Raw genomic sequence first — 54,522 nt, forward strand, 5'->3', positions numbered from 1 at the left:
GGGTATCGCCGGCCTTGTCGGAGGGGTGGTCCTAAGCGGCGGGCCGTTGGGCGGCAAAGGGCCGGGCATGGGGTATGCGATGCCGTATGTGCTTGCACTTCCAAAAGAAGATCGGCGTGCCGTGTTTGGCGCCGTACGTGACAACAAGGACCTGCCCGGTCGCGGAGCGCGACGTGCAGCTTTCAGTGAGATGGTGGCATTGCTAAGGGCAGACACGTTTGACCGGGCCGCCGTTGCAGCTGTTCTGGAACAACAGGCGCGTGGTGTTGAGCAGGTTCAGAAAGTTGCCCAAGGCGAATGGCTGAACCGGGTCGCTGTCATGTCCGCAGAAGAACGTCTCGCTTATGCGGATCGCGTCGAGGAACGGGCAAAAAAAGGTGGGCACCGCAAGCCGCGCAAGGGCGATTGAAGACGGTCTGATCAGTCTTGCATCGAAGCGAAAGCAAGGGGCGTAGTTCAGTTCACCAATGGCACGATAGGCACCATCGCTTCGCCATATTGAAAGAGGCCCTGCAGCGCGTCCATCCAACTGCTAACATGCAGGGATGTGTAGGTCGGACGGAGATAGACCGGAATGGACGAGGATGGCTACTTCGGCGACGCCGTTGCCAAAAGCTATGATGACGATCACGGCGGTGGCGATCCCGCGCTGATTGAACGGACGGTTAAGTGTCTCAAAGGGCTAACGGGCACGGGCAGCGTGCTTGAATTTGCCGTTGGAACAGGGCGTATCGCTTTGCCCTTGCGCGCGTCAGGCGTGGACGTGAAGGGCATCGAATTGTCCAAGGCGATGGTGGCCGAGCTCCGCAAAAAGGAAACCGGCCCGCCGATGGATGTCACGATTGGGGATATGACGTCTGCCCAAGTGCCAGGGCAATTTTCGCTCGTGTTCCTCGTGTTCAACACAATCGACAACCTTGTCACGCAAGAGGCGCAGATCGCCTGTTTCAAAAATGCGGCACGACATTTGGACAAAGGCGGGCGGTTCCTGATTGAAACCCGTGTGCCACCTCTGCAGCGCATTCCGTTTGGTGAGACCAAGATGGCCTTTGCCTGCAGCAGTGATCATTTCGGAGTGGACGACTACGATCTGGTCACGCAGCGTTACTCATCCAATCATGTCTGGATGAAAGGCGATCAGCATCAGCACTTGTCGATACCGTTTCGCTATGTTTGGCCGTCCGAGTTGGACCTGATGGCGCAACTGGCTGGGTTGGAGCTGGAGTATCGCTGGGCCGATTGGGAGCGGTCGCCCTTCACGCATCTCAGCGAAAGCCACATTTCGGTTTGGAGAAAATCCGAGGGGTGATTGCCAAATCCGGATAGGCCGCGTGAGTGCGTAACCTATCCGCCGATCCGGATCATCACCCAGGTCAGAAGCCCAAGCACAAGCAAGGCAATCATGGCGATCCTGCCCGACATGGCGGCATCGGATGGCTTTTTCTTCACCGTTTCGGGCGGGGCCGAGTAGGGTTTCGCACTGTCCGCCTCGACCGTTTCGGCCGCGCGCCAATCGGTCCGTATCTCGCCATAAGTGCCAATCAGCGTCAGCGTGGTTGCAGGATTCAACGCCGTTTCTCGATCCCCGAAGGCAAGTGAAAAGACAATCATCACCCAGCCGCCCAGCTTTGCCAGCTTGGCTTTGTCCGGCGACAGCTGCTCTGGTGGCACCGCGTTGCCCTCGACCAGATAACCAACAAGACCAATCCCTTCGAGGTCGGAGACACGGAACACCTCGACCTGCTCGGCGTCAACCGATGCCCCAAGTGCGGCATCAATCGCCTCTGGGTCGTCCTTGAGTGCCTGCGCCTCTTTGTCCGTCATGGACAGCGCAAAGACGCGGATCACGCCGCGTTCATTGGGTGGGACCCGCATGTCTGCGCTCATGCGGCACCCTGAATGGTGCGCAGGTTGCGGGCCAGAAGGTCCATGGCGGCCATGCGTACGGCAACGCCCATTTCCACCTGATCCTGAATGACTGACCGGTTGATGTCGTCGGCCAATGTCCCGTCAATCTCGACCCCGCGGTTCATCGGGCCGGGGTGCATGACGATGGCATCGGGCTTGGCATGTTTCAGCTTTTCTGCATCAAGGCCGAAGCGGTGATAGTATTCCCGCTCGGACGGGATGAACCCGCCGTCCATGCGCTCGCGCTGCAGGCGCAGCATCATGACCACGTCCACATCTTCCAGACCTTTGGCCATGTCGTCGTAGACCTCGACCCCAAACTCGGCGATGCCTGCTGGCATCAGCGTGGGCGGACCGATCAGGCGAATGCGGTTTTCCATCTTGCCCAGCAGGATGATGTTCGACCGCGCGACGCGGCTGTGGGCAATGTCGCCGCAGATCGCGATGTTCAGCCGGTGCAGCCGTCCCTTGGCCCGGCGGATTGTCAGCGCGTCGAGCAGCGCTTGGGTCGGGTGTTCGTGCCGCCCGTCGCCTGCGTTCAGAACGGCGCAATTCACTTTTTGCGCCAGCAGGTCCACCGCGCCCGAATGCGGGTGCCGCACCACCAGCAGGTCGGGGTGCATGGCGTTCAGCGTCATCGCGGTGTCGATCAATGTCTCGCCCTTCGAGATGGACGAGGCTTGCATCGCCATGTTCATCACATCCGCGCCCAGCCGTTTGCCCGCCAGCTCGAAACTGGCCTGCGTGCGGGTGGAGTTTTCAAAGAACATGTTGATTTGCGTCAGGCCGGCCAGCGCATCGCTGTGCTTTTGGGTCGCGCGGTTGAGGTCTACATATTCTTCGGCAAGATCGAGAAGGGTGACGATTTCCTCGGGGCGCAGGTGTTCGATCCCCAGAAGGTGGCGGTGGGTGAAGGTCATGGCGATCCCTTGGCGTGTCTCCGCGCTTATATGCGCCCGCTATGCGGCGCGGCAAGCGCTTGGGTGGGCATATTTGTTGAACACGGAATAGGCATTCCGGTTCGTGTGCGGCGCGCGTAGGATCGCGCCATGGAATCGGCGGAATACCATAGCGCCCTTGCGGCCCTCGCCTGGCAGATTGAGCTGGGCGCAGACGAGTGCATCGCGGATGCGCCGGTCAACCGCTATGAGGTGCCTGCAACCGTGCCGAAGGTTGCGAAGGCGGCAAAGGCGGCGCAAACCCCCGCTGCACCTATCCAGCAAAATACGGTTGATCCGGTTGTGGTCGCGCAGCAGGTGTCATCGGCGGCCCAGGACTTGGATGCCCTGCGCTCGGGCCTTGCTGCGTATGATCATTGCGAGTTGAAACGCGGTGCGCGGAACCTCGTCTTCTCCGATGGTGTGCCCGGTGCCCGCGTGATGATCGTGGGTGAGGCGCCGGGGCGGGACGAGGACATGCAGGGCAAACCCTTTGTGGGTCGGGCCGGTCAGTTGCTCGACAAAATGCTCGCCGCAATCAATCTGAGCCGGGACGAGAGTGTCTACATCACCAACGTTCTGCCGTGGCGTCCACCGCAAAACCGTGACCCGAAGCCCGAAGAAGTGGCGATGATGCAACCCTTTTTGCATCGGCATATTGAGTTGGCGAATCCCGATGTGCTGGTGGTTGTGGGCAACCATTCCTGTCAGGCGCTTCTGGGCAAGCGCGGCATCACCCGCCTGCGCGGCAATTGGACCGAGGCGCGTGGTAAGCCCGCGCTGCCCATGTTCCATCCGGCCTACCTGTTGCGCAACCCGGCGGCCAAGCGCGAGGCTTGGGCTGATCTGCTCAGCCTGCAGGCTCATTTGCGCGATGGTTGATCCGGTTCTCCTACTGGCCTTTGTCCCGGCAGGTCTGGCGCTGAACCTGACGCCCGGGGCCGACATGATGTTCTGCCTGGGGCAGGGCGTGCGCGCGGGTCCCCGCGCCGCGTTGGCCGCAAGTGCAGGGATTTCGGCAGGCTCATTCGTGCACACCACGCTTGCCGGTCTGGGGCTCGGGGCACTTGTGGCCGCCATGCCGCTGGCGTTCGAGGTGATCCGCTGGGTCGGTGTGGGGTATCTTCTGTGGCTGGCTTTGCAAACCCTGCGCCGCAGCGCCTCGCCCAGTGCCACACCCGTGGTGCCGCGCCGCGCCTTCCGTGCGGGACTTTTGGTCAACCTCACCAACCCCAAGGTGATCCTGTTCGTGCTGGCTTTCGTGCCGCAATTTGTCAGCCCCGACGCCGGACCCGTCCTGCCGCAATTCCTGATCTTTGGCGCTTTGCTGGCCCTGGGCGGTTTTGTCATCAACGGTGCCGTGGGCGTCTTTGCGGGTGGCGCGGGCCAACGTCTGGCGCGCGGCAGCCGCGTGCTCGACTACATCTCGGCCAGCGTCTTTGCCGCGCTCGCCGCCCGCCTTGCAATTTTGGAGCGTGCATGAGCCGTATCGACGAAAACCTTGATTTCATTGAGATCCGCATTGCGGTGCTTACGGTCAGCGACACCCGAGGCCTGGATCAGGACCGTTCGGGCGACGTACTGGTGAGCCGCATCGCGGATGCAGGCCACACGCTGGCCGACCGGAAAATCCTGCCAGATGAGCGCACCCAGATTGCGGACCAGCTGCGCGCGTGGTGCGATGATCCTAACATCGACGTCGTGATTTCGACCGGCGGTACGGGACTGACGGGCCGCGACGTGACGGTCGAGGCGCATCGCGATGTGTATGAAAAGGAAATTGATGCCTTCGGCACCGTCTTTACCATCGTGTCGATGCAAAAGATTGGGACATCCGCTGTCCAAAGCCGCGCTACGGGTGGCGTTTGCAACGGAACCTACCTGTTCGCGCTGCCCGGAAGCCCCGGCGCGTGCAAGGATGCTTGGGACGAAATCCTGGGCCGCCAGCTTGATTATCGGCACCGCCCTTGCAACTTCGTGGAAATTTTACCGCGCCTCGACGAACATCAGCGACGGAAATAACTATCTCACACGTAACAGCTTTGTTGCTTGGACATTTTCCGGGGCCAACTAAATTGTGCTAAGGTCCCAGAGGGGGCGGTTAACGGCGTGAAAGAATGAGATTTTTAAGGCAAAGCCTGATTGGATTGGTGCTTGCTGCACTCACTCTGGGGTTGCTCGCCTATGCGGGCTCCATTGTGAGTGGCGCTGTGCAGGAACGTCTGGCGCGCGATGCCAGAACGCCACCGGCGCGTGAACGGGTTTTTGCAGTGGGCGTAATCCGCGCCGAGGCGACCACGGAAACGCCGGTGCTTGAGGCGTTCGGAGAGGTGCAAAGCCGCCGCACACTTGAGCTGCGGGCAGCGGCTTCGGGTCGTGTGATCGAATTGGCAGACGGCTTCGAAGACGGTGGAGAGGTCGAACAAGACCAGATCCTCGTGCTTATCGACCCTGCAAATGCCGAAGCCGAATTGGCCCGTGCCGATGCGGACCTGATGGATGCCGAGGCTGCACTGCGCGACGCCGACCGTGCCCTTGTGCTGGCCCGGGATGAAGAACGGGCTGCTCAAGATCAGGCCGATCTTCGGGAACGGGCCTTCCAGCGACAGGTTGACCTGGCCGAGCGGGGTGTTGGAACGGCCGCCGCCGTTGAAGAGGCTGAATTGGCCGCATCATCCGCCCGGCAGGCGGTGCTGGCCCGCAGGCAGGTTGTCACCTCAACCGAAGCACGGATTGACCAAGGCCGCACACGGCTGGCCCGTGCACGTATCGCCCTGGACGAAGCACAACGCACAGTGGACGATACGACCGTCACAGCCCCATTTGATGGAACGCTGAACGAAACCGATCTTGTTGCGGGTCGTCTTGTCTCAAGCAACGAAAAACTGGCGGTGCTCATTGATCCAAATGCACTTGAGGTGGCGTTTCGTGTCTCAACCGCGCAATACATCCGTCTTCTCGGGGATACTGGCAGCGTGATGCCAGCACCCGTGACGGCGACATTGAATGTTGTCGGTATTGACCTGACGGCTACCGGGACCATCAGCCGCGCCAGTGCAGGCGGCGGCGACATGCAAACCGGTCGGTTGGTCTTTGCCCGCCTTGACAGCGCGGTTGGCTTCAAAACCGGTGACTTTGTGACCGTGGTGGTGTCTGAACCGCCGCTGGATGAGGTGGTGCGCCTGCCGGCCTCCGCGATTGATGCGGCAAAAACCGTTTTGGTACTGGGCGAGGACAGCCGACTGGAATCTGTTGAGGTGCAGTTGTTGCGCCGTCAGGGCGATGATGTGCTGGTACGCAGCGCGGATATTGTGGGCCGTGATGTGGTCGAAGCCCGCTCGCCACTGCTTGGTGCCGGCATTTCCGTGCGGCCCCTGCGTGGTGATCAGGCCGAGGCGCAGTTAGAGCCCGAGATGCTGGAGCTGACCGACGAACGCCGCGCCCGCCTTGTTGCTTTTGTAGAGGCGAACGACCGTATGCCCGCAGCGGCCAAGGAACGCGCATTGGCCAGCCTGAACGAAGCGCTTGTGCCTGCCCAGATGGTAGCACGGCTTGAAAGCCGGATGGGCGGGTAGATGGTGCGCGACATCCCAAAAGCAGCAGGAGGGATCCTCAGCTACTTTGTTCGCCACCGCACCGTTGCCAATCTGCTGCTGCTTGTGATGCTGGTGGCGGGCATCGCCTCTATGCCCAACATGCGGGCGCAGTTCTTTCCTGATGTGATCATCGACAACGTCACGGTCAGCGTGACTTGGGAAGGCGCAGGGGCCGAAGATGTCGATGCAGGTATCGTTCAGGTTCTCGAACCCGTCCTGCTGGCGGTCGAAGGTGTTGAAAGCACCGAATCCCAATCGCGGGAAGGTTCAGCCACGGTCACGCTTGAGTTTGAACCGAACTGGGATATGGGCCGCGCAGCAGACGATGTACAAACGGCAGTCGATGGCGTGACTACTCTGCCAGAAGACGCAGATGAACCGACGGTGCGCCGTGGTGCGTGGCGGGACCGTGTGACCGATGTGGTGATCACCGGACCGGTAAGTCCGCAGCAATTGGGTCTCTTTGCCGATGAGTTCATCGTACGTCTCTTTGCCGAAGGCATCACGCGGACGAACATTCGCGGTGTTGCTGCGCCGCAGGTGCTGGTCGAGGTCCCGTCACTTTCGCTGATCGCGAACGAAGTCACGATGGCCGAGATCGCCCAAGCGATCAATGCCGAGGTCGACACCGACCCTGCGGGAGACGTTTCGGGCGCCAACGCCCGCGTGCGCACGGGCACACAAAAGCGGACACCGGAAGAAATTGCAGGCATCGTTCTACGGTCCAACGCCGACGGGTCCAAGCTGCGTGTGCGGGACGTGGCAACCGTCTCGCAACTGGGGGCAGCGCGCAACCGCAGCTACTTTGTCGGCACCAACCCCGCCGTGTCGATCCGTGTGGACCGGACCAACAATGGCGATGCCATTTCCATGCAGGCGCAGGTGGAAAAGGTGGCGGCTGAGTTGCAGTCCACGCTGCCGCCGTCGGTGACCGTTGACCTGATCCGCACCCGGGCCGAGGCCATTTCGGCCCGCCTCAACATCCTCGTGGACAATGCGATTGTCGGCCTGGGGCTGGTGATTTGCCTGCTGTTCCTGTTCCTGAATGCACGCACGGCGTTTTGGGTGGCGGCAGGTATTCCGGCAGCCCTGTTTGCGGCTATTGCCTTGATGTTCCTTGGGGGGCTGACACTCAACATGGTGTCGCTCTTTGGGTTGATCATCACGCTTGGCATTGTCGTCGACGACGCCATTGTGGTGGGCGAACACGCCGACCACCGTCACCGAAGCTTGGGAGAGCAGCCGCTGGAGGCGGCAGAAAACGCTGCTCGCCGCATGGCGATGCCGGTCTTTGCCGCGACGCTCACAACGGTGATCGCCTTTTTTGGATTGGTTGCTGTGGGCGGGCGTTTTGGTGATCTGATCCGCGACATTCCCCTGACTGTGATTGCTGTATTGCTGGCCTCGCTGGTCGAGTGTTTCCTGATCCTGCCGCATCACATGGGGCACGCATTGGCCGTATCGGACAAACCGCGCTTCAGCAGGGTCAAGCTGGCCGTGGCGGTGTTGAGCGTTGCAGTCCTGTCAGCGGTGATCTCGGGTGCGTTGGGCTATGTGATCTGGTCCGGCAGCATCGCAACGGCGTGGGATGCCTCGCCCTACATGTTGGCCGGTCCGACGGTGCTGGCCGCTGTCTTCCTGTTGTCCCCACGCCGTACCAAGGTGGATTGGGTTGCCGGCATGGGGGCGAAGGGGCTCGACACACCGTCGGTGATCGTCAACCACGGGTTTGAGTGGATGCGCGAAAAGCTGTTCCGCCCCATGATGGCCGGTGTGATTGCCGCCCGCTACGTCGTGCTGGCGGGTGTTTGCGTGGTGCTGGCCAGCCAGGTGGCGCTGTTCATCCAGGGCGATGTGCAATGGCGGTTCTTCAACGCGCCCGAACGCGGGTCCGTTACGGGCAACTTTGCGATGCTCGAAAGTGCGACCCGCGACGACACCCTTGCCATGATGCAGGAAATGCAGCGCGCAACCGAGGCACTGGGCGCCGAATATGAAGACCGCTATGGCCGCAATCCCATTGACTATGTCATTGCCGAGATCGGCGGGAACGCAGGCCGAGGACTGTCTGGCACGGAATCCAAGGACACCGATTTGCTGGGCGGCATCTCGATCGAACTGATCGATGCCGACCTGCGCCCCTATACCTCTTTCGCATTCGTGGCCGATTTGCAGGATGCCGTTGTGCATCACCCCTTGGCCGAAACCGTCAGTTTCCGCGGCTGGAGATCGGGACCAGGCGGCGACGCGCTGGATGTGCAGTTCTTTGGCAACGACACCGACACGCTCAAGGCGGCGTCCGAAGACCTGAAACGCGCATTGTTGCAGTATCCCGAGGTCAGCGCGGTCGAAGACAATCTTGCCTATGACAAGGAAGAGTTGATCCTCGACCTCACCGCGCAAGGGCAGGCGCTGGGCTTTACCATCGACATGCTGGGCAGCGCCCTGCGCGACCGGCTGAACGGGATCGAGGCCGCAACCTTCCCGGACGGGCCCCGCAGCGCCGAGATCCGGGTCGAGCTGCCAGAGAACGAGCTGACCGCCGATTTCCTTGACCGCACGCAGATGCGCACGCCGGATGGCGGCTATGTCCCGCTGGCCGACATTGTCAGTGTCGAACGGCGCACCGGATTCTCGACGGTCCGGCGCGAGAACGGCATCCGCCTCATCTCGGTCACGGGCGACATCTCGGAAGACGACCCCGCGCGCGCATCCGAGATCGACCGCGCTCTCGAGGAAGAGATTCTGCCCAACATCGCCGCCGAACGTCAGGTGGATTTCCGCAAGGCCGGGCTCAGCGAACAGGAAGACGAGTTTCTCAGTGACAGCCTGACGGGTCTGATCCTGTGCCTGACCGGCATCTACCTTGTCCTGGCGTGGGTCTTTGCAAGCTGGACACGGCCAATTGTTGTGATGGCAATCATTCCCTTCGGCCTTGTCGGCACGATCTATGGCCACAGCGTGTGGGACATACCGCTCAGCATGTTCACTGTTGTGGGACTGCTGGGCATGACGGGCATCATCATCAATGACAGCATCGTGCTCGTTACAACCATAGATGACTACGCCAAGGATCGGGGCCTGTTCCCGTCGATCATCGACGGGGCGGCAGACCGGTTGCGCCCGGTCATGCTGACAACGCTGACAACAGTGCTGGGGATGACGCCGCTGCTTTATGAGACATCGCAACAGGCGCAATTTCTGAAACCGACAGTGGTCACGCTGGTCTACGGGCTTGGCTTCGGCATGGTTCTTGTGCTGCTGGTCGTGCCAGCGCTGGTCGCGGTGCAACACGACGTGGGACGACAGGTTCAGGCGATGCGGCGTGGGCTGGGATCACCAAACGCGTCTGTGCGCCGGGGCTTTGTGACGCTTTGGGTGGCTGTCTTGGGGTGGTTCGGGGCCACGATGGGATATGCACTTGCCACGGATACAGTACCACGTTTTCTGATAGATATGCTGCCACTATTGGCGGATGGTGAAGCAGTGCCGATGGCCTTTGGTATGTTTGCCGCCGGGGTCATCGTGCTGGGTCTTGTGGCCTACGTGCTGGCGGCTCTGACTTTCCAGATCGCGCGGCGCCGCGCGGCTTAGCCAGCCGTGCAACCCTGCACATCGACGGCATAGTTTCCGCCCAGAATGGTGATGCGCACGTTTGAGCGGTCGATGGCAAATGCACCACCCTCTGCATGCACCATCTCGCTCACGGCAACGATAGTGTTGCCGCTGCGCGTGGTGGCTGGCTCGCTCACCCATACGCCTGGAATGCCGGGCTCAATCACTGCAACCTCGGTTCCACCAGTGTGCGGCAGATCAATACGCGCCTCGATCTGCATGCCATGCTCGGTCGGGCGCAGGCGGCAGGTGGCAGATTGCACCTCGGCCTCGTCCGCAGAATAGGGCATATCGGCCAATGCGGCCACGATGGCAGGGGTCGGGCTCAGGTCCGGGCTGTCCAGCAAGGCATCAATCGACACCTCGTGGGGAATGCAGACATCGGAACAAACGCCCATGGAGAGTTTCGTGCGCAAGCGTATGGGCTTGCCCGGCTTTGCGGGGGTGATGTGTATGGGGATCACCACCTGCTCGGTATAGCCGATGGACCGCATCCCGTTCTGAACATGCACATCCGGGGTGGGCCAGTTCAGACCAACGGCGCTGATGTTGCGGGCACGCGACCAGTCGAAATGCGGCGGAATACCCGCATCGCCCGGTGCGCGCCAGTATGTTTTCCAACCCGGTGCCAGAACCAGACGTACAGCCGCCAAGCGGCGGCCATCGGGCAAATCCCAGCCCTGCAAAACTTCGGTTTGAACGATATCGTCATACCGACCCTGGGCCAACGTTGGCACAGCGGTCACGGCAGCCAGAAAGGCGGCAAGGGGCAGGGCGCTCTGTTTCATGGTTTCTAGATGCAACGCACGGCGATCAAAGCCAAGTCACGTCCCGGTCAACTTCCTGTAACGATCTGGTGCGCGGTGGCTTGCCTGCTGCACGTCTTTCGGTTGCTCACCGCGCAGACCGGCGGCATTCTGCCACCAGAAACAACGGAACAGGCAATGACGGGCGCCTCTCAACTTGATCTGACAGGGCAACTTCTGGTCGCTATGCCGGGCATGGGTGACCCACGCTTTGACCGCTCGGTCGTGTTTGTCTGTGCGCATTCCGATGAGGGTGCGATGGGGCTGATTGTCAACAAGCCTGCAACCGACATGTCGTTGGGCGAACTACTGGACCAGATCGAGATTGCTTGCACGTCGAATGAAAGGCACAAACCGGTGCATTTCGGAGGGCCTGTTGAAACCTCTCGCGGATTTGTTCTGCATGGTCCCGACTACACATCGCGCCTTCAAACACTCAAGGTTGGCACAGCATTTGGCATGACGGCGACACAAGATGTGCTTGAGGATATTGCCATCGGTGACGGGCCGGAACGGGCGCTGGTCATGCTTGGTTATGCCGGGTGGGGGCCAGGTCAGCTCGAGGGCGAGATTGCGCAGAATGGTTGGTTGACGGTTCCGGCTACTCCGCAACTTGTTTTTGGCACCGGTAATACATCGAAATGGATGAAGGCGTTAAATGCGCTGGGCATCGACCCGTTGGGTTTGTCAGGCGAGGCCGGCCGCGCCTAGGGCCTTGGGGCTGCGGCGCGCCGCAAGCGGTCATTGATGGCGCGCCCCAGACCACATTCCGGAATAGGGGCCACCGCGATGGGTTTTCCCAGTGCGTCCAACGCATGCAGGTGGTCAAACAGGTTTGCAGCCGCTTCGATCAGATCACCCGACAGGGACAGGTTCAGGTCCGACGCCATCGGCCCAAAACCCAACAGTACTTCGCTGGGATGTGCGGTATTGGCATTCAAACGGACAGCCGCTCCGGGGGCGTAATGGGATGCCAACTGGCCCGGCGCCGTGATGGCATCCCCTGCTTGAGAAAGGGGCCCGACAACGCGCTCGATGTCTTCCTGCGCCAGCCCACCGGGGCGCAACAGGGCGAGCGGATCGCCACCAACGATGGCCGATTCAAGGCCCACCGTGCAGGCGCCTGCATCAACAATGGCATCGATGCGACCGCCCAGACCTTCCATGACGTGCACGGCTGTTGTCGGGCTGATGCGCCCCGATGGGTTTGCGGATGGGGCTGCGACGGGCCCGTCAAAGACGCGTAGAACGTCCTGTGCCGCCGGATGGGCCGGCACCCGCAGCGCGAGGGTGTCCAGCCCCGCCGTGACCAGCGGTGACAGTCCATGCCCCTGCACAAGTGGCGCAACCAGTGTCAGCGGCCCGGGCCAGAAGCTTTGGGCAAGATCGGCGAGGGAACCGGTGATGTCTGCATATCGGAGTGCTATATCCAAGTCAGGCACATGCACGATCAGAGGATTAAAGCGCGGGCGTCCTTTTGCCTCGAAGATGCGCGCCACCGCCTGGCTGTTTCGGGCATCCGCGCCCAGACCATAGACCGTTTCGGTTGGAAATGACACCAACCCGCCCGTCGCCAGCACCCGCGCAGCCTCGGCGATCCCGCCCGCATCCGCGGGCAACAGGATTGTCTCGGTATTAGTCATTCGGCCTTGTCCGCATTGTCGTGACGCCGCGTTTGAGTTGCGGTACGCCCATCAGAAACGCATCTATGATTACAAACATGCCCCTTTAAGCGCCGTTGTTGCGCTTGCCAAGACTTTGATACCGGAGCTGACCCATGCCATATCGCGCCCCCGTGGACGACTATACCTTCCTTTTCGATCATGTCGTTGGACTGGATCAGGTCGCTGCCACCGACCGTTTTGCCGATGCGACGTCCGATGTCACAACCGCGATCCTGACCGAAGCGGGCAAGCTCTGCGAAGACGTGATCGCGCCCCTGCAACGTGCCGGTGACCTGCACCCTGCAACACTGGAAAACGGTGTCGTCAGAACCTCGCCCGGCTATGCCGATGGATACAAGGCCATCGCCGAAGGTGGCTGGGTCGGCATCGCTGCGGATCCTGAATATGGCGGCATGGGGCTGCCGATGACAGTGACCACCGCCGTGAACGAGATGATGTCGGCCGCCTGCCTGTCGCTGCAACTCGCTCCTCTGATGACACAGGGCCAGATCGAAGCGTTGGAACACCACGCTTCGGATGAGATCAAGGCGCTGTACCTGCCCAAGCTGATCTCGGGCGAGTGGACAGGCACCATGAACCTGACTGAGCCGCAGGCCGGATCGGATGTTGGCGCATTGTCGTCCAAGGCCGAAGACAATGGCGATGGCACCTACTCAATCTCGGGTCAGAAAATCTACATCTCCTGGGGTGACAATGACTTCACCGAGAATGTCTGCCATCTGGTGCTGGCCCGACTGCCGGGAGCGCCTGCAGGGACTAAGGGGATTTCGCTCTTCCTCGTACCGCGCAATATTCCGGACGAAAACGGCAATCCCGGTGTCGCCAACACGCTCAAGGTGGTCAGCCTCGAACACAAGATGGGCCTGCACGGCTCGCCCACCTGCGTGATGCAATACGATGGTGCCAAGGGCTGGATGGTCGGCCCCGAAGGCGGCGGCATGGCGGCGATGTTCACCATGATGAACAACGCACGGCTTGGCGTTGGCGGGCAGGGCGTTGGCGTGGCCGAAGGGGCGTACCAACATGCTCTGGGCTATGCGCTGGACCGTAAACAGGGTCGTACCGAAGGCGACACCGGCACCATCATTGACCACGCGGATGTGCGCCGCATGCTGATGACCATGCGGGCGGAGACGTACGCGGCGCGCGGTATTGCGCTGCTGTGCGCCAAGGCCATCGACATGACCACGGCCACCGATGACGAAACCTGGAAATCCCGTGCAGCCCTGCTAACGCCCATCGCCAAGGCCTTTGGCACTGACATCGGCAACGAGGTGGCGGGAATGGGTATTCAGGTCCACGGCGGCATGGGCTTTGTCGAGGAAACGGGCGCTGCTCAATACGCCCGCGATGTGCGTGTAACCACGATCTACGAGGGCACCAACGGTATTCAGGCCATGGACCTCGTGGCCCGGAAGATGATGGACGGAGGTGAGGCCGCGGCCCGCATCTTCGACGAAATCGAAGCGGCTGCGGAAGCGGCCCGCGATACGTTCCCCAGAATGGCAGATGCCGTCTGGCAAGCCAGCGAAACCCTGCGCGAAACTACCGAATGGATGATTGCGCAGAACCACCGCGTCCGTTTTGCCGGGGCTGTACCCTACCTGCGGGCCTTTGCCCGCGTGCTGGGTGGACACATCCATCTGCAATCCGCCCTCAACGATCAGGGTGGTGCGCATGAAAAAGTGGCCCGCTTCTACATCCAGCGGTTGCTGCCCGAACATGACAGCCTGCTTGCACAGGCACAGGCGGGCGACTACGACGTCTATGCATTGACACCAGAAGAGTTCGCCGCCTGATGAAAGACCTTCCGCCCACTGGACTGAGATACCCGTGGGCCGAACCGCCAGAGCACGGAACAGCCATCGAAGTGGCCCCAGGTGTGCTTTGGATGCGGTTGCCTTTGCCGATGAAGCTGGATCACGTGAACGTCTACGCGCTGGACGATGGCGACACCTGGACGGTGATCGACACGGGCTTTGCGTCGAAAAAGACCAAGGGCATCTGGCAAGCGCTCATGGACGGCCCGTTGGGCGGCAAGCCCATTGCGCGCGTGATCGTCACCCACCATCACCCCGACCACGTTGGGTTGGCGGGATGGCTGCAATCCGATTTCGGGGCGGAACTCATCACGACACGCACTGCGTGGTTGTTTGCACGTATGCTGACCCTGGATGTGCAGGAAAAACCCACGCAAGAATCGCTCGACTTCTACCGCAGTGCGGGCATGGACAAGGCGATCTTTGATCAACGCGCCAGCGAACGCCCCTTCAATTTCGGGGACATCGTGGCGCCCATGCCGCTGGGCTATACGCGGATCAAGCAGGGCGACACGATCACAATGGGGGGCCGCACATGGGACATCCACATTGGCAATGGGCACGCCCCCGAACATGCTACGTTCTGGAGCAGGGACGACAACCTTGTGCTGTCCGGCGACCAGATCCTGCCGTCGATCAGCCCTAATATCGGTGTCTACGCCACCGAACCCATGGCAGACCCGATTGGTGACTGGCTTGAGGCGTGCGAACGGCTCAAACTGCTGGCGCGCGACGATCATTTGGTTCTGGGTGGGCATAAATTACCCTTTACAGGGCTGCCCACGCGGATGCGGCAGCTGATCGACAATCATCACGGTGCGCTTGCCCGGCTGATCGACTATATCGACTCGCCCAAGGCGGCTTCGGAATGCTTTGCGCCGTTGTTCAAGCGCAAGATCGGCGAGGGTGAATATGGCCTCGCGCTGGTTGAAGCTGTCGCGCATCTGTCGCACCTTTACCAGGAGGGGCGGGCAAGCCGCACCCGACGGGAGGATGGCGCGTGGGTGTACCAGCGCGCCGAGTGACAGGAGCAGGTCATGACTGAAGAGATCAAAACGGCAGCCGAGGCAGTGGAGGCCGAAGCATTGCCGCGCGCGCACGAAGTGCACTGCGACCCCGATGCACGCAATGCAGCAGACCAGCCGGTGCCCAAGGGCGTCAGCAAAACACCGACCGAGCAGAAAAGCCCGGCTCAATGGGCCTATGAACGCATCATCATGTATCTCAAGAATTTCGAGGAAAGCCTCGATAACGAACACGAGGTGGCCATGGGCTTTACCGGTGGCGATGCCGGTGTGCTGCGAATCGAGGGGATGGGATATTTCCCGCCTGATGTTGTCACATTCTACGGGTCGGACCCGACCGGGTCGAAAACGCAGCTGATCCAGCATGTCAGCCAATTGAATGTCATGTTGCGGGCGCTGCCGAAGGCCGTGGAACAGGCGGAACCGAACCGGATCGGTTTTCGGTTGGCTCAGGACCTCGAAGAGGAATAGAACCGTGCCGCAAAGACGCAGTGACACGACACAGCGGATGCGCTAAAGCGCAGCGCAGCTATTTGGACAAGGGAACCGGATATGGCAGAGCATAAAGCGGGCGAGATGGACATTGAGGTCCAGGAGAAAACCTTTGAAGGGTTCATGTCGTGGGTCACATGGTCGGTGATCGTGATCCTCGTCCTGCTGATCGGTATGGCGATCTTCATTTCATAAAGCCTTTTGCAGTTTGACGATGGATTGGGGAGGACGGGTATGCGCTTGATTGCAGCCCTCGCGGTATGTGGCATGCTTGCCGGATGTGCGCCGCCTCCCACTGTGTCTTACGCGTCAAATGAACGTGTGGCCTCCGTCGCCTATCGCGAACCGGGACCGGCCACCATCACGGTGCTGACCATGGTCAGCAATCGCGACGGGTCGGGTGGCCATTCGGCCCTGATGATCAACGGCAGCCAGCGCGTGATCTTTGACCCTGCGGGATCCTTCGTGAATGAACGTGTTCCGGAACAGGAGGACGTGCTTTATGGCGTGTCGCCTGCCGTTCTGGCAGGATACAAGAGTGCACACGCGCGCAGCACCTACCACGTTGTCAGTCAAACCGTGGAAGTGACACCTGAACAGGCTGAGATTGCATTGCGGCTGGCCCAGCAGAACGGGGCGGTGGCCCGCGCTTTTTGCACTAATGCCAACACGACCCTTCTGCGCCAGGTGCCGGGCTTTGAAGACATTCGTACAACCTTCTTTCCGACCAACCTGATGGAACAGATGGCGGCGCGCGTCGGCGTGATGGAAGAGAAATACTACGAAGACGATGAAGGTACGATTGTCGACGGCATCGAAAACCTTGTTATTGCCGAGTGACGGGGTCGGACGCTCTTTGACTATGTCAAAGTCGCCCCGCCCACCGTCCCGTCAGAGCACGTAGATCAACAGGAACAGTGCAGCGGCCCCTGCACCGATGGCGGCAAACACGTTCCGGGTCCACATCCCCACAACGAGTGTCACAATGGCGGCCCCGACACGGGTGATGTCCGTGCTGCCCCCTTCTCCGGAATAGACCACCAAGGGCGCAACGAGCGCGGGCAGGATGGCAACCGCTGTATAGCGCAAGTGACGCAGCAACCATTCGGGCAGGGGCCGGTCCCCGACAAACCCCAGAAAGGTAAAGCGCAACAGGAAACTACCGATGCCAAGGCTGATGATCACGGTCCATAAGGTCGCAGTGTCTGTCATGGTGCCCGTCCCTTTAGCCAAAGCTCGGCCTGTGCGCCCGCCATCATTCCTGCCGCTCCGGCGATGATCAGCCCGAGCGAATAGGGAACGGCTACCGCCAGCAGCCCGACAATCACCGACACTGTCGCCGCGATCAGATGGGGCAAGGTCCGCACCATGGGGGCAACCATGGACAGGAACGCGATCGGCAGGGCAAAGTCGAGGGGCAGATCGGCAGGCAATTGTGTACCCAGGGCCGCACCGAGATAGCTCATCCCGAACCAGAAGATCATGACGAGCAGGCAGGTGCCAAAATAGTAGGCCATACGCTGCGGTACGGTCAGTTCTGGTGTGGCCTCGAACTTGGCATGGCTCAGGGCATAGCTTTGATCGACCAGCAGATAGGCGGCGAACACGCGCTGCCACAGCGGGGCGCGGCCCAGATAGGGGGTCAGGGCCGCCGAATACATTGCCACGCGCAGGTTCACGGCCAGCGCTGAAAGGATGGCCACGACTGTCGGCGCATCGTTTTCCATTACCTGCAACGCGGTGAACTGCGCGGCCCCTGCAATGACCGCCAGCGAAAAGGTCATCACTTCGAACACGTTCAGCCCGGCTTCGGTTGCAAGCACGCCGAACAGCATGGCAAACGGGCCAGCCACGAAAATAAACGGTGCGCCGTCGCGCACACCCGCCCAAAAAGCGGATTTGGTGGTGGTGATGGGCATGAGGGGGCCTTAGACTATTCGCCAAGACTTACGAACAACCAAGGGGGGATGCAATTGGCACGTGACAGCGATCAAAGCGGATACCTGATTGCACCCGATCCATCGGCGCACCGACTGACGCGCGCCGTAACGGGGTTCGACCACACCGGGGCCGAAACAGAAATCTCGGTGGTCGAGGAACGACCTCTGACCATCTATCTGAACGGGCAGGAAATTGTCACTGCGATGACCATCGGTGACTACCCCGATTACCTGGCGCTTGGTTTCCTGCGGAACCAGCGGATGCTGACCGATGCGGACACCGTGACGCGGGTGGACTATGACGAGGAACTGGAGACGGTTGTTGTTCGCACCGAAAACCCCACCAACCACGAAGACAAGCTTAAGAAAAAGACACGCACCAGTGGCTGCGCTGTGGGCACCGTGTTTGGCGACATGATGGAGGGGCTGGAGGATGTCACGCTGCCACAGGCGCAGGTCCGCACCTCATGGCTCTATGCCCTCAGCGCCGCGATCAACCGTACCCCCTCGCTCTACCTCGAAGCGGGAGCGATCCATGGCACCGTGCTGTGTCATCAGGATCAGCCATTGGTCTACATGGAAGACGTGGGCCGTCATAACGCGGTCGACAAGGTGGCGGGTTGGATGCTGCAAACCCGCGCCGATCCAGCGGACAAAATCCTCTACACCACCGGTCGCCTCACCTCTGAAATGGTGATCAAGACGGCGCTCATGGGCATCCCCGTTCTTGCCTCCCGCTCGGGCTTCACAGCCTGGGGGGTAGAGATCGCGCGCGAAGTGGGTCTGACACTGATCGGACGGATGCGGGGACAGCGCTTTGTCTGCCTGAGCGGAGAAGAGCGCCTGATCCGCGATACCGACCCGGCCAGCGTCAGGGATGAACCCAAGGGCGCAGGTCGCAAGGGGGCCGCGTGACGGATACTCTCACCCTGAACTACACGGTCGATGACGCCACGGCCCGTGACATGGTTGACCGAATGATGCCAGCCCCTGCTGCCATGCAACGGCTCAGCAAAGCAGCGTCCATATCGCTGTCGGCCATCGCGATGATTGTCGGCATGCTCACCGGTTTCGCGATCTCGTTCTACGCCGGGTTGGGCGAAACCGCTTTTGCTATCCTGCCCATCGGTCTTGGCATAGGGTGCGTTGTGGCCTGCTATGTCTGGGTGCGCCGGGTCAACAAGCAGATGCGCCAATCACAAATGGACCTGATGCGCCCGGGCTCTCCTGTCAGCTACACTTTCGACAACTCTGGCTTCCACCTCACAACATGGTGCCAGAACTGGCAGACCAGTTGGGCAGGGGTGACGGACGTCAAGACCTCGGACAAGGGACTGGTGATCATGTGTGGCCTTGTCGGGTTCCTCATCCCTCGCGCTGGGTTGGGCGACCATCCGGATGAGGCCAGCACACAGATCATAGACCTATGGACACAGCACAAATGACCCCACCCCTCGGCGTAATTCTCGCGGGTGGGTTGGCCACGCGTATGGGCGGGGGCGACAAGGGGCTGTTGCAGGCAGGCGGCAAACGCCTGATCGACCACGTGATCGACCGGCTCAGTCCCCAAGTGGCGGGCCTCGCACTCAACGCAAACGGCGACCCGGCCCGCTTTGCCGATCTGAACCTGCCCGTAGTCCCCGACAGCATCGAAGGCTTCGCAGGCCCCCTCGCGGGCGTCCTCGCAGGTCTCGATTGGGCGGCAGAGCAGGGGGCCGACACCATCGTGACCGCCGCCGCCGATACACCGTTCTTTCCCTGTGATCTCGTCCCGCGCCTGCAACTGGCCTCCGAAGGGATGCAGCACCCTCTGGCGCTTGCCGCCACCCCTGATCCCAAGCGGGGGCAGGCGCGGCACCCTACCTTTGGCCTCTGGCCCGTCGCCTTGCGCGATGACCTGCGCGCGGCCCTTCAGGACGGGTTGCGCAAGGTGGTCCTGTGGACCGACAAACATGATGGCCGTACCGCCCTTTTCCCGGACGAGGCGGCATTCTTTAACGTGAACACGCCCGAAGACCTCGTGCGCGCAAAGGACATGGCATGAAAATCTACGGCGTCGTTGGCTGGAAGAATGCGGGCAAGACTGGCCTCATGGAACGTCTCGTGACCGAGATCACAGGGCGCGGTCACTCTGTCTCAACCGTCAAGCACGCACACCATACCTTCGACGTGGACCATCCGGGCAAGGACAGCCACCGCCACCGGGTTGCCGGCGCGTCCGAGGTGCTGCTGTCCTCCCGCAACCGGGTCGCCTTGATGCAGGAGTTGCGGGATCAGGACGAACCGACGCTTGGCCAACTGCTGACCCGGCTCAGCCCGGTCGATCTGGTGCTGGTCGAAGGCTACAAGCGCGATGCCCATCCCAAGGTCGAGGCGCACAGGGCCGAGACGGGCAACCCGCTGATTGCCCCCGGCGATCCCACCATTCGAGCCGTCGCCAGCGATACGGCCCTGACCATGGACCGCCCGGTCTTTGACTTGAACGACACCAATTCCATTGCCGACTTCATCCTGTCCGAGGTCGGTCTTTGACAGGGTTCGACACCATACTTGTCGCTGACTGGTCCGCAGGCAAAAGGCGCCCCGCGCGACCCAGCAAAGACTCCATCTGGCTCGGCATTGCCTGCAACGGCGTGGCCGACACACCCATCTACTGCCGGTCCCGGCAAGAGGCCGAAACCCGGATCAACCAGATCATAGACGACGAAACTGCCGCGGGACGCCGGATGCTTCTGTCGTTCGACTTTCCTTTCGGATACCCGCGCGGCTTTGCCCGCCATATCACGGGTCAGGATGATCCTTTCGCGCTCTGGGACTGGATCAGCGCCCGCATCATCGATGCACCCGATGGCACAAACAATCGCTACGCCGTTGCCGAAGAGCTGAATGCCTTTTTCGACGGTCCCGGCCCATTCTGGGGAAAGCCAAACGACCGTGATTGGCCGGGCGTCCCCTATCGCAAGGCCGGTATTGCCTATGACACAGTGCCCGAACGCCGCAGCTGCGACTTGGCGGCCAAGGCGGCCTCCAGCTGCTTCCAACTGGCGTTCCCGCCCACGGTTGGCGGTCAAATCCTGATGGGCCTGCCCACGCTCAACCGTCTGCGCGCCCGCACCGGTGTCGCTGTCTGGCCCCTCGAAGACTGGACCGATGCACCGGTCGTGTTGGCAGAAATCTGGCCCGGCCTCATCGAACCGGCGGTCAAGGCCACGCAAACGGAGGATATCCGCGATGCCGTGCAGGTGCGCCTGCTGGCCACAGCTCTGTCGCGCCTGCCAGCGGCCACATTGCAGACTTGGATGGCCGACCTGCCGGATGTCGCGCGCGAAGAGGCGTGGATCCTCGGTGCAGGCCACAATGCAGAACTCGTTTCATATGCCGAGGACACAGATGCCGCCGCTTAAAAACGACTGTTTCGCCCTGCCGCCCGGTGTCCACTGGACCCCGGTGGACGAGGCTTTGGCCGACCTGCGCACCCGCTTGTCCTGTGTTGTGGGGGACGAGGTTTTGCCCGTCGCAGACGCGCTTGATCGCATCCTCGCCACTGACATCAATGCCCCACGCGCCCATCCGCCGCTGCCAAACACGGCAGTAGATGGTTACGGGTTCCTTAACGGGCGCGGGGAGGGGGACCACCATATCCCGCTTGTCGCCCAACATATGCCAGCCGGTGCAACCCCCGACGCAAGTGTCCCCGCGGGGACAGCCATTCGTATCCTCACGGGCGCTGCCCTCCCTCCGGGTGTCGACACGGTTATTCTGCAAGAGGATGTGACGGTCGAAGACGGGACCATTCACTTCACCGGGCCTATCAAGCAGGGGGCCAACACGCGCAAGGCAGGCGAGGATGTCGAGGCGGGCGATGTGGTCGCCCGGGCCGGGCGCAGTTTGACGCCTGCGGACCTTGCTCTGCTCTCTGCCGTGGGTGTAGCCGAGGTGTCCGTCCGTCGCCCGCTGCGGGTCGGTATCCTGTCCACCGGGGACGAATTGGTTCAACCGGGCGATGACGCCGGACCGGGTCAGATCTACGATGCGAACCGGCCCATGTTGCGTGGTCTGATTGCACGTCTCGGGCATGTGCCTGTCGATTTGGGCCATGTGATCGATGATCGCGAGGCATTGCGCGCGCGTCTTGATCTGGGCGCAGAACAGGCGGATGTCATCTTCACCAGTGGTGGTGCGTCTGCGGGGGATGCGGATCATGTGTCGGCCTTGTTGAACGAGGCGGGGGCGATGGCGTTGTGGCGCGTGGCGATCAAACCCGGACGCCCTTTGGCCCTGGGAATGTGGCAGGGCAAACCCGTCTTTGGACTGCCGGGAAACCCGGTGGCCGCGATGGTCTGCACACTTGTGTTCGGCGCGCCTGCGCTGTCCCTGTTGGCGGGGGCGGATTGGAAAAATCCGCAGGGGTTCATGGTCCACGCCGGTTTTGCAAAGACCAAGAAGGCCGGACGGCGTGAGTTCCTGCGCGCCCGTATGCGCGAAGGTCAGGTCGAGGTGTTTGCCTCGGAAGGGTCAGGAAGAATCAGTGGGCTCAGCTGGGCCGAGGGGTTGGTCGAGTTGCCAGACGAGGCGATGTCGGTGGAGCAGGGCGACCTTGTGCGCTTTATCCCTTGGGCGGGGTTCGGCGCTTAGTCGAACGTGCCCGCAACGCGGCCCAACAACATGAAGGCGCGGGCAGTGCGGGTGTCACTGAGGGCCGAGATTTCGGCATCCGTGGCCGTCTCGGCAAAGGTGGACACCGTCTGGTCAAAGCGTCGCAGGAAGTGGTGCGCGGCATCGCGGAAGATCGGGTCCTGTTTCATCCGTCCAGCTGACAGTGCCAGAGATGAACGATCCCTTACACCACCGAGCGGAGCCACAGCACGACCGCGTGCGCCTTGTGCAAACTGGCGCCATACTTCGGGTCGGGCGCGGTCAGGGCGCAGGTCGTCCATATAGATGCCGTCCTGGCTGAGCAGGGTCAGGATGTCCTGTGCGGCCTGCACGAGTTTCGAGGTTTCGCGGTCGCGCATGGCTTTGCGCAGAGCGGCGAACCCTTCTTCGTCTTCTGCTGTTTCAGGAAAATTCAGGGCACGGATGAAGTCTTCGGTCGCAAGTGGCGGCGCGATGTCTTCGGCACTGGTGCCGAGTGCCAGAGTCGGTTGGTCGCCACCGGCGGGTTGCGGTTGCGCCGCGGGCTGTTGCGCCGGGGCCTGCTCGCGGCGGCTTTGGAAAGTGGCGAGCGCCGTTTCGGTTTTGCGGGTAGCGGCGGCGATCTCGTCCAGTTTGCGCGCGACGGAGGGCTCGTCGGCCACGTTGCGCCCCTGGTTCTGGGCGATGTAGGCCTGCCGGATCGCGTCGATGGCGGTCTGCAAACGCTGGCTTTCCTCGCGCATCACCTTGCTGGAGCGTGCCGCTGTCGCGGCCACCCAGATCATCGCAATGGGCATGAACACCGCAAGCATCGTGATCAGAAAGCGCAAGCCTTCGCCCGTCCCCGCGGGGTCATCACCAGCCAGCAGGAAATAGGCCGCCGCCCCAACCAGCCAGATCGCGGTCAGGACCAGGGCAGCGATCTCGATCCCTGTAACACCCTCTGCGCTGGGTTTGTCGTAGATACCCAAGGGGGTCGGGCGCGCTTGTGGTTCGGGCTTTTCGGCCATGGCCTCAGCTATAGACGATTTTCAGGACTTCATAGGACTTTTCGCCGCCAGGCGTGCGCACTTCGACGCTGTCGCCCTCTTCCTTGCCGATCAAGGCGCGGGCGATGGGCGATTTTATGTTCAAAAGGCCCTTTTCGATGTTGGCTTCGTACTCACCAACGATCTGATAGGTCTTTTCCTCGTCCGTATCCTCGTCCACCAGCGTCACGGTCGCGCCGAACTTGATGGCCCCCGACAGCTTGGTGGGATCAATCACTTCGGCCAGCGAGATGACACTCTCAAGCTCTTTGATCCGGCCTTCGATAAAGGACTGCTTTTCCTTGGCCGAATGGTATTCCGCGTTCTCGGACAGGTCACCATGTTCGCGCGCCTCGGCGATCGCCTTGATGATCGCAGGGCGTTCTTCGGTCTTGAGGTGCTTCAATTCCGTTTCCAGTGCGGTCGCACCGGCACGGGTCATTGGGATCTTTTCCATTGGCGTCGTCCTAATAACAGGCGGCGGCCCGCGATGGAGCCGCCGTTGTTTGCGATAGGAGATACCTGACCCAATGGGGCGGGGGAATGCAAGGGGGAATGGGGGCCAGCCCCCGTCGCTGCGCGACTCCCCCATGGTATTTTCAGTCGGAAGAAGACTTAGCCATACTGCACGACTTCGTATTCGATGTTGTCGGCGTCGTGGAAATAGAAGCGACGGCCCGGTTCGTAGTCACCGTGGTTGCCAGTTTCAAATCCCTTGGCCTTGATCGCCCTTTCCATCCCGTCGAGGTCATCCGTGACCACGGCCAGATGGTTCAAGCCGCCGACGGTGTTGTAATTGTCATCTGTTGCCTTGCCCGGTGCGCCCGGTGTGTACAGCGCCAGATAGTGCGCGTCGGTTCCCACGTGTACGGTGCGCCCGCCCGCCATCGCGGCTCCGGCCCACCGGATATGCCAGCCAAAGAGGTCGCACATCCATGCTGCGGTCGCATCCGGGTCGGACACGGTGAGATTGGTGTGTTCGAGCATTGCGGGCATGGTCTGGTCCTTTCTTCATGCAGTCTTTCCTTTTCAGGTCGATGAGGGCATCCTGCGACCTCAAGCTGACTTGAGGTCAAGGTTTTTTTCATGGCTGCATCTGAGGGGTTGAGCATTGGCGAAATCGCGGCACGGACAGGGTTGGCCGTGTCGGCTATTCGTTACTATGAGGATGAGGGGTTGGTGGCCCCGTGGCGCAATGCAGGTGGGCAGAGACGGTTTCAGCGTGCCGACATCCGGCGGTTGAGCTTCATCATGGTGGCGCAGCAATTCGGGTTCACCTTGGCCCAGATCAAGGCAGAACTGGACCTGTTGCCACGCCACCGTGCCCCGAACAAGCGGGACTGGGCGCGTATCAGTGTGGAATTTCGGGAAGGTCTGGATGAGCGTATCGCACGGCTGAAAAAGCTGCGCGATACGTTGGATGGGTGCATCGGCTGTGGCTGCCTGAGCCTTGAGGTTTGCGCGCTGTACAATCCGAAGGATACGGCGGCGGACAAGGGGCAGGGGCCGCGCTATCTGATGGGCGATTCCCCGCCCTAGCCGTACATTTGCCCGATGAGCATCGTCGGCGTAACATTGGTGAAATTGGGTAAGTCGGCAAGCACGGGGCCCGCGCTTGCCAGTGTTGCGTCCAGCGCGCCCTTGTCGGCAAAGACAAAGGTGGCAATCGCGTGAAAGCCCGGTGGCGTGTCTGGGCCTCCGGCCAATCCCTTCGTCACGACTTGGCTTTGAATATGCGTGCCCATGTGTTCCGCCACAAGGTTCATGTGGGTCGATTGATAGTAGTTGTCGTCAAACGTGGTACCGTCGCTGACGGGGTAAAGCACTTGCAGGGTCATGGGCATTGTATGGTCCTCGTGTTGCCTGTGACCACCATGCGCGGCTGCACAGATTCGGCAAATCACACAGTCTGATGGTGACGCAAACGTGTCTGGCTGAAAGTGCATGAATTTGCAGCTTCGGTTTGCTTGACGTGATGCGCCGCCACGTCATTTCCCATAACGTGCCGTCGTTTCGTGAATTTTTGATGGATTTTTTCACGAAGACAGTACACCACATTGCGCAAAGCCTATCTGTAGGCTAGCGACACGGAAATTTGCGCAAAGGCGCGGGAGAATAGGGGAGCCGCCACATGGCAGAGATTGAACGCGAAGCGATGGAATATGACGTGGTGATCGTTGGGGCTGGCCCGGCGGGTCTGTCAGCAGCCATTCGTCTCAAGCAGCTGGACGCCGACCTGAACGTGGTTGTGCTGGAGAAGGGGTCGGAAGTGGGCGCCCACATACTGTCCGGCGCGGTACTGGATCCCAGCGGTCTGGACGCGTTGATCCCTGATTGGAAGGAAAAGGGCGCGCCGCTGAACGTGCCGGTCAAGGACGACAATTTCTACATGCTGGGTGAGGCGGGCCAGGTCCGTATTCCCAACGCGCCCATGCCGCCCCTGATGAACAACCACGGCAACTACATCGTCTCGATGGGCAATGTGTGCCGCTGGATGGCCGAGCAGGCCGAGGAGATGGGTGTTGAAATCTTCCCCGGCATGGCCTGTTCCGAGTTGGTCTATGGCGACAACGGTGAAGTGAAGGGTGTTGTGGCCGGTGTGTTCGGCCTGGAGGAAGACGGGTCCATCGGCGAGAATACCGAGCCGGGCATGGAGCTGCACGGCAAGTACGTGTTCCTGTCTGAGGGTGTTCGTGGGTCACTGTCGAAAGAGGTGATTGCCAAGTACGGTCTGAGCGACGGTAAAGAGCCGCAGAAATTCGGCCTTGGCATGAAAGAGATCTGGGAGATTGATCCCGAAAAGCACAAGGAAGGCTCTGTCACCCACACGATGGGTTGGCCGCTTGGGTCGAATGCCGGGGGTGGGTCGTTCATCTATCACCTTGAGAACAATCAGGTTTACGTCGGTTTCGTGGTTCACCTGAACTACAAGAACCCGCACCTGTTCCCCTACATGGAATTCCAGCGTTTCAAGCATCACCCGATGGTGGCGGATCTGCTGAAGGGCGGGAAGCGCGTGGCCTATGGCGCGCGTGCAATCTCCGAAGGTGGGTACCAATCGATGCCCAAGATGGTGGCCCCCGGTGTGGCGCTGCTGGGCTGCTCGGTTGGCATGGTCAACGTCCCGCGCATCAAGGGCAACCACAATGCGATGCTGTCGGGCAAGGCGGCCGCTGAGGCGGCGTTTGACGCGATCCAGGCCGAACGGTCCGGTGACGAGCTGACCGCCTATGAGGCCGAAGTGCGCGAAGGTGCCATTGGCAAGGACCTCAAGAAGGTGCGCAACGTTAAGCCTTTGTGGTCCAAATATGGTCTGACCGCATCGCTGGTGCTGGGCGGCTTCGACATGTGGACCAACACATTGGGTTTTTCGCTGTTTGGCACCGTTGGCCACGGCAAGAGCGATGCCGATGCCACCGAAGAGGCGAGCAAGCACAAGCCCATCGATTATCCCAAGCCTGACGGTACGCTGTCCTTCGATCGGCTGACGAATGTGTCGTTCAGCTTTACCAACCACGAGGAAAGCCAGCCTGCGCACCTGAAGTTGGCGGATGCGGCAGTGCCTGTGAATGTGAACCTTGCAAAATACGCAGGGCCTTCGGCCCGGTATTGTCCTGCTGGCGTCTACGAGTTTGTCGAGGAAGAGGGCAAGGACACGCGCTTTGTCATCAACTTCCAGAACTGCGTGCACTGCAAGACCTGTGACATCAAGGATCCGGCGCAGAACATCAACTGGACCACGCCGCAGGGCGGGGACGGGCCGAACTATCCCAATATGTGATCGGGGCGCGACCAAGCGCACAGTCTGACCAAAAAACGACGCTGGGCTTTGCGCCCGGCGTTTTTTCTGGCACGCAACCGCTGACCATTTCGCGAGGTTGCGTTGCACATGTGCGCAGACGTGCTAGCCTATCGCCCAACAACAGGCAAAAGGCAATGCATTCCGTGATCCGATCGCTTCTTTCCAGTGTCGCTTTGGCCGCCGTACTGGCGGCCACCCCGCATATCGCGTCCGCGCAATCCGTGGCCGGATCGTATCTGGCCGGACGGCACGCTGCGATCACCAGTGATTTCGAAGCCGCGGCCCGGTATTATCAGGCGGCGCTGGCCCGCGATCCGGGGAATGCGGAATTGATGGAGGATGTCATCGTTTCGCAGCTGGCGCTGGGCCGTTTGGATCGCGCCCTGCCCGTCGCACGCATCATCGAAGAGAAGGAAATACGTAGCCAGATCGCGCATATGGCTATCATAGCAGATATGCTGGCGCAGGAAGACTATGCTGGCTATCTCGCGCGCGACACTGAAACGCTGGGTATTGGACCGCTTGTCGATGGGTTGTTGAACGCCTGGGCCCTTGTGGGCATGGAAGACATTGAGGGCGCATTGGCGGCTTTTGACGCCGTGTCCGAACAGCGCGGCGTGCGCGGTTTCGCGTTGTATCACAAGGCGATGGCACTGGCGGGACTGGGGCAGTTCGAAGCCGCGGGCGAGATTTTTGAAGCCGAAGGATCAGGTCCCTTGCAGCAGACCCGACGCGGTGCCATGGCCCGTGCTGAAGTGTTGTCGCAACTGGGGCGCAACGAAGAGGCCATTGCCTCTTTGGAGGCTGCTTTTGGCACCGTCAGTGACCCTGAGCTGGATGCCATGACGCTCGCGCTCGAAGCGGGGGAAACGTTGGCCTTTACCCACATCACTTCGGCCCGGGACGGGATGGCAGAGGTGTTCTATTCGCTGGCAGGTGCGCTGCGGCAGGATGCGGGCGCTGACTACACCCTGCTTTATGGCCGGATTGCACGACACTTGCGGCCCGATCACGTGGACGCGCTGCTGTTGAACGCTGACTTGCTGGAAACGCTGGAACAGTTTGACCTGGCCAACGCTGCCTACAAGCAGGTGCCAGCGGATCATCCGGCGTTCCACGCCGCCGAACTGGGCCGCGCTGCGGCCTTGCGCGAATCTGGCAAACCCGATTCTGCCATCGAAGTGCTTGAGCAACTGGCGAAACGGTTTGGTGATTTGCCGCTGGTCCATTCGACCCTGGGTGATGTGCTGCGTCAGCAAGACAAATTCGAGGAGGCCGTGGCGGCCTATGACCGCGCTTTGGACCTGACTGACCCGGATGACGGTCGTGCCTGGTTCCTGCACTATGCCCGTGCCATTTCACACGAGCGCCTTAAGGAGTGGCCTGACGCCGAAGCGGATTTCAGGCGCGCGTTGGAGTTGAACCCCGGCCAACCGCAAGTGCTGAACTACCTGGGCTATTCACTGGTAGAAAAGCAGATCAAGCTGGATGAAGCGCTTGAGATGATTGAAAAGGCGGTCGAGGCGAGTCCGGACAGTGGCTATATCGTAGACAGCCTTGGCTGGGTTCTGTACCGCCTGGGTCGCTATGACGAGGCGGTGGGCCACATGGAGCGCGCGGTCGAGCTGATGCCGGTTGATCCGGTCGTCAACGACCACTTGGGCGATGTGTACTGGGCTGTTGGCCGTGAACGGGAAGCACGTTTCCAGTGGACGCGTGCCCTGAGTTTTGTCGACCCCGAAGACACGGATGGCGAGGCTGACCCCGACCGAATGCGCCGCAAGCTGGAGGTCGGGCTGGACACTGTGCTGGCCGAAGAAGGTTCGGAACCGTTGCAGGTCGCGAATGGCGATTGAGGTCTTTGCGCCTGCCAAGATCAATCTGACACTGCATGTGACTGGCCAACGCGCGGACGGCTATCACCTGCTCGATTCTCTTGTGGTTTTTGCCGATGTCGGTGATCGGCTGACCATTGACCCTGCGCCACGGATGCGTGTGGACGTATCGGGGCCATTCTCTGTTGGCGTCCCAAGGGATGAACGGAACCTCGTCTGGCGGGCGGCAGAGTTGGCGGGTGTCACCACGCAGATTTCGCTGGAAAAGAACCTGCCCCATGGCGCGGGCATCGGCGGCGGGTCATCTGATGCGGCTGCCGTTCTGCGCGCTCTGGGTGCCGAGGCGCATGCGCTGGTGCTGGGTTCGGATGTTCCGGTCTGCCTGCTGGATGCGCCGCAGCGGATGCGTGGGATTGGAGAGAACGTGGTGCCCGTTGGTGGCGTGCCCGCTTTGCATCTGGTGTTGGTCAATCCGGGCGTTCATGTCCCCACACCAGACGTGTTCAAGCGCTTGAAAAAAAAAGAAAATCCGCCGATGGACGCACATTTGCAATGGTCAGACCGGGCCGCCTTTCTGGCATGGCTGATCGAACAGCGGAACGATCTGCAAGCACCCGCGGCTTCCGGAAATCCGGCGATACTGGCGGCATTGAAGACGCTGAAAGGGGCCGAGCTGGCACGCATGTCCGGATCAGGGTCGACCTGTTTCGGCGTCTATCCCGACGCAGAGACGGTGCGCGATGCGGCTGCGGAGATTGCGGAAAAGCAGCCCCGGTGGTGGGTAGAGGCCGTTACGACGGTTGGGGCTTAGGCGGGGCGATCAATTGATCCGTTCGACGACGTAGTCCGCCAGATCGACCAGCATATCGCGCAGGTCATGCGCGGGCAGGGTGCCGAGTGAAGCCTTGGCCTTGTCCGCCCATGCGATGGCATCGCGCTTTGTCTCTTCCAGCGCATTGTGCTTGTGCAAAAGGTCCAGCGCGTGGTCGAGGTCGCCGTCGTCCTGCTGCCCCTTTTCGATGGTGCGTGACCAGAAGGCACGTTCTTCCGCACTCGCCTTGGCGACAGCCTTGATCACCGGCAGCGTCAGCTTGCGTTCGCGGAAATCGTCGCCCACATTTTTGCCCGTGGCCGAGGATTGGCCCTGGTAGTCCAACAGGTCATCGACAATCTGGAAAGCGATGCCAAGCGCGTCGCCATAGTCGAACAGGGCCCGCGTCGTCGCTTCGTCCTTGCCAGCGATCACGCCCCCCACTTCCATGGCGGCGGAGAAGAGGGCTGCTGTCTTGCCCCGCACCACCTGAAGGTAGATTGCTTCGTCCGTGGCAAGGTCTTGCGCCGCCGTCATTTGCAGCACTTCGCCTTCGGCAATGGTGGCGGCCGCGTCTGACAAGATGCGCAGGACAGCAATGTTGCCGGTTTCGGTCATCAGCTGGAAGCTGCGGGCGAACAGGTAGTCGCCGACCAGAACCGAAGATTTGTTGTCCCACAGCAGATTTGCGGTGGGCCGTCCGCGCCGCTGAGCGCTTTCGTCGACGACATCGTCATGCAGCAGCGTGGCCGTGTGGATGAATTCGACCGTGGCAGCGAGGTGCACGTGGTAGGGGCCGGGATAGCCGCACAGATGGGCTGACGCGAGCGTGAGCATGGGCCTTAGCCGTTTGCCGCCTGCTTCAACCAGGTGGCGGGTCACCTCGGGGATGCGCGGCGCGTGTTTCGAAGCCATACGGTCGCGGATCAGGTCGTTTACACCCTCTAGATCCGCCGCAAGATAATCCGCCAGCCGGTCATGCGGCTTTGCGATTGTGGACGCGTCCATCACTTTCCCCATAGCACCCCTCGACAGATAGGCCGGTGTGCCCCTACATCCATGATATGAAGGAACTTTTGCGCAGCACCGACCCGACGATCATCGCCTTTGCCTCCGCCCTTCTTGAGGGCGAGGATATAGACTGCTTTCAGATGGACGTAAATATGAGCATCCTCGAAGGTGGGATCGGAATTTTCCCCCGCAGGCTGATGGTGCGGGAGGATGACTATGACGCTGCCTTGCGCGTTGTGACCGACAATGACATCGACCTTGGACGCTGACCTGACCCACGATGCCTTTCTGGGCGGGCGATTGCACCTGTGGCAACCGCGCCATGGGTATCGCGCGGGCGTTGACCCCGTGCTTTTGGCGGCCTCGGTGCCGGCAAAGGCCGGGCAATCCGTGTTGGATCTGGGATGTGGTGTGGGCGCTGCGGCATTGTGTCTTGGTGCACGAGTGCCCGGGCTGGAGCTGGTGGGTGTCGAGCGGCAGGCTGACTATGCCGAACTTGCTGTTCGGAATGGATTACAGGCTCATACGGCTGACCTGACTGATATGCCCGCAGACCTGCGGGATCGCAGCTTTGATCATGTTCTGGCCAATCCTCCGTATTTCGATCGGGCGGCGGGCCATGTGGCCGAGGATTCGGGGCGCGAGGCGGCGCGTGGTGTCGAAACGCCCGTTGCAGCCTGGATCGATGCAGCCGCTCGCAGGTTGCGACACAAGGGGTATCTGCACATTATACACCGGGCCGAACGGGTGCCGGACCTATTGGCCGGTGCTGCGGGGCGGTTAGGGAGCCCGGAGATCTGGCCCCTTTGTCCACGGGTCGGAAAGGCGGCAGAATTGGTGATTTTCCGGGCACGTAAGAATGGGCGCGCAGATTTTCGCCTGCATTTTCCAGTCATATTGCACGAGGGTGCGCGACATGAACGGGATGGCGAAAGCTATACCCATGAAATTCAGTCGGTTTTACGTGATGGGGCTGCTCTGCACCTTTAATCGGACGTTGACCATACATACATTTTGTAGGTCCACATGCTGCGCCTGCGGCGTGACTTATGTGCAAAGCTGTGCTTGGCTGTGGAGGCAACTTTATCAGCAAGGAGGACTGCATGAGCGTGATCGCCCATCTCGAAGAGTTGAAAAAGAAGCACCAGACCCTGAGTGATCAGGTTGAGACGGCCCAACGATCGCCGGGCGTGGATCAGATGGAAGTGGCCACCATGAAAAAGCAGAAGCTGAAACTGAAAGAGGAAATTACCCGACTATCGAGTTAGGGCACACCCTTCAGGCTGGCGCGGGCTGCCAGGAGCGCTCCGCCAGTGATCAGGAAGGCCGCAAGGGCCAGTGACCAACTGGGCGCAGCAACGCCAGCCAGTACCAGGACGACAGTTGACAAGAGCGGCGCCGCATAGGATGCGGTGCCGAGCATCTGGATGTCGCCGCGTTTCACGCCGATGTCCCAGACGTAGAAGGCAAGCCCAACTGGGCCAAGGCCCAGCAGAATGGCGCTTGACCATCCCAACCCGCCCGATGGCCAGACCGTTTCTTCAAAAATCAGATGCATGGGCAGCGACAGAATGGCGCTCGCAACGCAGAACACCGCGACAGAGGCGGTCGGGACAGTGCCAAAACGGCGCGACAGGACGGAATAGCTGGACCACGTGACCGCACAGGCCATGGCAAGCAGATAGCCGGGCAGGGCCACCGCATCGAAACCTGCGGCCCCACCGGTCACGATCAGCGCCGCCCCTGCAAAGCCGACCAATGCTCCAAACACGTGACCCGCGCGGAGCGTTTCGCCCGGCAGAAGGCCGGAAAACAGAACAATCAACAGCGGCCAGAGATAGGCGATCAGGCTCGCTTCGGCCGCAGGGGCGAGTCGCAATGCCGAAAAGTACAATGCGTGATAGCCAAACAGTCCCACTGTGCCCATGAGATAGACATGCAAGGGCACGGCCTTCAGTTGGCCCAGACCACCGCTGGCCGCGGTCCAGATCAGGCCGAGCGTGCCGCCGATGGCAAAACACAGCGCGTTCAACAAAAAGGGCGGTGTGGGGGCCGAGCCAACGGTCAGGAGCGCCAGAACACCCCAAAGCAACACGGCTACAAATCCGACAAGGGTCGCGGTCGTGCGTGTCATTCGGTTTGGAAATCAGAAGAAGGTTTGCGGATCATGCTATCGGTGATGTGACTGGTCTTGTTCGTCTCGGCAATCATCCAGTCGAGAAATGCGGCAATATGGGGCCGTGTTTCTGCCCCCTGTGCACACAAAAACCGAAAGCGCACCCCGGTGTCCAGAGCGTTTGGCCAGGGAGCGACAAGGCGCCCATCATGCAAATCCTTGACAACAAGGGACCGGCGACCCAAGGCCACGCCCATGCCAGCCAAAGCAGCATCGACGGCGTGGTCGGCCTGACTGAACCGAACGCCATGGGTCGGCGCAAAGTCAATGTCCATCATGCGAAACCATGTGGGCCAGTTGGCGCTTGGGCGGATACCGGCGATACTGTCGTCAAAGATCAGCGGCGCTTCTTTCAGGCTTTCCGGTGATGGGTATTTCGCTGCCAGTTCCGGTGTCATCACTGGGCAGATCCACTCTTTTGCAAGCAACTTGCTGAACATGTCCTCGTCCTTGCCCGTCCCAAAACGGATGGCGACATCGACACCATCACGGTTGAGGTCAACCATCTTCAGGGATGCTGAAAACCGCAATTCGATCTCTGGATGCGCTTGCGCAAAATCATAGAGTCGGGGCGCGAGCCATTTGGCGGTAAACGCGGGGCCAGCTGTAACGGTCAATGTTCCCGTGTCCAATGTCCGCTCAGCAGCGCGCCATGCAGCAGCGAGGGCTTGGAACCCATCGGCCATACCGGGAGCCATGGCCCGACCGGCTTCCGTCAGTTCAACCGCGCGGTTCAGGCGGTGAAATACCTGGGTGCCCAGATGCTCCTCAAGCGATTTGATCTGAAAACTGAGGGCTGCCGGTGTGACGTTCAACTCTTCTGCGGCCTTCGCGAAAGACATGTGGCGGGCTGCGGCATCAAATGCGCGCAAGGCGGTGAGAGGGGGGAGGCGATCGGGCATATTCACTTAAGTATTACTTAAGTGAGGGCAGGGAAAGTCTCGTTTGTCGGTTTTATCAAAAGGGCGCATATTCGACTCAATTCAGAAACGCTGACCTAGGAGAGGACGCCGACCATGTTTGAGACATCTGCACACCCCGCCATCCGCCAAGGTTTGGAACGCGCTCACGCAGAGCGTGGTGCAGCCCTTGTAAATGCGTTGAACTGGCTTTTTGGGGGCAAAGCTTCCCGCTGATGCGCGCGCGGCATCTTACGGGATAAAGAGGGGCCGGTGCGTTACTGCACCGGCCCTTTTTCATGTCGAAATGGATGGGCGTCAGACGAAGAATTGTGCGCCGTTTGCCGAAATGGTCGAGCCGTTGATAAAGCCCGACTCGTCGGAGGCGAGGAAGACCACGCAGCGCGCGATCTCTTCCGGTTCACCCAAGCGGCCCGCCGGGATCTGGGCAACGATGCTGTCACGCACTTTTTCAGGCACGGCCATGACCATTTCCGTTGCGATGTAGCCAGGGCAGATCGCGTTGGCAGTGATGCCAGCCCGCGCGCCTTCCTGGGCCAGCGATTTCACGATGCCCAGATCGCCCGCCTTGGTCGCGGCATAATTCACCTGTGCGAACTGACCCTTTTGACCGTTGATCGATGAGATGACGATCACGCGGCCGAACTTGCGTTCGCGCATACCGGGCCAGAGTGGGTGCACGGTGTTGAACACACCCGTGAGGTTGGTGTCGATGACCTGGTTCCACTGCTCCGGTGTCATTTTGTGGAAAGGGGCGTCGCGCGTGATACCCGCGTTTGCAACGACGATTTCGATGGAGCCGAGATCCGCTTCGACCTGTGCGAGGCCGGCTTTCGATTCTTCGTAGTCCGCCACGTTCCATTTGTAGGTCTTGATGCCGGTCTCGTCTGTGAACTTGGCAGCGGCTTCGTCATTGCCGGCGTATGTTGCGGCGACAGTGTATCCAGCGTCTTTCAGGGCTTTCGAGATGGCCTCGCCGATACCGCGGGAACCGCCGGTGACAAGTGCTACACGGGACATGGGGAGAACTCCTTTTGGGTGCGTTTCGCATTGTTTCGCTCAAATGCAGTTCGGGCGCAACAATATTACACGCCTACTTTGGTCCTGAACGAATTTTGATGGGGGAGGGGTAGGCGGTGCCGTGTGACACCGCCTTGATCTGGATCAGTCGCGCTCAAGGCACATGGCAACGCCCATGCCGCCACCGATGCAGAGCGTGGCGAGGCCTTTCTTGGCGTCGCGGCGCTTCATTTCGAAAAGCAGGGTGTTGAGGATGCGCGCGCCCGAGGCACCGATGGGGTGGCCGATGGCGATGGCGCCGCCGTTCACATTCACGATCTCCGGGTTCCAGCCCATGTCCTTGTTCACGGCACAGGCTTGGGCGGCAAAGGCTTCGTTGGCTTCCACGAGGTCGAGGTCTTCGGGCTTCCAGCCGGCTTTCTCCAATGCTTTGCGCGACGCGTAGATCGGGCCGACGCCCATGATCGACGGATCGAGGCCGACGGTGGCGTAGCTGGCAATGCGCGCCAGAGGCTCGATCCCGCGCTTCTCAGCATTCTCTGCGCTCATCAGCAGCGCGGCGGCCGCTCCGTCGTTCAGGCCCGAGGCGTTGGCCGCCGTGACCGACCCGTCCTTGGTGAAGGCGGGGCGCAGTTTCTGCATGGCTTCCATGTTGGCGCCGTGACGGATGTATTCATCGCTGTCGACCACGATGTCGCCCTTGCGTGTTTTTACGGTGAAGGCGGTGATTTCATCGCCGAACTTGCCAGCCTTTTGCGCGGCTTCGGCCTTGTTCTGCGAGGCAACGGCGAATTCGTCCTGCATGTCACGGGTGATCTGCCACTGGTCGGCAACATTCTCTGCCGTCTGGCCCATGTGGTAGCCGTTGAAGGCGTCCCACAGACCATCACGGATCATCGTATCGATGTATTTCATGTCGCCCATCTTGTGACCGGCGCGCAGGGCAGCGGCGTGGGGGCTGAGCGTCATGTTTTCCTGACCGCCTGCCGCGACGATGTCGGCGTCACCCAGTGCGATATGCTGAGCGCCAAGAGCGACGGCGCGCAGGCCCGAGCCGCAAACCTGGTTGATGGACCATGCTGCGCTTTCCTTGGGCAGGCCCGCGTTGACATGCGCCTGACGGGCCGGGTTTTGGCCCTGTGCGGCGGTCAGCACCTGCCCCAGGATGGTTTCGGAAACCTCGGATTTGTCGATGCCTGCGCGGTCGACAATCGCTTCCAGAACGGTTGCGCCAAGATCATGGGCGGGGGTGTTGGCAAATGAGCCACCAAAGCTGCCAACGGCAGTCCGGGCGGCCGAAGCGATGACGATGTTGGTCATAGGGTCGGGGTCCTCTGTCAGTTTCCTTGAGGATCACTCCGAGACTTTGCACGTCAGTGCGGGCCCCAGAATGATCCCGCGCTGCGTGTGCAGTATCGGATTCGCTGTGAGGCGACAACGGACGTTATGTCTCAGGCCCGCATACCCGCTGTTTGATTGCTTGCGTCCTTGCCGAACAGCCAGTCGGGGCGCACCTGAGGGGCCTGGAAGTAGAACCCTTGCAAGCAATCAACACCCATCTGGGTCAGCATCTCGACATCTTCCTGTTGCTCAACCCCCTCGGCCACGACCAACATGTCGAAATGGTGCCCGATCTGGATGATTGCAGCGGTCAGGGCCTGTGTGTCCGGGTCATCTGCGATGCCATTGCAGAACTGCATGTCTATTTTAAGCACGTCAAAGAAGAAATCCTTGAAGTAGCGCAGGGCGGTGTAGCCGGCCCCGAAATCATCAAGCGCAAAGCAGATACCCTTGGCGCTGAGGCGATCCATGAAGTCCACGACCAGTTCAGGCTGGTCCATGGCTGACCCTTCGGTAATCTCAAGGATCAGCCGTTCGCCGACTGACGGGTCCTTCTTCAGCCAGTGGTTCAGGGTGTTCATCCAAGGCTGGTAGCCGATGGAACGGGCAGACATATTGATCGACAAGCGGATGGAGGGGTGTTCGTGCAATGTACGCAACCCCATTTTCAGTGCGACTACGTCGATCTCACGCCCCAACTCCGCACGCTCGACAACGGGCATGAAATCCTTGGCCGGGATGATGCGTCCAGTGTCATCCATGACCCTGATAAGTCCCTCGTAAAAGCCGATGCGGGACGGGTCGTTGGCGATGACCACTGGTTGGAATGCGAGTAACGTCTGCTGATGCTTCACCGCCTGTTCGACCATCGACAGCGTGCTGCGATCACGTGACGACACCGCAGCATTTAGCGGGCTGTCCGCCCCAGCGGGCACGTTCGAGAACCGGTGTTTCGTCATGGGTTGGCAGCGACCCTTGTGCTTGAAAACTGCTGTCAGCATTGCGTGCAAGCTGTAAAAACAGTCTTAATGTTTGCATTTTGTTCCAATTTTAGTTGTTAATCAAAACGGGGAGGATCTGGCATGTTGCACCGCTGTGGATGGGAAGGGGACGCCCCCGATTACGTGGCCTATCACGACACCGAATGGGGAGTGCCGGAACATGATGCACGGGCACTGTGGGAGAAGCTGATCCTTGATGGTTTCCAGGCCGGCTTGAGCTGGATCACCATCCTGCGCAAGCGCGATGCGTTTCGTGCGGCCTTTGCAGATTTTGATCCGGCGATCGTTGCCGAATGGGGCGAAGAGGACGTGCAACGCCTTTTGGCCAATCCCGGCATCATCCGGCACCGGGGCAAGATCGAAGCCACGATCAGCAATGCGCGCGCCTATCTCGAGGTTAATGAGACCGTCGGCTTCGATAAATTTCTATGGAACTATGTGGACGGCTCGCCGCTTCAGACCAATTTTGCCAGCCGCGATCAGGTCCCTCCGAAAACCAAGTTGAGCGAACAGGTGTCGAAGGATTTGCGGGCCAAAGGCTTCAAGTTTGTCGGTCCCACGATCGTCTATGCGTTCATGGAAGCGACCGGGTTGGTCAATGACCACATCACGCCCTGTTTCCGCCATGCTGAATGCGCCGCCATGGCTGGGCCGAGCTAGCCGTTGACTCTACCGATTCTCGTCGTATAAGCGCGGCTTCATTGGTGTTGGTGGCCTTCGCAAGAAGATCCCTGTCGTCCTGGCCAAATCCGGGGAGAGGACAACGCCCTTCGAACGCGCGCTTCATCCCGAAAAGTGGGAACCGGTTTTCGGACAAGATGAAGCGGCAAGAAACTGAACGAAGGAGATCAGCCGTGACAAAACGCACGTCTGCCAAGTACAAGATCGATCGCCGCATGGGCGAAAATATTTGGGGTCGCCCCAAATCCCCCGTCAACCGTCGTGAATATGGCCCCGGCCAGCACGGTCAGCGCCGCAAGGGCAAGCTGTCCGACTTCGGTATCCAGCTGCGCGCCAAGCAGAAGCTGAAAGGCTACTACGGCGACCTGACTGAAAAGCAGTTCCGCCGCATCTATGCCGAAGCGGTCCGTGTGGGCGGTGACACCGGTGAAAACCTTGTCGGTCTGCTGGAGCGTCGCCTGGACGCCGTTGTGTACCGCGCGAAATTCGTGGCGACTGTCTTTGCCGCACGTCAGTTCGTGAACCACGGCCACGTCAAAGTGAACGGTCGCAAGGTCAATATCCCCTCCTACCGCGTGAAAGAGGGCGACGTGATCGAGGTGCGTGACCGGTCCAAGCAACTGGCCGTTCTTCTGGAGGCAACCCAACTGCCGGAGCGTGATGTGCCTGACTACATCGACGCCGACCACTCGAAAATGACAGCCACCTTCACCCGCACCCCCACATTGGGCGACGTGCCATACCCGGTGATGATGGAACCAAACCTGGTCGTCGAATTCTACGCGAAAAACTAAGGCGCCGCGGGACTGTCCCGCTGCCGTCGGATTTCAAGGGCCGCCCGTCTTGGGCGGCCCTTTTTCATGCGTTTTCGACGGTGATCTGTTCGTATGCGATCTCGATGCTTTCGATGGCGACTTCGTTGCCATCTGCTTTCAGATCGCTGCTGGTGATCTTGGTGGGAAAGGCATTGGCCACGTTCCAGACCATTGTCGGCGCACCGCTTCCATCCAGCAGTGAAATGGTCAGGTTCTGACGCTTGATCGTGTTCATCTTGATCCCGCTGAACCAATCCCAAAATGTGTTGTCCCGCGTGAAGACGCCCTTTTTGAGGGTCAGGTTGCCGGCCTGGCGGAGGCCGGGCATCTTGATGGTTGAAAAGACCTTGTCGTTGCCTGCGCGATTGACGATAGGCTGGCGGTCGGCGTCCAGACCGCTCACCTCCTGAAACGTCATCTCTTCACCGTCCATTGTGACGCGGAAATAGAACGTCGGCATTGGCCAAACGCTTTGTGATTGTTCGCTGCCATCATCGGCCATGGGGCTTGTCCTGTCAGATATGGGTTGCGCGACTATAACGAGTTTTTCGCCCGGTTGTGGTTTCATGTCACAGAGCAAGAGGGTGAATGCGTCACTAGGGTAAGCGCAGACAGCCAAAGGAGTGCCTCATGTTTTCAGCACCACGCGTCACTGCCACCCAACTCTCTGCCGACAGCGCCTTGCATGGGCGCATGCGTCGGGGCGATTTTCTGGATTGCTATTCGGTTGCGAGTACGACCAGCCCGCGTGCGGCAGCCGAGATTATCACGGCCTTCCCGGGGTGGGCGCAGGTGCTGGTCAAGTTGCGCGGTCTGATCACGACTCCGTTTGGCCTGTCGCAGGATGGGCCGGAGGCAGCGGACAAACTGGGACCATTTCCGGTCGAAAGCGAGACGGGGACTGAGCTGATCGCTGGGTTCAACGACAAGCATTTGGATTTCCGCGTCAGCGTCCGGTCCGAAGATGGTGTGGTTTCTCTCGCAACCTGGGTGCACACGCACAATATCGGCGGGCGGCTTTATCTGGCGGCCATCATGCCCTTTCACATTCTGATTGCGCGTGATGCGCTTGCCCGTGTGGCCCGCGCGCCGGCGACACCGCCGCACCCCGCGTAAGCCGACCAGCTACGTGTCGTCCCAAAAAGTGGGGGGCATGTCATGCAGCAATTCTGCGGCCTTGTCCTCGATCCAGTCCTGCCGGGCATCGGCTGACCATGTATCGGCCTCCGGCTCGTCGGCGATAAGCGCATGGGCCAGTTTCATGGCCTGCGCGTATTTCAGGTCCTCAATTCGTTCCTCGGGCACAATCGCATAGACAAACCGCGCGCCCATGGCGGCGGCCAATTGTTCCATCTGCTTGATGGACACGGCCCCGTCCTGTTCGCTGCGTTCCGCCTGATAGACCGCGTTTCGGCTGACGCCCTTGCGTCGGGCCACCTGTTCTGCCGACATGCCCAGTGCATGGCGGACAGATACAATCCAACCCTTTTCAGGCATGGCAACACCGGACATCTGGCTGGCCGTACGATCAATCATCCGCGCGAGGCGGCGGCGGTGGAGAAAGTCCGGCATGGTCTGCGCTCAATCCCGTGTGAAACCGTGGCTGGTATGAATAGTAGATAGGTATGAATAAAAAAAATACAATTTCTGCACATAAATACCTAACAATTTTTTTATCAGTGACTATATGGATGTGGAAATGAAAGACTTGATTACACTTTTCCTATCGCCCGAAAGCGCCCCGTTTGCCATCGCACTTGCCGTGGTGGCGGGCTTGTTTGTCCTTGAAATCCTCAGTGCTGTCTTGGGCGGCACATTGATGGGGGTGGGCAGCGACGCGCCGGATATTGACGTGGATGCGGACTTTGACCTCTCGGCCGAGTTCGAGGCGGATATTGATCCCGGTGTGGATGCCGTTGACGCAGCAGAGATGCCCGATATTGATGCCGGTGCTCAGTCCTCGGGGCTGTTCACCTGGATCGGTGCGCGCGATGTGCCGTTCCTGATCTGGCTTGTGTCATTCCTGACGATGTTTGGCCTTGCTGGCCTCATCCTTCAGTCCTTTGTCGGCGGACTGTTCGGGCAGGGTTTCCCTGCCCTGATTGCCTCGGCTGTCGCCGCGGTCCCGGCCCTGGCCGTGACCCGCGTGATTGCCAACTGGGTGGCCCTGATCATGCCCAAGACTGAAACAAGCGCCACGCGCGCCCGGTTCCTTGGCGGCTATCACGGCACCATCACGCAAGGCACTGCTGCGCGTGGTCGCCCGGCCGAGGTCAAGATCAAGGACCGGCACAACAACATCCACTATCTGCGGGTCGAACCGCTTCACGATGATGATGTTTTCCCCCAGGGCAGCGATGTCACGCTCATTCGCAAGCGTGGTGACAAGTTCTTCGTGATCTGACTGGACTCGGCCCCCATCATACACGCTGTCTGTCCAACCTTACCTTTAGTTCATGTAGGAGTACTCATATGCAACTCACTGCAATCCTGACGATTGCCGCCATTATTCTTGGCCTTCTTGTTCTGATCGGCTTGATCATGGCGCGCCTTTACAAACGTGCAACACGCGAAACCAGCTTGGTCAAAACCGGATCGGGTGGGCGCAAGGTCATCATGGATGGCGGCACCATCGTGGTCCCGTTCCTGCACGAAATCTCCAAGGTCAACATGAAGACGCTTCGTCTGGAAGTGGCGCGGGTGGCGGAGCAGTCGCTGATCACCAAGGACCGGATGCGTGTTGATGTGGGCGTTGAGTTTTATGTCTCGGTCAACGCCACAGAAGACGGCATTTCGCGTGCTGCCCAGACACTGGGTGACCGCACCTTCCACGTCGAACAGCTGCGCGAGATGATCGAAGGTAAGTTGGTTGACGGTCTGCGCGCCGTGGCGGCCCAGATGACCATGGATGAACTGCACGAAAACCGTGCCAGCTTTGTCCAGGAGGTGCAGAATGCCATCTCCGAAGACCTGCTAAAAAACGGTCTGGAGCTTGAGGCCGTGTCGCTGACCGCATTGGATCAGACGCCGTTCGAGTCGCTTGATGAAAACAACGCGTTCAACGCGGTTGGTATGCAGAAGCTGGCAGCCGTCATTGCCACCTCGCGTAAGCAACGGGCCGAGATTGCGGCAGAGGCGGACGTGTCCGTCGCCCAGTCCGAGATGGAAGCCGAAAAGCGCAAGTACCAGATCGAGCGCGAGCAGAAGCAGGCCGAGATCGCTCAGATTGAGGAAATCCAGACGCTGCAGGCCGAGCAGGAAGCGCAGATCGCCCGCAACCAGGAAGCATCTGATCGGGCCAAGGAAGAAGCGCGGATTGAACGCGAAAAAGCCGTGCGTTCGGCCGAGATTGCACGCGAACGCAGCATCCGCGAAGCCGAGATCGCCAAAGAACGTGAGTTGGAAGTGGCAGATCAGGAACGCCAGATCATCGTGGCCCGCAAGTCCGAGGAAGAAAGCCAGGCACGTGCGTCCGCTGATACCGCGAGGGCAGAGGCCAAGAAGGCGGCGGAAGCCATTGAAACGGCACGCGCTGTGGCCGAGGCCGAGCGGATCAAGCAGATTGCGATTATCGAGGCTCAGAAGGAAGCCGAGCGTCAGGCCACCGGTATCCGCCTGACCGCCGAGGCCGAGAAAGACGCAGCCTCGGACCGGGCCGCCGCCAAGCTGGAAGAGGCACAGGCCGACGCCAACGCCCTGACCGTGCGCGCCGAGGCCAAGAAGACCGACTTGCTGGCAACCGCCGAAGGTCAGAAGGCCATCGCCAACTCGGAAAACGAGCTGAGCGCCGAGATCGTGGCGATGAAGATCCGCCTTGCCCAACTGGAAGCGATGCCTGCTATCATCGCCGAAATGGTCAAGCCGGCTGAAAAGATCGACTCGATCAAGATCCACCAGGTGACGGGCATGACCCCTGCCGGTGGCGGTGCAGACGGTGCCCCGAACGGTGGCACGCCGGTCAATCAGGCGCTTGATTCCGTGCTTGGCATGGCGCTGCAAATGCCCGCGATGCAGGCCCTTGGCAAAGAGCTGGGGATCAGCATGGAGAACGGGATGGCCGGTGTGGCTGAGGCCGCCGTTGGCAACACGGTCAAAACGGTTGATCAACCAACACTACCCAAGTCGATTGAAGACGCGTCCGCAAAACCGTCAGATGCAAACAGCATCCAAGAGCCTGCAAGCAGCAAGGAATAGGCGTCTGTTTGACCTGAACATGATTGCGGGGGCGCTGACATAGCGCCCCTTTTTCTTTTGTGCGCGAGCCTTCGCGCACGTCTGTGCCTGTTGCCGGGTTTTCAGTTTTTCACACCCGTGTCGTGTAACCTGTGGTAGCGTTCGCGCATTGATTGACGTGAATTGGAGACGACCATGGGCGCCCGCGACATTTCCTTTGCGAGCTTCAACCTCTTGAACCTTCAGACCCCCGGCGACGCCATCTATGGCGACACCGACGGTTGGGATCCTGACATTTACCAGCGCAAGATCGACTTCACCGCCGCCACTATGCGCCGTCTGGACGCTGATGTTGTGGGCCTGCAAGAGCTTTGGGCACCTGCCGCGCTGGATCAGGTGCTGGCCGATGCAGGGATGAACAGCGACTATACCGCTCTGGTCCCGACGGATCACGACGGGGACAAGATTGTCTGCGCTGCTGCCGCGCGTACCGACATGCTTGTGGGCGAACCCGAATGGATTGTGGATTTCCCTGACGAATATGTGCTCAAGACCGGCGGCGATGACCCACAGCAAGAGTTTCTCGAGGTCAATCTCAGCACCTTTTCCCGCCCGGTCCTGCATTTCCAGGTGCAGCCTGATCCGCGGACCCCGGTGATCCATGTGTTTGTCTGCCACTTCAAATCCCGGCGGCCAACGCAAATCTGGCGCGAACGCAGTTGGTACGACAAGGACATCCATGGCCCGCACAGCACCGCGCTTGGCTATGCGATTTCGACGGTCCGCCGCACAGCCGAAGCAGCAGCGCTGCGGGTCATCATCACGAAGCTGGTCAAGAAGACCGACACGCCCGTCGTTGTGATTGGCGACATGAATGACGGCAAATCCAGCAATACATTGAACATCCTGTCCGAACAGCCGACCTACCTATCCCCTCTGTCGTCGGGGGGAGGGGACAATGCACTTTATACGGCGCAAACAATACAGGAATATCGCTCGGTCCGGGATGTCTACTACACCCACGTCTACAAGGGGCAGCGTGAAAGCCTGGACCACATCCTGTTCAGTCAGGAGTTCTATGACAACTCCAAGCGGCGCAAATGGGCGTTTGACGAGATGGTGGTCGAGAACGACCACCTGAACTACGACGATCACAAGGAAAGCGGCACAAACGATCACGGTGTGATCCGGGTCGGGTTCAAATGGAAGCCCGCGCCTGATGTGACAAGCTAGCCGTGCCAGCGGTTGCCCGCGGGATGCCGCGCCTAGGTTGGTTCTGTTTGATTTATCGTGATCATTTGCCTGCAGAGGCTTTGTTGCGCGCCGACATTAATGTAGCGGCAGCCCGATGGGGCGGGCAGCCGCTGGCACGGCGGCCTGACGGCCTTGATCCCGTGCCTTGGTGTCAAGCCGATCGCGCTCTTTTGCCCCTAGCCACTGCGGCTCCGCAGCCCTAAAACCTCTCCAATGAACAGAGAGGACGCTATGGCCGCTATGACACCGCAACCCGGAATCATGGACATCTCGCTTTATCAGGGCGGGGCGTCGCATCTGGCCGGTGTGGACAATGTGCTCAAGCTGTCTTCGAACGAGAACCCGCTTGGTCCACCCCCCGCAGCCATCGAGGCGCTGACCAGCGCAGCCAAGGGTATGCATCTCTATCCCTCGACGGATCACGCGGCCTTGCGCACAGCGATAGCCGAAGTGTGGAACGTGGACGCAGATCGCGTGATCTGCGGGGTCGGCAGTGACGAAGTGCTGCAATTCGTGACGCAAGCCTTCGCAGGGCCGGGGGATGAGATCATTCACACCGAACACGGCTTCTCTATGTACCCGATCTTGGCCAACATGGCCGGTGCGACTCCGGTATCCGTGCCCGAACGGGACCGGGTTGTGGATGTGGACGCCATCCTGAACGCCGTCACAGATCACACGCGGATCGTGCTGCTGACCAACCCCGGCAACCCAACCGGAACGCGCCTGTCGGATGCCGAGCTTGTGCGGCTGGCCGATGAGCTGCCGCAGCGTGTGATCCTCGTGATTGACGGTGCCTATACCGAGTATGCCGAAGGCTATGATGGCGGTCTCGCCTTGGCCGAGGTACGACCCAACGTTCTGATGACACGCACCTTTTCCAAAATCTATGGCCTTGGTGGCCTGCGGGTCGGTTGGGGATACGGCCCCAAGGACATGATCGACGTGATGACGCGCATCCGTCAGCCGTTCAACCTGTCGACCGTCGCGTTGGCCGCGGCAGAGGCAGCGGCGCGGGACACCAAATGGGTCGAGGACTGCGCGGCACTCAATGCCGATCAGAGGGCGCGCTTGACGGGGGCTTTACGGCAGCTTGGCCTCGCTTGCGATGACAGCGACACGAATTTCGTGTTGGCGCGCGCAGCTTCAGTGCCCGAGGCGGACGCGGCAGAAGCCGCCCTGAACGCGGATGGCATCCTTGTGCGGCGTGTGGGCGGCTACGGCTTCCCCGAAGGACTGCGGATCACCGTGGGCAATGCCGAACAAACGGGCCGCGTCATCTCGGCCCTGACAGAATGGCGGAACGCATCGTGAGCGTGATCTACGACAAGATTGCCTTTATCGGCTTGGGATTGATTGCGGGGTCCATGGCGTGGGCCACACAGCGCGCAGGCGCGGCCACAACCATCAGCGGTTACGCGCGGTCCGAAGCGACGCGAGAAACCACACGGCGGCTTGGCTTTTGCGACACTGTGAGCGACACGGCAGCCGAAGCGGTCAAGGAGGCGGACCTTGTCGTCCTGGCCGTGCCCGTGGGCGCAATGGGGCCGGTGATGGCCGACATCCAGGACGCGCTGAAATCCGGTGCCACGGTGATCGACGTGGGCTCCGTCAAACAGGCGGTGTTCGATGCGGTCCAACCCCACCTGCCAAACGACGTGCATTTCGTGGGCACACACCCCATGGCAGGCACAGAGCACAGCGGACCGGAGGCCGGTTTTGCCGAGCTCTATGACAACCGCTGGACACTGATCGTCACCCCGGACGACGCTGACCCGGACGCAGTGGAGAAGGTAGAGCACTACTGGGCAGCGCTGGGTGCCATGACGGACCGGATGAACGTGCAGCACCATGACCGGGTTTGCGCGGTTGTCAGCCATATCCCCCACCTGATTGCCTATACGATGGTGGGCGTGGCAGATGACCTGCGGCGCGTGACGGACAGCGAGGTGATTAAGTTCTCGGCCGCCGGGTTCCGGGACTTCACCCGTATCGCGGCCAGCGATCCAACCATGTGGCGCGACGTGTTCCTGACGAACAAGGATGCAACGCTGGAAATTCTGGGCCGGTTCACCGAAGAGCTGTTTGCCCTGCAACGCGCCATCCGCACGGGCGACGGGGATCACCTGTTCGACTATTTCACCCGTACACGTGCCATCCGCCGTGGGATCATCGAGGCCGGACAGGACACAGATGCACCTGACTTTGGCCGGGGTGCGACACGATGAGGGCGCTGGCGCTTGGGCTCGTGCTTGCAGCCGGTTTTGCGGTTGCAGCCCCTGAGGCATCAAAGCGCCCCGTTGCCCGGGCGGGCACGGATGCCCGCAACGTCGTGCGTGACGCGGCCGTTGCGCCGGTGGTGCCAACCGTGGCATCCGCTGTGCCTTCAGCCGCCATCCTGCCTGAAAGCGCAACATCCCTGCGCCCTACGCTGCGTCCCAAGGCGATTGTCGAGAAAGCCATGGCGCGCCGGGCCGAACGCCGCCGGGGACAGGTCTGTGGTGATCCTGACCTGCAGGGGGATGTTGTGGGCTTTGTGCCTGGGCGCATCAATGGCTGCGGGATTTCCGAAGCAGTGCGCATTCGCTCGGTTTCGGGTGTGACTCTAAGCCAATCGGCCTTGATGGATTGCACGACGGCCAAGGCGCTGAAGAGCTGGACGGAACGAGGGGCCAAACCCGCATTGCGCGGCACCGGGGGCGGGCTGGCCAGCTACCGCGTGGCGGCCCATTACGCCTGCCGGACGCGCAACAACCAGCCGGGTGCCCGCATATCTGAGCACGGCAAAGGGCGAGCCATCGACATCTCGGGCTTCCAGCTCAAGGACGGAACCACGCTGACCGTGCTGAACGACTGGAACTCGCGCCATCGTCGGGCGCTGCGGTCGATGCACAAGGCGGCATGTGGGCCATTTGGTACGGTGCTCGGGCCAAATTCGGACCGGTTTCACCGCGATCACTTCCACTTCGACACGGCACGCTACCGGGGCGGAACCTACTGTCGGTAGACTCCGCCGCAATCAGCGCAGGATTAGGCGCGGTGCCGGGGCCAGTGGGATAAAGCCAAGGCGGATTGCGCCGTCCCTGACCGACAGTTCGACATCCAAAGTGTTTTCATTGCCTGACGCCCCGGCCAAGGCCTGCAAAACACCTTCCGCCTGACCACGCAATTGCGTCGGCAACAGCCCTGCCGCCTCGGACATGTCCAGCATGTCGCGCCAGTTTTCGGCCTGAATGGCAATTGTGCCTGTCGGGACACCCTGTACGTCAACGGTAAGATCGGCAGACAGGTTGAATTTCATATCGCCCCAGATCGCTTCAACCAGATGCAGGTCGACGACTCGGGGCTGAGGGCGACGCTGATCCAAGGCGCGCCGATCCCACGGCTGATCAAAGGTCACATCCGCGCGCAATTGCAGGCTGTCGAAAGCACGCGGGAAATTTTCGGGCAGGCGCAGCCCGCGCCGGGTCGCCGCGCCGGGAGTGAAGGTATCAGCGGTCGCCACAAGCGCATATTGCGCGCCCTCGACCTGCTCCATGGTCAACGTCAGGTCGTTGGCCTGCATCCGCAGACCATCCGCATCATCGACCTGCCAGGGGCCAGCGGTCCACCCCAGGGCTTCCAGCTCCAGCGCAGTGCCGGGATGCAGGTTCAGCGCCATCACACCATCTGCCATGGTCAGCGTCGACTGCCCAAGGGGCGAGGCAATCAGGATCGGGGCATCATCCAGGGTGACAGTCACGTCACCCGGCCACCATGCAGGGGCTGCGATATCCAGGGCTTCGGTTTCGATCGCCAGACCCGCTGCCGGGTCGGCGAGGGCGATGTCGCGCAACCCGGCCTGCAAGGTCAGGGGAAAGCCACCGCCCTCAACCGCGCCCACTTCCGCTTGCCACCCTTGGGCGCGTTGGGCATCGAACCATGTCTGTACCGCCCCGCGCAGCCCGGCCGACGCAAACCACCACCAGCCGCACCATGCCAACGCTGCCAGTGCAACGATCCACATCACTTTGCGCATGGGTGCCCCTTTTCCTTTTCTTCCAAATCGGGTCTACCCCACGGCGCAACAAAAGGACCAGTGACAATGACCATGTGGGTTTTCGGCTATGGCAGCCTGCTTTGGAACCCCGGCTTCGATGTGGCCGAAGCCGCGCGCGGCACTTTGCCGGGCTGGGCACGGTCATTTTGTATGCGCTCGATCCACCATCGCGGGTCCGAGGAAAAGCCGGGGCTTGTGCTGGCGCTGGACGCGGCTGACGAAGCCTCCTGTGACGGCGTGGCCCTGCGTGTGAAACCGGGCGCTGAAGATGATACGCTGGCCTATCTTCGGGAACGCGAGTTGATCTCGTCCGCCTACCTGGAAAAGAACCTGCATGTGGACCTGCTCAATGGCACGCGGGTCGAGGCGGTGACCTATGTCATCGACCCCGAGCACGTGCAGTACTGCGGCGGCCTGCCACTGGAAGAGCAGGCGCAGATCATCGCCCACGCGCATGGCGGGCGGGGGCCAAACAGCGAATACCTGTACAACACCGCCCAGCACTTGGCCGAGATGGGAGTGGCCGATCCCGACCTTGATTGGCTGTCACGCCGCGTCGCAGCGATACTGGCATAAATCCTTGGCGCTTGGGCACAAAAGCCGATAGTCTGCCGCAAAAGCAGAACAGAGCAGGGGTCAGGAGCCACGCCATGGCACAGACCACACCCAAGGCACAGCCGCATTTCTCGCAGCCGGTACAACAGATTTTCGCTATGGTCTTTGTACTTGGCATGTCGCTCTTTGGCGCCGTGCTGGCACTGCCGCGCGTACTGCCGGTGTTTCAGGCGAACCCCTATCTGAACGGCTTTATCCTTGTGGTGTTTGCCATCGGGGTCATCGCCTGTTTCTGGCAGGTGTTTTCGCTGATCTCTTCCGTCCGCTGGATCGAGGAGTTTGCAAGCGATCGGGCCGATGCGCAGACGAAAGCACCACAGCTTCTGGCCTCGCTTGCATCGCTGCTGCGTTCGCGAGGCGCGCGGATGCAGCTTTCGGCATCTTCGACACGCTCCATTCTGGACTCGGTGGCCACCCGGATCGACGAGGTGCGGGACATTACGCGCTATATCGTCAACATGCTGATTTTCCTTGGCCTTCTGGGGACATTCTATGGTCTTGCCACCACCGTTCCGGCGGTCGTCGACACGATCCGTAGCCTTGCGCCGCAAGAGGGCGAAGGTGGGGTGGAGGTGTTTAATAGGCTGATGACGGGCCTTGAGGCACAGCTGGGCGGCATGGGTGTCGCCTTTGCCTCGTCCCTTCTTGGATTGGCTGGCTCACTGGTGGTGGGATTGCTTGAGCTTTTCGCGGGGCGTGGGCAAAACCGCTTTTACCGCGAGCTTGAGGAATGGCTGAGTTCCATCACTCGGGTTGGCCTGTCTGACGGCGAAGGAGGCGGTGAACAGGGCGCGATGGCGGGCGTGATCGACCATTTGGCAGAGCAGATGGAAAGCCTGCAAACCATGTTCACCCAGTCCGATATCAGTCGTTCCATGGTCGATGAGAAACTGGGATTGCTTGCGGATTCCGTTGATCGGATGACCGCCCGGCTTGAAGACCAGGGTGGCGGTAACGAGGCGCTGGCGCGCATGGTCGAAGGGCAGGAACGCCTGATCGACGTGATCGAACGGCAAGGCACGGGTGACGGGATTGATGCCGAAAGCCGGATGCGGTTGCGGTCCATTGATGTGCAGATGCTGCGCATTCTCGAAGAAATCAGCGCGGGCCGTCAGGAAACGATGGCCGAGTTGCGGACCGATATTTCCGCCCTTGCCACGGCGTTAAGCCAACCGCGCGGGCAGGGGCGCAGGGCCGGTGGTAACAATCGCAACCGCCAGGGCCAATCCACAGGGGATAGCTGATCATGGCGCTGTCGCGACGCACAGGGCAAAGGTTCCAGGCGTCCATCTGGCCGGGCTTCGTCGACGCGATGACCGGTCTGCTGTTGGTTCTGATGTTTGTGCTGACGATCTTCATGATCGTACAGTTTGTCCTGCGCGAAACGATCTCGGGTCAGGAAAACGAGCTGGATCAGCTGGCCGGTGAGGTGGCTGCCTTGGCACAGGCACTGGGTCTGGAAGAACGCCGCGCAAATCAATTGGATTCCCGCCTGTCGGTGCTGAATGCCACTCTGAACGACACGCAGGCGCAAGTGGATGCGCAGGCCGCAACAATTGCGGCGCTTACAGCAGAGCGGGACGCACAAGCGACCGCGCTGGCCCAGGCCGAAACCCGCATCACAAGTTTCGAAGCGCAAGTCGCTGCGTTGATCGCGGATCGCGATACGGCGCTTGAGACGGTCGCAGGGCTCGAAGAAGAACAAACACGCCTTCTGTCGGAACAGGAAGCGCTGAATCTCGCCCTGGCCGCTGCAAGGGACGAGGTGGACGCACAAGCGGAAGAGGCGCGTCTAGCCGCCGCGCGCACGGATGCACTTCAGGCGCTGATTGCCGACTTGCGCAGCCGGAACGCGGACAGCGCGGAACAGTCCGCAGCCCTGCAAGCCGACCTTGATGCGGCGCAAGAGGCGTTGAGTGCGGAAGAAGCCGCACGGCTTGTCGAAGCCGCAGCCGCCGAAGCGCTGCGCGAACGGCTCGAAAATGCGGATACCGAGCTGACGGCGATGACCCTCGCGCTCGAAGCGCAGCGGAAAGAGGCGGAGGATACGCTCACCCTGCTTGCCGCCGCCCGCGCCGTAGAGCAGGATTTGAACGACCGTCTGGCAGCGGCACTACTGGCGGCGCAGGAATCCGGCAGTTCCGTGTCAGCCGCGCAAACCCGGATCGAAGATCTGGAAGCTGAGTTGGCCGCCGCCCTTGCAGCCCTCGATACTTCGAATGCGGAAAAGACGGCCTTGTCGGAGGCACAGGCAAGCCTCGAAGCGCGCCTTGCCACGGCGCTGATCGACGCAGAGCAGGGAACGGAAGCGGCCCAGACCCTCGCCGATGTCGAAGTGCAGATGGCCGTGATCGAAGAACGGCTGGCGGCGTTGAACCTGGAACGCGATGACCTGCGCGACCGCCTGGCAGCCGCCGTGGCTGACAAGGTGGCGGCCGAGGGGCAAGTTGCAGCACAAACCGCTGATCTCAGTGACTTGCGCACGCAACTGGCTGCCGCATTGGCGGCACGCGAGGCAGCCCTGGCCGATGCGCAGGCCGCGGGCAGCAGCAATGCGGATGTGCGAGAACAACTGGCGGCGGCGCTGGCCGCGAAACTGGCGGCAGAAGAAGAGGTGATCACCCAGACCTCAGCCGCCGAGCAGCGCGCGGCATTGCTCGCTGCAGCGCGCGAGGCTTTGAGCGCCGAGGAAGCGGCCACCCTTGAGGCGCAGCGCCAGACCGAGTTGTTGAACCAGCAGGTTGCGCAACTGCGCACGCAACTGGGACAATTGCAGGCCCTGTTGGACGACGCGGTCGCCCGCGATGCCGCGAAAGAGGTGCAGCTGAGCACGCTCGGTCGCGATCTGAACACGGCGCTTGCGCGGGCGGCACTGGAAGAACGGCGGCGGCGCGAACTGGAAGAGGAAGAGCGCAAACGGCTTGAGGCCGAGGCACAGGATCTTGAGCGGTACCGCTCTGAATTCTTTGGTCAGTTGCGCGACGTGCTGGGCGCACAGGAAGGGGTGCGGATCGTCGGGGACCGCTTTGTCTTTTCCTCGGAAGTTTTGTTCCCACCTGGTGGCGCTGAATTGTCGGCAGCGGGGCAGGGAGAGATCGGGAACATCGCAGGTATTCTGCGCGGTGTTGCGGACGACATTCCCGATGGCATCGACTGGGTGCTGCAGGTCGATGGGCACACGGACAACGTGCCGCTGTCCGGGCAAGGTGAATTTGCGGACAACTGGGAGCTGAGCCAGGCCCGGGCCTTGTCGGTTGTCCGCTACATGGTCAATTTCCTGGGGCTGCCGCCGGATCGTTTATCGGCCAACGGGTTTGGGCAGTATCAGCCCATCAATCCGGCGGACACTGTTGAAGCGCGGGCGCAGAATCGTCGGATCGAGTTGAAATTTACCGAGAAATAGGGCGCACGGATACGTGCGCCTTACGGATCAGTCTGGCGCGCAGAAGCATGCGTTGCAGTGGCGCAGTCAAACTGCGCCTTACTGGACAATCGTGCTGCCCTGGACCCGGCTGATTTCCTGTTGCCCCCGTCGCAATACAACTGTGCCTGTATAGCGTCCGCTGGGCCAACGCTGGCTTGTCCGTTTCTTGCCCAAAGCCCGGAAAAACTGGGCCTGATTGCGGTCTATTTCGACCACGTCATCAATCAGCGTGCCATCTGGGCCATCAATGCGCAGGTGCATATTGTCCCCCGCCTTGCCCCCAAATGCGTAGCCAAAAACGACGATCGCCGGTGCATCACCTGGCATGTTTACGGCAGCGGCGCTGCCCGCCTTGACGTCGTCGAACTTGGGCACCCTGTCCGAAAACCCCACTTCGAGCACGGCGCCCGGGCGGTATTGCGGGGGCGTTTGCCACAAGGTGTCGGTACTGGGCGCCCCGCATTGGACATTTCCATCCGGATCAAACGGGTCGATGACCCGTCCATCCTTGCGCAAGGTCATGTGCACATGAGGGAACTGGGTGCGCCCTGACAGGCCGACCTCACCCAGAACAGCGCCTGCATTTACGCGGTCGCCCGTCTTGACGGTAACGCTGCCCCGCTTGAGATGACAATACTGCGTGCTCCACCCGTCGCCGTGATCAATCCGCACGCCGTTGCCACATTCACGCCCTTCGATCCGATTGCTCTGTCCGGTCCGGAAAAGCCTGTCTTCCATCCCGTCGCGCGTGCCCTGAACCGTGCCGGGGGCGGCGGCAATGACGTTGACACCGCGGCGCATCTGCTCAAGGGAGCGCAGGGCGAAATCGGTGCCCTGATGGGTGTCGTAGCTGAGTGTGGAACAGCGAAAATCCATCGCTGCGCGCGATGGGTCGTGGTCTACATATTGCTGGATGAAGCAGTCGGTGCCCAGATCGCAGTCAATCGGCACATTCAATGTAAAATCCCTCGCCGCGAGCGGTGTCGCGGCGAGGGTTGAAATGACGGCGGCAAAGGTTGCCGCACGCATCAGTCAGCGGTCAGAAGCGGTGGCTTGTCGCCCGAAATGCGCGGCTTGTCCGGGCCGGAGAGCTTAAGGTCCAGCTCGCCATTCTTGACACCCACGCGGACAACGCCGCCTTTCATCAGCTTGCCAAAGAGCAGCTCTTCGGCCAGCGGTTTCTTGATGTGCTCCTGGATGACGCGGCCCAAGGGACGCGCGCCCATCTTGTCGTCGTAGCCCTTCTCGGCCAGCCATTCGGCGGCAGGTTTTGTCAACTCGATGGTCACGTTGCGATCCATCAGTTGTGCTTCAAGCTGAAGCACGAACTTCTCGACCACGGACAAGATCGTGTCCTTGCCCAATGGCGCAAAGCTGATCACCGCATCCAGACGGTTGCGGAATTCCGGCGTGAACGTGCGCTCGATGGCGGCAGTATCTTCGCCTTCGCGCCGCTCGCGGCCGAAGCCGACGGCAGCCTTTGCCATGTCAGAGGCACCAGCATTCGACGTCATGATCAGGATCACGTTGCGGAAATCGACAGTGCGCCCGTTGTGGTCGGTCAACTGGCCGTTATCCATGACCTGCAACAGGATGTTGTAGACATCCGGGTGCGCTTTTTCGATCTCGTCGAGCAGCAGCACGCAGTGCGGATGCTGGTCGACGCCATCGGTCAGCAGACCACCCTGGTCAAAGCCGACATAGCCCGGAGGGGCACCGATCAGGCGGCTGACCGCGTGCTTCTCCATGTATTCCGACATGTCGAAGCGCAGCATTTCCACACCCAGCGTGTCGGCCAGTTGCTTGGCCACCTCTGTTTTGCCGACGCCCGTCGGTCCGGCAAACAGGTAGTTGCCGATGGGCTTTTCGGGCTCCCGCAGACCGGCACGCGCCAGTTTGATGGCCGAGGACAGCGCCTCGATTGCCGGGTCCTGACCAAACACCACGCGTTTCAGCGATACTTCGAGATCCTTGAGCGTCTCGGCATCGTCTTTGGACACGTTTTTCGGAGGAATGCGGGCGATCTTCGCCACGACATTCTCGATCTCCTTGGTGCCGATGGTCTTGCGACGCTTGGCGGCGGCGACCAGATGCTGGGCCGCACCCGCCTCATCGA

59 protein-coding genes (2 of these 59 cut by a window edge) are annotated in these 54,522 nt (G+C 60.9%); 38 read left to right on the forward strand and 21 right to left on the reverse strand.

What is annotated here, in order from left to right; translation table 11 throughout:
* Positions 1-409, forward strand: partial view of a periplasmic heavy metal sensor gene (locus IE087_RS10870; RefSeq protein ID WP_189369376.1) — the 3' portion only. The gene continues 77 nt to the left of window position 1, outside the view; only the last 409 of its 486 coding nucleotides appear in the window; its start codon lies beyond the left edge, outside the window; it ends in the stop codon at positions 407-409.
* A gap of 165 nt (positions 410-574) precedes the next feature.
* The gene (locus IE087_RS10875; protein WP_189369377.1) at positions 575-1,309 is read left to right on the forward strand and encodes a class I SAM-dependent DNA methyltransferase; all 735 of its coding nucleotides are present in this window, start codon (positions 575-577) and stop codon (positions 1,307-1,309) included.
* Between the two features lie 35 nt (positions 1,310-1,344).
* Here the strand turns inward: IE087_RS10875 and IE087_RS10880 are convergent, their stop codons facing one another.
* Together IE087_RS10880 and IE087_RS10885 are read right to left on the reverse strand one after the other, a co-directional pair.
* Positions 1,345-1,887 (reverse strand): hypothetical protein, encoded by a 543-nt coding sequence (locus tag IE087_RS10880; RefSeq protein ID WP_229801352.1) that lies wholly within the window; start codon positions 1,885-1,887, stop codon positions 1,345-1,347.
* Positions 1,884-2,828: an aspartate carbamoyltransferase catalytic subunit gene (locus IE087_RS10885; RefSeq protein WP_189369378.1), complete on the reverse strand. Its 945-nt coding sequence runs from the start codon at positions 2,826-2,828 to the stop codon at positions 1,884-1,886. The genes IE087_RS10880 and IE087_RS10885 overlap by 4 nt, the downstream gene beginning before the upstream one ends.
* Positions 2,829-2,957: 129 nt before the next feature.
* On the opposite strand from IE087_RS10885, the gene IE087_RS10890 reads away from it, so the two are divergent.
* The 5 genes from IE087_RS10890 (at position 2,958) to IE087_RS10910 (ending at position 10,036) form a co-directional block, all read left to right on the forward strand.
* Positions 2,958-3,728, forward strand: a complete 771-nt coding sequence (locus tag IE087_RS10890) for a uracil-DNA glycosylase (protein ID WP_189369379.1) — start codon at positions 2,958-2,960, stop codon at positions 3,726-3,728.
* Positions 3,721-4,329 carry a LysE family translocator gene (locus IE087_RS10895; RefSeq protein ID WP_189369380.1) on the forward strand — a complete coding sequence of 203 codons (609 nt, stop codon included), beginning with the start codon at positions 3,721-3,723 and terminating at the stop codon, positions 4,327-4,329. The genes IE087_RS10890 and IE087_RS10895 overlap by 8 nt, the downstream gene beginning before the upstream one ends.
* Positions 4,326-4,868: a molybdenum cofactor biosynthesis protein B gene (gene moaB, locus IE087_RS10900; RefSeq protein ID WP_189369381.1), complete on the forward strand. Its 543-nt coding sequence runs from the start codon at positions 4,326-4,328 to the stop codon at positions 4,866-4,868. The genes IE087_RS10895 and moaB overlap by 4 nt, the downstream gene beginning before the upstream one ends.
* Before the next feature lie 95 nt (positions 4,869-4,963).
* Positions 4,964-6,421, forward strand: a complete 1,458-nt coding sequence (locus tag IE087_RS10905) for an efflux RND transporter periplasmic adaptor subunit (protein ID WP_189369382.1) — start codon at positions 4,964-4,966, stop codon at positions 6,419-6,421.
* Positions 6,422-10,036, forward strand: a complete 3,615-nt coding sequence (locus IE087_RS10910; protein WP_189369383.1) for an efflux RND transporter permease subunit — start codon at positions 6,422-6,424, stop codon at positions 10,034-10,036. It abuts the gene before it with no gap.
* On the opposite strand, the gene IE087_RS10915 is transcribed toward IE087_RS10910, so the two are convergent.
* Positions 10,033-10,845, reverse strand: a complete 813-nt coding sequence (locus IE087_RS10915) for a protein-disulfide reductase DsbD domain-containing protein (protein WP_189369384.1) — start codon at positions 10,843-10,845, stop codon at positions 10,033-10,035. The genes IE087_RS10910 and IE087_RS10915 overlap by 4 nt on opposite strands.
* Before the next feature lie 156 nt (positions 10,846-11,001).
* On the opposite strand from IE087_RS10915, the gene IE087_RS10920 reads away from it, so the two are divergent.
* Positions 11,002-11,574 (forward strand): YqgE/AlgH family protein, encoded by a 573-nt coding sequence (locus IE087_RS10920; protein WP_189369964.1) that lies wholly within the window; start codon positions 11,002-11,004, stop codon positions 11,572-11,574.
* On the opposite strand, the gene IE087_RS10925 is transcribed toward IE087_RS10920, so the two are convergent.
* Complete coding sequence (locus IE087_RS10925) at positions 11,571-12,506, reverse strand: L-threonylcarbamoyladenylate synthase (protein WP_189369385.1); 936 nt, start codon at positions 12,504-12,506, stop codon at positions 11,571-11,573. The two genes, IE087_RS10920 and IE087_RS10925, sit on opposite strands and share 4 nt — an antisense overlap.
* 134 nt (positions 12,507-12,640) lie before the next feature.
* Here IE087_RS10925 and IE087_RS10930 point away from each other — a divergent pair, with 134 nt between their 5' ends.
* From IE087_RS10930 to IE087_RS10950, 5 genes are all read left to right on the forward strand, one after another.
* Positions 12,641-14,347, forward strand: coding sequence for an acyl-CoA dehydrogenase (locus tag IE087_RS10930; protein WP_189369386.1), 1,707 nt, complete (start codon positions 12,641-12,643; stop codon positions 14,345-14,347).
* A complete protein-coding gene (locus IE087_RS10935; protein ID WP_189369387.1) occupies positions 14,347-15,393 on the forward strand; it encodes an MBL fold metallo-hydrolase in 1,047 nt (348 codons plus the stop codon). The genes IE087_RS10930 and IE087_RS10935 overlap by 1 nt, the downstream gene beginning before the upstream one ends.
* A 12-nt stretch (positions 15,394-15,405) precedes the next feature.
* Positions 15,406-15,864 carry a DUF6173 family protein gene (locus tag IE087_RS10940; protein WP_189369388.1) on the forward strand — a complete coding sequence of 153 codons (459 nt, stop codon included), beginning with the start codon at positions 15,406-15,408 and terminating at the stop codon, positions 15,862-15,864.
* Positions 15,865-15,945: 81 nt separating this feature from the next.
* Positions 15,946-16,080 (forward strand): aa3-type cytochrome c oxidase subunit IV, encoded by a 135-nt coding sequence (locus IE087_RS10945; RefSeq protein ID WP_189369389.1) that lies wholly within the window; start codon positions 15,946-15,948, stop codon positions 16,078-16,080.
* Positions 16,081-16,119: 39 nt separating this feature from the next.
* On the forward strand, positions 16,120-16,725 hold the full coding sequence (locus IE087_RS10950) for a hypothetical protein (RefSeq protein WP_189369390.1): 606 nt from the start codon (positions 16,120-16,122) through the stop codon (positions 16,723-16,725).
* Between the two features lie 51 nt (positions 16,726-16,776).
* Here IE087_RS10950 and IE087_RS10955 read toward each other — a convergent pair whose 3' ends face one another.
* Both IE087_RS10955 and IE087_RS10960 read right to left on the reverse strand, forming a co-directional pair.
* Complete coding sequence (locus IE087_RS10955) at positions 16,777-17,097, reverse strand: AzlD domain-containing protein (protein WP_189369391.1); 321 nt, start codon at positions 17,095-17,097, stop codon at positions 16,777-16,779.
* Positions 17,094-17,804, reverse strand: coding sequence for an AzlC family ABC transporter permease (locus tag IE087_RS10960; RefSeq protein WP_189369392.1), 711 nt, complete (start codon positions 17,802-17,804; stop codon positions 17,094-17,096). The genes IE087_RS10955 and IE087_RS10960 overlap by 4 nt, the downstream gene beginning before the upstream one ends.
* Positions 17,805-17,852: 48 nt before the next feature.
* Here IE087_RS10960 and IE087_RS10965 point away from each other — a divergent pair, with 48 nt between their 5' ends.
* From IE087_RS10965 to IE087_RS23730, 6 genes are read left to right on the forward strand one after another with little or no spacing between them, the layout of a single operon-like run.
* Complete coding sequence (locus IE087_RS10965; RefSeq protein ID WP_189369393.1) at positions 17,853-18,740, forward strand: formate dehydrogenase accessory sulfurtransferase FdhD; 888 nt, start codon at positions 17,853-17,855, stop codon at positions 18,738-18,740.
* Positions 18,737-19,270, forward strand: coding sequence for a hypothetical protein (locus IE087_RS10970; protein WP_189369394.1), 534 nt, complete (start codon positions 18,737-18,739; stop codon positions 19,268-19,270). Before IE087_RS10965 ends, IE087_RS10970 begins: the two co-directional genes overlap by 4 nt.
* Positions 19,267-19,869, forward strand: coding sequence for a molybdenum cofactor guanylyltransferase MobA (gene mobA / locus IE087_RS10975; RefSeq protein WP_189369395.1), 603 nt, complete (start codon positions 19,267-19,269; stop codon positions 19,867-19,869). Before IE087_RS10970 ends, mobA begins: the two co-directional genes overlap by 4 nt.
* Positions 19,866-20,357, forward strand: a complete 492-nt coding sequence (mobB, locus tag IE087_RS10980; protein ID WP_189369396.1) for a molybdopterin-guanine dinucleotide biosynthesis protein B — start codon at positions 19,866-19,868, stop codon at positions 20,355-20,357. The genes mobA and mobB overlap by 4 nt, the downstream gene beginning before the upstream one ends.
* A complete protein-coding gene (locus IE087_RS23725) occupies positions 20,354-21,229 on the forward strand; it encodes a molybdopterin guanine dinucleotide synthesis (protein ID WP_189369397.1) in 876 nt (291 codons plus the stop codon). Before mobB ends, IE087_RS23725 begins: the two co-directional genes overlap by 4 nt.
* Entirely contained in the window at positions 21,216-22,460 is a 1,245-nt protein-coding gene (locus tag IE087_RS23730) for a molybdopterin-binding protein (protein ID WP_308425457.1), read from the forward strand. Before IE087_RS23725 ends, IE087_RS23730 begins: the two co-directional genes overlap by 14 nt.
* Here the strand turns inward: IE087_RS23730 and IE087_RS10995 are convergent.
* The 3 genes from IE087_RS10995 to IE087_RS11005 all read right to left on the reverse strand — a co-directional run bounded on the left by IE087_RS10995 (position 22,457) and on the right by IE087_RS11005 (position 24,484).
* Entirely contained in the window at positions 22,457-23,470 is a 1,014-nt protein-coding gene (locus IE087_RS10995) for a hypothetical protein (protein WP_189369399.1), read from the reverse strand. The two genes, IE087_RS23730 and IE087_RS10995, sit on opposite strands and share 4 nt — an antisense overlap.
* 4 nt (positions 23,471-23,474) lie before the next feature.
* Positions 23,475-23,945 (reverse strand): transcription elongation factor GreA, encoded by a 471-nt coding sequence (greA, locus tag IE087_RS11000; RefSeq protein ID WP_189369400.1) that lies wholly within the window; start codon positions 23,943-23,945, stop codon positions 23,475-23,477.
* Positions 23,946-24,103: 158 nt separating this feature from the next.
* Entirely contained in the window at positions 24,104-24,484 is a 381-nt protein-coding gene (locus IE087_RS11005; RefSeq protein WP_189369401.1) for a VOC family protein, read from the reverse strand.
* 90 nt (positions 24,485-24,574) lie between these two features.
* Here IE087_RS11005 and soxR point away from each other — a divergent pair, with 90 nt between their 5' ends.
* On the forward strand, positions 24,575-25,027 hold the full coding sequence (soxR, locus tag IE087_RS11010; protein WP_189369402.1) for a redox-sensitive transcriptional activator SoxR: 453 nt from the start codon (positions 24,575-24,577) through the stop codon (positions 25,025-25,027).
* Here the strand turns inward: soxR and IE087_RS11015 are convergent.
* A complete protein-coding gene (locus tag IE087_RS11015) occupies positions 25,024-25,332 on the reverse strand; it encodes an EthD family reductase (protein ID WP_189369403.1) in 309 nt (102 codons plus the stop codon). The two genes, soxR and IE087_RS11015, sit on opposite strands and share 4 nt — an antisense overlap.
* Before the next feature lie 287 nt (positions 25,333-25,619).
* On the opposite strand from IE087_RS11015, the gene IE087_RS11020 reads away from it, so the two are divergent.
* The 3 genes from IE087_RS11020 (at position 25,620) to IE087_RS11030 (ending at position 29,936) form a co-directional block, all read left to right on the forward strand.
* Entirely contained in the window at positions 25,620-27,269 is a 1,650-nt protein-coding gene (locus IE087_RS11020) for an electron transfer flavoprotein-ubiquinone oxidoreductase (RefSeq protein WP_189369404.1), read from the forward strand.
* A gap of 155 nt (positions 27,270-27,424) precedes the next feature.
* Positions 27,425-29,146, forward strand: coding sequence for a tetratricopeptide repeat protein (locus tag IE087_RS11025; RefSeq protein ID WP_189369405.1), 1,722 nt, complete (start codon positions 27,425-27,427; stop codon positions 29,144-29,146).
* Complete coding sequence (locus IE087_RS11030; protein ID WP_189369406.1) at positions 29,136-29,936, forward strand: 4-(cytidine 5'-diphospho)-2-C-methyl-D-erythritol kinase; 801 nt, start codon at positions 29,136-29,138, stop codon at positions 29,934-29,936. Before IE087_RS11025 ends, IE087_RS11030 begins: the two co-directional genes overlap by 11 nt.
* A 9-nt stretch (positions 29,937-29,945) precedes the next feature.
* Here IE087_RS11030 and IE087_RS11035 read toward each other — a convergent pair whose 3' ends face one another.
* On the reverse strand, positions 29,946-30,944 hold the full coding sequence (locus tag IE087_RS11035; protein ID WP_189369407.1) for a polyprenyl synthetase family protein: 999 nt from the start codon (positions 30,942-30,944) through the stop codon (positions 29,946-29,948).
* A 56-nt stretch (positions 30,945-31,000) separates the two neighbouring features.
* Here IE087_RS11035 and IE087_RS11040 point away from each other — a divergent pair, with 56 nt between their 5' ends.
* From IE087_RS11040 to IE087_RS11050, 3 genes are all read left to right on the forward strand, one after another.
* Positions 31,001-31,216: a putative signal transducing protein gene (locus IE087_RS11040; RefSeq protein ID WP_189369408.1), complete on the forward strand. Its 216-nt coding sequence runs from the start codon at positions 31,001-31,003 to the stop codon at positions 31,214-31,216.
* Positions 31,194-31,937 (forward strand): tRNA1(Val) (adenine(37)-N6)-methyltransferase, encoded by a 744-nt coding sequence (locus IE087_RS11045; RefSeq protein WP_189369409.1) that lies wholly within the window; start codon positions 31,194-31,196, stop codon positions 31,935-31,937. Before IE087_RS11040 ends, IE087_RS11045 begins: the two co-directional genes overlap by 23 nt.
* A 113-nt stretch (positions 31,938-32,050) precedes the next feature.
* Positions 32,051-32,215 (forward strand): YdcH family protein, encoded by a 165-nt coding sequence (locus IE087_RS11050; RefSeq protein ID WP_189369410.1) that lies wholly within the window; start codon positions 32,051-32,053, stop codon positions 32,213-32,215.
* Here the strand turns inward: IE087_RS11050 and yddG are convergent.
* The 5 genes from yddG to IE087_RS11075 all read right to left on the reverse strand — a co-directional run bounded on the left by yddG (position 32,212) and on the right by IE087_RS11075 (position 37,405).
* Positions 32,212-33,081, reverse strand: a complete 870-nt coding sequence (gene yddG / locus IE087_RS11055) for an aromatic amino acid exporter YddG (protein ID WP_189369411.1) — start codon at positions 33,079-33,081, stop codon at positions 32,212-32,214. The genes IE087_RS11050 and yddG overlap by 4 nt on opposite strands.
* Complete coding sequence (gcvA, locus tag IE087_RS11060) at positions 33,078-34,025, reverse strand: transcriptional regulator GcvA (protein WP_189369412.1); 948 nt, start codon at positions 34,023-34,025, stop codon at positions 33,078-33,080. The genes yddG and gcvA overlap by 4 nt, the downstream gene beginning before the upstream one ends.
* A 315-nt stretch (positions 34,026-34,340) precedes the next feature.
* Positions 34,341-35,063, reverse strand: a complete 723-nt coding sequence (phbB, locus tag IE087_RS11065) for an acetoacetyl-CoA reductase (RefSeq protein ID WP_189369413.1) — start codon at positions 35,061-35,063, stop codon at positions 34,341-34,343.
* Positions 35,064-35,207: 144 nt separating this feature from the next.
* Positions 35,208-36,383 (reverse strand): acetyl-CoA C-acetyltransferase, encoded by a 1,176-nt coding sequence (locus tag IE087_RS11070; RefSeq protein WP_189369414.1) that lies wholly within the window; start codon positions 36,381-36,383, stop codon positions 35,208-35,210.
* A gap of 131 nt (positions 36,384-36,514) precedes the next feature.
* Positions 36,515-37,405: an EAL domain-containing protein gene (locus tag IE087_RS11075; RefSeq protein WP_229801354.1), complete on the reverse strand. Its 891-nt coding sequence runs from the start codon at positions 37,403-37,405 to the stop codon at positions 36,515-36,517.
* An 81-nt stretch (positions 37,406-37,486) separates the two neighbouring features.
* On the opposite strand from IE087_RS11075, the gene IE087_RS11080 reads away from it, so the two are divergent.
* Both IE087_RS11080 and rpsD read left to right on the forward strand, forming a co-directional pair.
* Positions 37,487-38,065: a DNA-3-methyladenine glycosylase I gene (locus IE087_RS11080; RefSeq protein ID WP_189369416.1), complete on the forward strand. Its 579-nt coding sequence runs from the start codon at positions 37,487-37,489 to the stop codon at positions 38,063-38,065.
* Positions 38,066-38,259: 194 nt separating this feature from the next.
* Positions 38,260-38,880 carry a 30S ribosomal protein S4 gene (gene rpsD / locus IE087_RS11085; RefSeq protein ID WP_189369417.1) on the forward strand — a complete coding sequence of 207 codons (621 nt, stop codon included), beginning with the start codon at positions 38,260-38,262 and terminating at the stop codon, positions 38,878-38,880.
* A gap of 64 nt (positions 38,881-38,944) precedes the next feature.
* Here the strand turns inward: rpsD and IE087_RS11090 are convergent, their stop codons facing one another.
* On the reverse strand, positions 38,945-39,403 hold the full coding sequence (locus IE087_RS11090) for a phage tail protein (protein ID WP_189369418.1): 459 nt from the start codon (positions 39,401-39,403) through the stop codon (positions 38,945-38,947).
* A gap of 128 nt (positions 39,404-39,531) precedes the next feature.
* Between IE087_RS11090 and IE087_RS11095 the strand changes: the two genes are divergently transcribed.
* The gene (locus tag IE087_RS11095; RefSeq protein ID WP_189369419.1) at positions 39,532-40,017 is read left to right on the forward strand and encodes a DUF2867 domain-containing protein; all 486 of its coding nucleotides are present in this window, start codon (positions 39,532-39,534) and stop codon (positions 40,015-40,017) included.
* A gap of 9 nt (positions 40,018-40,026) precedes the next feature.
* Here the strand turns inward: IE087_RS11095 and IE087_RS11100 are convergent, their stop codons facing one another.
* Positions 40,027-40,473: a helix-turn-helix domain-containing protein gene (locus IE087_RS11100; RefSeq protein WP_189369420.1), complete on the reverse strand. Its 447-nt coding sequence runs from the start codon at positions 40,471-40,473 to the stop codon at positions 40,027-40,029.
* 127 nt (positions 40,474-40,600) lie between these two features.
* On the opposite strand from IE087_RS11100, the gene IE087_RS11105 reads away from it, so the two are divergent.
* The 6 genes from IE087_RS11105 (at position 40,601) to IE087_RS11130 (ending at position 47,335) form a co-directional block, all read left to right on the forward strand.
* Positions 40,601-41,305, forward strand: a complete 705-nt coding sequence (locus tag IE087_RS11105; protein WP_189369421.1) for a YqiJ family protein — start codon at positions 40,601-40,603, stop codon at positions 41,303-41,305.
* Between the two features lie 68 nt (positions 41,306-41,373).
* Positions 41,374-43,095, forward strand: a complete 1,722-nt coding sequence (locus tag IE087_RS11110; protein ID WP_189369422.1) for a flotillin family protein — start codon at positions 41,374-41,376, stop codon at positions 43,093-43,095.
* Between the two features lie 174 nt (positions 43,096-43,269).
* Entirely contained in the window at positions 43,270-44,307 is a 1,038-nt protein-coding gene (locus tag IE087_RS11115; RefSeq protein WP_189369423.1) for an endonuclease/exonuclease/phosphatase family protein, read from the forward strand.
* A 252-nt stretch (positions 44,308-44,559) separates the two neighbouring features.
* A complete protein-coding gene (hisC, locus tag IE087_RS11120; RefSeq protein WP_189369965.1) occupies positions 44,560-45,642 on the forward strand; it encodes a histidinol-phosphate transaminase in 1,083 nt (360 codons plus the stop codon).
* Positions 45,624-46,556: a prephenate/arogenate dehydrogenase family protein gene (locus IE087_RS11125; RefSeq protein ID WP_189369424.1), complete on the forward strand. Its 933-nt coding sequence runs from the start codon at positions 45,624-45,626 to the stop codon at positions 46,554-46,556. The genes hisC and IE087_RS11125 overlap by 19 nt, the downstream gene beginning before the upstream one ends.
* Positions 46,553-47,335 carry an extensin-like domain-containing protein gene (locus IE087_RS11130; protein ID WP_189369425.1) on the forward strand — a complete coding sequence of 261 codons (783 nt, stop codon included), beginning with the start codon at positions 46,553-46,555 and terminating at the stop codon, positions 47,333-47,335. Before IE087_RS11125 ends, IE087_RS11130 begins: the two co-directional genes overlap by 4 nt.
* A gap of 12 nt (positions 47,336-47,347) precedes the next feature.
* Here the strand turns inward: IE087_RS11130 and IE087_RS11135 are convergent, their stop codons facing one another.
* The gene (locus IE087_RS11135; protein WP_189369426.1) at positions 47,348-48,346 is read right to left on the reverse strand and encodes a DUF2125 domain-containing protein; all 999 of its coding nucleotides are present in this window, start codon (positions 48,344-48,346) and stop codon (positions 47,348-47,350) included.
* A 66-nt stretch (positions 48,347-48,412) separates the two neighbouring features.
* On the opposite strand from IE087_RS11135, the gene IE087_RS11140 reads away from it, so the two are divergent.
* The 3 genes from IE087_RS11140 (at position 48,413) to IE087_RS11150 (ending at position 52,385) form a co-directional block, all read left to right on the forward strand.
* The gene (locus IE087_RS11140) at positions 48,413-48,943 is read left to right on the forward strand and encodes a gamma-glutamylcyclotransferase (protein WP_189369427.1); all 531 of its coding nucleotides are present in this window, start codon (positions 48,413-48,415) and stop codon (positions 48,941-48,943) included.
* A gap of 74 nt (positions 48,944-49,017) precedes the next feature.
* Positions 49,018-50,226, forward strand: a complete 1,209-nt coding sequence (locus IE087_RS11145; RefSeq protein WP_189369428.1) for a biopolymer transporter ExbB — start codon at positions 49,018-49,020, stop codon at positions 50,224-50,226.
* Between the two features lie 2 nt (positions 50,227-50,228).
* The gene (locus tag IE087_RS11150; RefSeq protein ID WP_189369429.1) at positions 50,229-52,385 is read left to right on the forward strand and encodes a peptidoglycan -binding protein; all 2,157 of its coding nucleotides are present in this window, start codon (positions 50,229-50,231) and stop codon (positions 52,383-52,385) included.
* A gap of 78 nt (positions 52,386-52,463) precedes the next feature.
* Here the strand turns inward: IE087_RS11150 and IE087_RS11155 are convergent, their stop codons facing one another.
* Both IE087_RS11155 and clpA read right to left on the reverse strand, forming a co-directional pair.
* On the reverse strand, positions 52,464-53,435 hold the full coding sequence (locus IE087_RS11155; protein WP_189369430.1) for a M23 family metallopeptidase: 972 nt from the start codon (positions 53,433-53,435) through the stop codon (positions 52,464-52,466).
* A protein-coding gene (gene clpA / locus IE087_RS11160; RefSeq protein WP_189369431.1) for an ATP-dependent Clp protease ATP-binding subunit ClpA crosses the window boundary here: on the reverse strand, positions 53,435-54,522 show its end. The gene runs 1,234 nt beyond the window's last position; 1,088 of the gene's 2,322 nt are visible here — the last part of the coding sequence; its start codon lies beyond the right edge, outside the window — the gene reads right to left on this strand; its stop codon occupies positions 53,435-53,437. The genes IE087_RS11155 and clpA overlap by 1 nt, the downstream gene beginning before the upstream one ends.

The sequence above is a fragment of the Tateyamaria omphalii genome (genome assembly GCF_014651375.1).
Lineage (GTDB): Bacteria > Pseudomonadota > Alphaproteobacteria > Rhodobacterales > Rhodobacteraceae > Tateyamaria > Tateyamaria omphalii.

Excerpts from the sequence above, each read along its gene's own strand:
- IE087_RS10875 (WP_189369377.1), top strand. The coding sequence starts at position 575 with ATGGACGAGGATGGCTACTTCGGCGACGCCGTTGCCAAAAGCTATGAT.
- IE087_RS10880 (WP_229801352.1), bottom strand. The coding sequence starts at position 1,887 with ATGAGCGCAGACATGCGGGTCCCACCCAATGAACGCGGCGTGATCCGC.
- IE087_RS10885 (WP_189369378.1), bottom strand. The coding sequence starts at position 2,828 with ATGACCTTCACCCACCGCCACCTTCTGGGGATCGAACACCTGCGCCCC.
- IE087_RS10890 (WP_189369379.1), top strand. The coding sequence starts at position 2,958 with ATGGAATCGGCGGAATACCATAGCGCCCTTGCGGCCCTCGCCTGGCAG.
- IE087_RS10895 (WP_189369380.1), top strand. The coding sequence starts at position 3,721 with ATGGTTGATCCGGTTCTCCTACTGGCCTTTGTCCCGGCAGGTCTGGCG.
- moaB (WP_189369381.1), top strand. The coding sequence starts at position 4,326 with ATGAGCCGTATCGACGAAAACCTTGATTTCATTGAGATCCGCATTGCG.
- IE087_RS10905 (WP_189369382.1), top strand. The coding sequence starts at position 4,964 with ATGAGATTTTTAAGGCAAAGCCTGATTGGATTGGTGCTTGCTGCACTC.
- IE087_RS10910 (WP_189369383.1), top strand. The coding sequence starts at position 6,422 with ATGGTGCGCGACATCCCAAAAGCAGCAGGAGGGATCCTCAGCTACTTT.
- IE087_RS10915 (WP_189369384.1), bottom strand. The coding sequence starts at position 10,845 with ATGAAACAGAGCGCCCTGCCCCTTGCCGCCTTTCTGGCTGCCGTGACC.
- IE087_RS10920 (WP_189369964.1), top strand. The coding sequence starts at position 11,002 with ATGACGGGCGCCTCTCAACTTGATCTGACAGGGCAACTTCTGGTCGCT.
- IE087_RS10925 (WP_189369385.1), bottom strand. The coding sequence starts at position 12,506 with ATGACTAATACCGAGACAATCCTGTTGCCCGCGGATGCGGGCGGGATC.
- IE087_RS10930 (WP_189369386.1), top strand. The coding sequence starts at position 12,641 with ATGCCATATCGCGCCCCCGTGGACGACTATACCTTCCTTTTCGATCAT.
- IE087_RS10935 (WP_189369387.1), top strand. The coding sequence starts at position 14,347 with ATGAAAGACCTTCCGCCCACTGGACTGAGATACCCGTGGGCCGAACCG.
- IE087_RS10940 (WP_189369388.1), top strand. The coding sequence starts at position 15,406 with ATGACTGAAGAGATCAAAACGGCAGCCGAGGCAGTGGAGGCCGAAGCA.
- IE087_RS10945 (WP_189369389.1), top strand. The coding sequence starts at position 15,946 with ATGGCAGAGCATAAAGCGGGCGAGATGGACATTGAGGTCCAGGAGAAA.
- IE087_RS10950 (WP_189369390.1), top strand. The coding sequence starts at position 16,120 with ATGCGCTTGATTGCAGCCCTCGCGGTATGTGGCATGCTTGCCGGATGT.
- IE087_RS10955 (WP_189369391.1), bottom strand. The coding sequence starts at position 17,097 with ATGACAGACACTGCGACCTTATGGACCGTGATCATCAGCCTTGGCATC.
- IE087_RS10960 (WP_189369392.1), bottom strand. The coding sequence starts at position 17,804 with ATGCCCATCACCACCACCAAATCCGCTTTTTGGGCGGGTGTGCGCGAC.
- IE087_RS10965 (WP_189369393.1), top strand. The coding sequence starts at position 17,853 with ATGCAATTGGCACGTGACAGCGATCAAAGCGGATACCTGATTGCACCC.
- mobA (WP_189369395.1), top strand. The coding sequence starts at position 19,267 with ATGACCCCACCCCTCGGCGTAATTCTCGCGGGTGGGTTGGCCACGCGT.
- mobB (WP_189369396.1), top strand. The coding sequence starts at position 19,866 with ATGAAAATCTACGGCGTCGTTGGCTGGAAGAATGCGGGCAAGACTGGC.
- IE087_RS23730 (WP_308425457.1), top strand. The coding sequence starts at position 21,216 with ATGCCGCCGCTTAAAAACGACTGTTTCGCCCTGCCGCCCGGTGTCCAC.
- IE087_RS10995 (WP_189369399.1), bottom strand. The coding sequence starts at position 23,470 with ATGGCCGAAAAGCCCGAACCACAAGCGCGCCCGACCCCCTTGGGTATC.
- greA (WP_189369400.1), bottom strand. The coding sequence starts at position 23,945 with ATGGAAAAGATCCCAATGACCCGTGCCGGTGCGACCGCACTGGAAACG.
- IE087_RS11005 (WP_189369401.1), bottom strand. The coding sequence starts at position 24,484 with ATGCCCGCAATGCTCGAACACACCAATCTCACCGTGTCCGACCCGGAT.
- soxR (WP_189369402.1), top strand. The coding sequence starts at position 24,575 with ATGGCTGCATCTGAGGGGTTGAGCATTGGCGAAATCGCGGCACGGACA.
- IE087_RS11015 (WP_189369403.1), bottom strand. The coding sequence starts at position 25,332 with ATGCCCATGACCCTGCAAGTGCTTTACCCCGTCAGCGACGGTACCACG.
- IE087_RS11020 (WP_189369404.1), top strand. The coding sequence starts at position 25,620 with ATGGCAGAGATTGAACGCGAAGCGATGGAATATGACGTGGTGATCGTT.
- IE087_RS11025 (WP_189369405.1), top strand. The coding sequence starts at position 27,425 with ATGCATTCCGTGATCCGATCGCTTCTTTCCAGTGTCGCTTTGGCCGCC.
- IE087_RS11030 (WP_189369406.1), top strand. The coding sequence starts at position 29,136 with ATGGCGATTGAGGTCTTTGCGCCTGCCAAGATCAATCTGACACTGCAT.
- IE087_RS11035 (WP_189369407.1), bottom strand. The coding sequence starts at position 30,944 with ATGGACGCGTCCACAATCGCAAAGCCGCATGACCGGCTGGCGGATTAT.
- IE087_RS11040 (WP_189369408.1), top strand. The coding sequence starts at position 31,001 with ATGAAGGAACTTTTGCGCAGCACCGACCCGACGATCATCGCCTTTGCC.
- IE087_RS11045 (WP_189369409.1), top strand. The coding sequence starts at position 31,194 with ATGACATCGACCTTGGACGCTGACCTGACCCACGATGCCTTTCTGGGC.
- IE087_RS11050 (WP_189369410.1), top strand. The coding sequence starts at position 32,051 with ATGAGCGTGATCGCCCATCTCGAAGAGTTGAAAAAGAAGCACCAGACC.
- yddG (WP_189369411.1), bottom strand. The coding sequence starts at position 33,081 with ATGACACGCACGACCGCGACCCTTGTCGGATTTGTAGCCGTGTTGCTT.
- gcvA (WP_189369412.1), bottom strand. The coding sequence starts at position 34,025 with ATGCCCGATCGCCTCCCCCCTCTCACCGCCTTGCGCGCATTTGATGCC.
- phbB (WP_189369413.1), bottom strand. The coding sequence starts at position 35,063 with ATGTCCCGTGTAGCACTTGTCACCGGCGGTTCCCGCGGTATCGGCGAG.
- IE087_RS11070 (WP_189369414.1), bottom strand. The coding sequence starts at position 36,383 with ATGACCAACATCGTCATCGCTTCGGCCGCCCGGACTGCCGTTGGCAGC.
- IE087_RS11075 (WP_229801354.1), bottom strand. The coding sequence starts at position 37,405 with ATGCTGACAGCAGTTTTCAAGCACAAGGGTCGCTGCCAACCCATGACG.
- IE087_RS11080 (WP_189369416.1), top strand. The coding sequence starts at position 37,487 with ATGTTGCACCGCTGTGGATGGGAAGGGGACGCCCCCGATTACGTGGCC.
- IE087_RS11090 (WP_189369418.1), bottom strand. The coding sequence starts at position 39,403 with ATGGCCGATGATGGCAGCGAACAATCACAAAGCGTTTGGCCAATGCCG.
- IE087_RS11095 (WP_189369419.1), top strand. The coding sequence starts at position 39,532 with ATGTTTTCAGCACCACGCGTCACTGCCACCCAACTCTCTGCCGACAGC.
- IE087_RS11100 (WP_189369420.1), bottom strand. The coding sequence starts at position 40,473 with ATGCCGGACTTTCTCCACCGCCGCCGCCTCGCGCGGATGATTGATCGT.
- IE087_RS11105 (WP_189369421.1), top strand. The coding sequence starts at position 40,601 with ATGAAAGACTTGATTACACTTTTCCTATCGCCCGAAAGCGCCCCGTTT.
- IE087_RS11110 (WP_189369422.1), top strand. The coding sequence starts at position 41,374 with ATGCAACTCACTGCAATCCTGACGATTGCCGCCATTATTCTTGGCCTT.
- IE087_RS11115 (WP_189369423.1), top strand. The coding sequence starts at position 43,270 with ATGGGCGCCCGCGACATTTCCTTTGCGAGCTTCAACCTCTTGAACCTT.
- hisC (WP_189369965.1), top strand. The coding sequence starts at position 44,560 with ATGGCCGCTATGACACCGCAACCCGGAATCATGGACATCTCGCTTTAT.
- IE087_RS11125 (WP_189369424.1), top strand. The coding sequence starts at position 45,624 with ATGGCGGAACGCATCGTGAGCGTGATCTACGACAAGATTGCCTTTATC.
- IE087_RS11130 (WP_189369425.1), top strand. The coding sequence starts at position 46,553 with ATGAGGGCGCTGGCGCTTGGGCTCGTGCTTGCAGCCGGTTTTGCGGTT.
- IE087_RS11135 (WP_189369426.1), bottom strand. The coding sequence starts at position 48,346 with ATGCGCAAAGTGATGTGGATCGTTGCACTGGCAGCGTTGGCATGGTGC.
- IE087_RS11140 (WP_189369427.1), top strand. The coding sequence starts at position 48,413 with ATGACCATGTGGGTTTTCGGCTATGGCAGCCTGCTTTGGAACCCCGGC.
- IE087_RS11145 (WP_189369428.1), top strand. The coding sequence starts at position 49,018 with ATGGCACAGACCACACCCAAGGCACAGCCGCATTTCTCGCAGCCGGTA.
- IE087_RS11150 (WP_189369429.1), top strand. The coding sequence starts at position 50,229 with ATGGCGCTGTCGCGACGCACAGGGCAAAGGTTCCAGGCGTCCATCTGG.
- IE087_RS11155 (WP_189369430.1), bottom strand. The coding sequence starts at position 53,435 with ATGCGTGCGGCAACCTTTGCCGCCGTCATTTCAACCCTCGCCGCGACA.